Annotated in this window: 48 protein-coding genes and 1 pseudogene (2 of these 49 cut by a window edge); 20 read left to right on the top strand and 29 right to left on the bottom strand. The window is 49.0% G+C overall.

Going from position 1 to position 57,671, the window contains the following annotated elements; genetic code table 11:
- From HMPREF9431_RS06480 to HMPREF9431_RS13235, 5 genes are all read left to right on the top strand, one after another.
- On the top strand, positions 1-2,097 hold the 3' portion of the coding sequence (locus HMPREF9431_RS06480; RefSeq protein WP_040560958.1) for a SusC/RagA family TonB-linked outer membrane protein. Its footprint begins 1,233 nt before the window's first position; 2,097 of the gene's 3,330 nt are visible here — the last part of the coding sequence; its start codon lies off the left edge, out of view; the stop codon is at positions 2,095-2,097.
- A gap of 13 nt (positions 2,098-2,110) precedes the next feature.
- The gene (locus tag HMPREF9431_RS06475; RefSeq protein WP_155812962.1) at positions 2,111-3,544 is read left to right on the top strand and encodes a RagB/SusD family nutrient uptake outer membrane protein; all 1,434 of its coding nucleotides are present in this window, start codon (positions 2,111-2,113) and stop codon (positions 3,542-3,544) included.
- Positions 3,545-3,556: 12 nt separating this feature from the next.
- Positions 3,557-3,757: a hypothetical protein gene (locus HMPREF9431_RS06470; RefSeq protein WP_004380390.1), complete on the top strand. Its 201-nt coding sequence runs from the start codon at positions 3,557-3,559 to the stop codon at positions 3,755-3,757.
- 14 nt (positions 3,758-3,771) lie between these two features.
- Entirely contained in the window at positions 3,772-5,025 is a 1,254-nt protein-coding gene (locus tag HMPREF9431_RS06465) for a hypothetical protein (protein WP_004380389.1), read from the top strand.
- Between the two features lie 339 nt (positions 5,026-5,364).
- Positions 5,365-5,505 carry a hypothetical protein gene (locus HMPREF9431_RS13235; RefSeq protein ID WP_231287732.1) on the top strand — a complete coding sequence of 47 codons (141 nt, stop codon included), beginning with the start codon at positions 5,365-5,367 and terminating at the stop codon, positions 5,503-5,505.
- Between the two features lie 16 nt (positions 5,506-5,521).
- On the opposite strand, the gene HMPREF9431_RS12360 is transcribed toward HMPREF9431_RS13235, so the two are convergent.
- From HMPREF9431_RS12360 to HMPREF9431_RS06445, 4 genes are all read right to left on the bottom strand, one after another.
- Positions 5,522-6,052 (bottom strand): hypothetical protein, encoded by a 531-nt coding sequence (locus tag HMPREF9431_RS12360; RefSeq protein ID WP_004380388.1) that lies wholly within the window; start codon positions 6,050-6,052, stop codon positions 5,522-5,524.
- Between the two features lie 45 nt (positions 6,053-6,097).
- The gene (locus HMPREF9431_RS06455) at positions 6,098-7,165 is read right to left on the bottom strand and encodes a Gfo/Idh/MocA family protein (protein WP_004380387.1); all 1,068 of its coding nucleotides are present in this window, start codon (positions 7,163-7,165) and stop codon (positions 6,098-6,100) included.
- A gap of 5 nt (positions 7,166-7,170) precedes the next feature.
- On the bottom strand, positions 7,171-8,238 hold the full coding sequence (locus tag HMPREF9431_RS06450) for a radical SAM protein (protein ID WP_004380386.1): 1,068 nt from the start codon (positions 8,236-8,238) through the stop codon (positions 7,171-7,173).
- A 94-nt stretch (positions 8,239-8,332) separates the two neighbouring features.
- A complete protein-coding gene (locus tag HMPREF9431_RS06445) occupies positions 8,333-10,027 on the bottom strand; it encodes a sigma-70 family RNA polymerase sigma factor (RefSeq protein ID WP_004380385.1) in 1,695 nt (564 codons plus the stop codon).
- Between the two features lie 564 nt (positions 10,028-10,591).
- Here HMPREF9431_RS06445 and HMPREF9431_RS06440 point away from each other — a divergent pair.
- Both HMPREF9431_RS06440 and HMPREF9431_RS06435 read left to right on the top strand, forming a co-directional pair.
- Complete coding sequence (locus HMPREF9431_RS06440; RefSeq protein WP_004380384.1) at positions 10,592-11,185, top strand: TetR/AcrR family transcriptional regulator; 594 nt, start codon at positions 10,592-10,594, stop codon at positions 11,183-11,185.
- Entirely contained in the window at positions 11,182-12,210 is a 1,029-nt protein-coding gene (locus tag HMPREF9431_RS06435) for an Acg family FMN-binding oxidoreductase (RefSeq protein ID WP_004380383.1), read from the top strand. The genes HMPREF9431_RS06440 and HMPREF9431_RS06435 overlap by 4 nt, the downstream gene beginning before the upstream one ends.
- A 133-nt stretch (positions 12,211-12,343) precedes the next feature.
- Here the strand turns inward: HMPREF9431_RS06435 and HMPREF9431_RS06430 are convergent, their stop codons facing one another.
- The gene (locus tag HMPREF9431_RS06430) at positions 12,344-13,867 is read right to left on the bottom strand and encodes a hypothetical protein (protein WP_004380382.1); all 1,524 of its coding nucleotides are present in this window, start codon (positions 13,865-13,867) and stop codon (positions 12,344-12,346) included.
- A 533-nt stretch (positions 13,868-14,400) separates the two neighbouring features.
- On the opposite strand from HMPREF9431_RS06430, the gene HMPREF9431_RS06425 reads away from it, so the two are divergent.
- The 7 genes from HMPREF9431_RS06425 to HMPREF9431_RS06395 all read left to right on the top strand — a co-directional run bounded on the left by HMPREF9431_RS06425 (position 14,401) and on the right by HMPREF9431_RS06395 (position 21,401).
- Entirely contained in the window at positions 14,401-14,622 is a 222-nt protein-coding gene (locus tag HMPREF9431_RS06425; RefSeq protein WP_004380381.1) for a DUF2795 domain-containing protein, read from the top strand.
- A gap of 397 nt (positions 14,623-15,019) precedes the next feature.
- Positions 15,020-15,931, top strand: coding sequence for a PorP/SprF family type IX secretion system membrane protein (locus HMPREF9431_RS06420; protein ID WP_004380380.1), 912 nt, complete (start codon positions 15,020-15,022; stop codon positions 15,929-15,931).
- A gap of 5 nt (positions 15,932-15,936) precedes the next feature.
- Positions 15,937-17,385 (top strand): T9SS ring complex lipoprotein PorK/GldK, encoded by a 1,449-nt coding sequence (gene porK / locus HMPREF9431_RS06415; protein ID WP_004380379.1) that lies wholly within the window; start codon positions 15,937-15,939, stop codon positions 17,383-17,385.
- Positions 17,382-18,122, top strand: coding sequence for a type IX secretion system motor protein PorL/GldL (gene porL, locus HMPREF9431_RS06410; protein WP_004380378.1), 741 nt, complete (start codon positions 17,382-17,384; stop codon positions 18,120-18,122). The genes porK and porL overlap by 4 nt, the downstream gene beginning before the upstream one ends.
- On the top strand, positions 18,122-19,678 hold the full coding sequence (gene porM, locus HMPREF9431_RS06405) for a type IX secretion system motor protein PorM/GldM (RefSeq protein ID WP_004380377.1): 1,557 nt from the start codon (positions 18,122-18,124) through the stop codon (positions 19,676-19,678). The genes porL and porM overlap by 1 nt, the downstream gene beginning before the upstream one ends.
- 1 nt (position 19,679) lies before the next feature.
- Complete coding sequence (gene porN, locus HMPREF9431_RS06400) at positions 19,680-20,726, top strand: type IX secretion system ring subunit PorN/GldN (protein WP_004380376.1); 1,047 nt, start codon at positions 19,680-19,682, stop codon at positions 20,724-20,726.
- A gap of 45 nt (positions 20,727-20,771) precedes the next feature.
- Positions 20,772-21,401 (top strand): outer membrane beta-barrel protein, encoded by a 630-nt coding sequence (locus HMPREF9431_RS06395; RefSeq protein WP_004380375.1) that lies wholly within the window; start codon positions 20,772-20,774, stop codon positions 21,399-21,401.
- Positions 21,402-21,490: 89 nt separating this feature from the next.
- Here the strand turns inward: HMPREF9431_RS06395 and HMPREF9431_RS13500 are convergent, their stop codons facing one another.
- From HMPREF9431_RS13500 to HMPREF9431_RS06380, 3 genes are read right to left on the bottom strand one after another with little or no spacing between them, the layout of a single operon-like run.
- Positions 21,491-21,766, bottom strand: a complete 276-nt coding sequence (locus HMPREF9431_RS13500; protein WP_040560953.1) for a hypothetical protein — start codon at positions 21,764-21,766, stop codon at positions 21,491-21,493.
- A 44-nt stretch (positions 21,767-21,810) separates the two neighbouring features.
- Complete coding sequence (locus HMPREF9431_RS06385; RefSeq protein WP_004380374.1) at positions 21,811-21,996, bottom strand: hypothetical protein; 186 nt, start codon at positions 21,994-21,996, stop codon at positions 21,811-21,813.
- A 10-nt stretch (positions 21,997-22,006) separates the two neighbouring features.
- Positions 22,007-23,188 (bottom strand): phosphoribosylaminoimidazolecarboxamide formyltransferase, encoded by a 1,182-nt coding sequence (locus tag HMPREF9431_RS06380; RefSeq protein WP_004380373.1) that lies wholly within the window; start codon positions 23,186-23,188, stop codon positions 22,007-22,009.
- Between the two features lie 42 nt (positions 23,189-23,230).
- On the opposite strand from HMPREF9431_RS06380, the gene HMPREF9431_RS06375 reads away from it, so the two are divergent.
- Positions 23,231-23,545 (top strand): hypothetical protein, encoded by a 315-nt coding sequence (locus tag HMPREF9431_RS06375; RefSeq protein WP_004380372.1) that lies wholly within the window; start codon positions 23,231-23,233, stop codon positions 23,543-23,545.
- A gap of 146 nt (positions 23,546-23,691) precedes the next feature.
- Here HMPREF9431_RS06375 and rplS read toward each other — a convergent pair whose 3' ends face one another.
- Positions 23,692-24,057 (bottom strand): 50S ribosomal protein L19, encoded by a 366-nt coding sequence (gene rplS, locus HMPREF9431_RS06370; RefSeq protein ID WP_004380371.1) that lies wholly within the window; start codon positions 24,055-24,057, stop codon positions 23,692-23,694.
- 206 nt (positions 24,058-24,263) lie between these two features.
- On the opposite strand from rplS, the gene HMPREF9431_RS06365 reads away from it, so the two are divergent.
- Positions 24,264-25,031, top strand: coding sequence for a 5'-nucleotidase C-terminal domain-containing protein (locus HMPREF9431_RS06365; protein WP_040560951.1), 768 nt, complete (start codon positions 24,264-24,266; stop codon positions 25,029-25,031).
- 68 nt (positions 25,032-25,099) lie between these two features.
- Positions 25,100-25,924, top strand: a complete 825-nt coding sequence (locus HMPREF9431_RS06360; RefSeq protein ID WP_040561200.1) for a bifunctional metallophosphatase/5'-nucleotidase — start codon at positions 25,100-25,102, stop codon at positions 25,922-25,924.
- 389 nt (positions 25,925-26,313) lie between these two features.
- Here the strand turns inward: HMPREF9431_RS06360 and porT are convergent, their stop codons facing one another.
- From porT to gyrA, 12 genes are all read right to left on the bottom strand, one after another.
- Complete coding sequence (gene porT, locus HMPREF9431_RS06355) at positions 26,314-27,063, bottom strand: type IX secretion/gliding motility protein PorT/SprT (RefSeq protein WP_004380367.1); 750 nt, start codon at positions 27,061-27,063, stop codon at positions 26,314-26,316.
- Between the two features lie 199 nt (positions 27,064-27,262).
- The gene (locus HMPREF9431_RS06350; RefSeq protein WP_004380366.1) at positions 27,263-28,660 is read right to left on the bottom strand and encodes an aryl-sulfate sulfotransferase; all 1,398 of its coding nucleotides are present in this window, start codon (positions 28,658-28,660) and stop codon (positions 27,263-27,265) included.
- An 8-nt stretch (positions 28,661-28,668) separates the two neighbouring features.
- Positions 28,669-30,150 carry a hypothetical protein gene (locus HMPREF9431_RS06345; protein WP_004380365.1) on the bottom strand — a complete coding sequence of 494 codons (1,482 nt, stop codon included), beginning with the start codon at positions 30,148-30,150 and terminating at the stop codon, positions 28,669-28,671.
- A gap of 27 nt (positions 30,151-30,177) precedes the next feature.
- Positions 30,178-31,845, bottom strand: coding sequence for a RagB/SusD family nutrient uptake outer membrane protein (locus tag HMPREF9431_RS06340; protein WP_004380364.1), 1,668 nt, complete (start codon positions 31,843-31,845; stop codon positions 30,178-30,180).
- A gap of 10 nt (positions 31,846-31,855) precedes the next feature.
- Entirely contained in the window at positions 31,856-34,954 is a 3,099-nt protein-coding gene (locus HMPREF9431_RS06335) for a SusC/RagA family TonB-linked outer membrane protein (RefSeq protein WP_004380363.1), read from the bottom strand.
- 362 nt (positions 34,955-35,316) lie between these two features.
- Positions 35,317-35,817: a hypothetical protein gene (locus tag HMPREF9431_RS12930; protein WP_004380362.1), complete on the bottom strand. Its 501-nt coding sequence runs from the start codon at positions 35,815-35,817 to the stop codon at positions 35,317-35,319.
- Positions 35,818-35,826: 9 nt separating this feature from the next.
- Positions 35,827-39,780 (bottom strand): hybrid sensor histidine kinase/response regulator transcription factor, encoded by a 3,954-nt coding sequence (locus HMPREF9431_RS06320; protein ID WP_004380360.1) that lies wholly within the window; start codon positions 39,778-39,780, stop codon positions 35,827-35,829.
- Between the two features lie 178 nt (positions 39,781-39,958).
- The gene (locus tag HMPREF9431_RS06315; protein ID WP_004380358.1) at positions 39,959-41,287 is read right to left on the bottom strand and encodes a DEAD/DEAH box helicase; all 1,329 of its coding nucleotides are present in this window, start codon (positions 41,285-41,287) and stop codon (positions 39,959-39,961) included.
- Positions 41,284-42,471 (bottom strand): tetratricopeptide repeat protein, encoded by a 1,188-nt coding sequence (locus HMPREF9431_RS06310; RefSeq protein WP_004380356.1) that lies wholly within the window; start codon positions 42,469-42,471, stop codon positions 41,284-41,286. Before HMPREF9431_RS06310 ends, HMPREF9431_RS06315 begins: the two co-directional genes overlap by 4 nt.
- Complete coding sequence (locus HMPREF9431_RS06305; protein ID WP_155812977.1) at positions 42,471-43,511, bottom strand: tetratricopeptide repeat protein; 1,041 nt, start codon at positions 43,509-43,511, stop codon at positions 42,471-42,473. The genes HMPREF9431_RS06310 and HMPREF9431_RS06305 overlap by 1 nt, the downstream gene beginning before the upstream one ends.
- Positions 43,512-43,631: 120 nt before the next feature.
- Positions 43,632-44,855, bottom strand: a complete 1,224-nt coding sequence (locus HMPREF9431_RS06300; protein WP_040560947.1) for a tetratricopeptide repeat protein — start codon at positions 44,853-44,855, stop codon at positions 43,632-43,634.
- 21 nt (positions 44,856-44,876) lie between these two features.
- The gene (gene gyrA, locus HMPREF9431_RS06295) at positions 44,877-47,480 is read right to left on the bottom strand and encodes a DNA gyrase subunit A (protein WP_004380352.1); all 2,604 of its coding nucleotides are present in this window, start codon (positions 47,478-47,480) and stop codon (positions 44,877-44,879) included.
- Between the two features lie 368 nt (positions 47,481-47,848).
- Between gyrA and HMPREF9431_RS12350 the strand changes: the two genes are divergently transcribed.
- Positions 47,849-48,019 carry a 4Fe-4S binding protein gene (locus HMPREF9431_RS12350; protein WP_004380351.1) on the top strand — a complete coding sequence of 57 codons (171 nt, stop codon included), beginning with the start codon at positions 47,849-47,851 and terminating at the stop codon, positions 48,017-48,019.
- Positions 48,020-48,144: 125 nt separating this feature from the next.
- Here HMPREF9431_RS12350 and HMPREF9431_RS06290 read toward each other — a convergent pair whose 3' ends face one another.
- On the bottom strand, positions 48,145-48,762 hold the full coding sequence (locus HMPREF9431_RS06290; protein ID WP_004380350.1) for a hypothetical protein: 618 nt from the start codon (positions 48,760-48,762) through the stop codon (positions 48,145-48,147).
- Between the two features lie 243 nt (positions 48,763-49,005).
- On the opposite strand from HMPREF9431_RS06290, the gene rpsO reads away from it, so the two are divergent.
- Positions 49,006-49,275 carry a 30S ribosomal protein S15 gene (gene rpsO / locus HMPREF9431_RS06285; protein ID WP_004380348.1) on the top strand — a complete coding sequence of 90 codons (270 nt, stop codon included), beginning with the start codon at positions 49,006-49,008 and terminating at the stop codon, positions 49,273-49,275.
- A 96-nt stretch (positions 49,276-49,371) separates the two neighbouring features.
- Here the strand turns inward: rpsO and HMPREF9431_RS06280 are convergent, their stop codons facing one another.
- The 6 genes and pseudogenes from HMPREF9431_RS06280 to HMPREF9431_RS06250 form a co-directional block, all read right to left on the bottom strand.
- A complete protein-coding gene (locus tag HMPREF9431_RS06280; protein WP_004380347.1) occupies positions 49,372-50,124 on the bottom strand; it encodes an exodeoxyribonuclease III in 753 nt (250 codons plus the stop codon).
- A 45-nt stretch (positions 50,125-50,169) separates the two neighbouring features.
- Positions 50,170-50,763, bottom strand: a complete 594-nt coding sequence (gene folE, locus HMPREF9431_RS06275) for a GTP cyclohydrolase I FolE (RefSeq protein WP_004380346.1) — start codon at positions 50,761-50,763, stop codon at positions 50,170-50,172.
- 63 nt (positions 50,764-50,826) lie between these two features.
- Positions 50,827-51,540: an SPOR domain-containing protein gene (locus tag HMPREF9431_RS06270; protein WP_004380345.1), complete on the bottom strand. Its 714-nt coding sequence runs from the start codon at positions 51,538-51,540 to the stop codon at positions 50,827-50,829.
- A gap of 433 nt (positions 51,541-51,973) precedes the next feature.
- Positions 51,974-54,056: pseudogene (locus HMPREF9431_RS12925) on the bottom strand (BT_3928 family protein).
- Positions 54,057-54,068: 12 nt separating this feature from the next.
- Complete coding sequence (locus HMPREF9431_RS06255; RefSeq protein WP_004380342.1) at positions 54,069-54,617, bottom strand: DUF1599 domain-containing protein; 549 nt, start codon at positions 54,615-54,617, stop codon at positions 54,069-54,071.
- Positions 54,618-54,692: 75 nt separating this feature from the next.
- Complete coding sequence (locus HMPREF9431_RS06250) at positions 54,693-55,100, bottom strand: hypothetical protein (RefSeq protein WP_004380341.1); 408 nt, start codon at positions 55,098-55,100, stop codon at positions 54,693-54,695.
- A gap of 99 nt (positions 55,101-55,199) precedes the next feature.
- On the opposite strand from HMPREF9431_RS06250, the gene HMPREF9431_RS06245 reads away from it, so the two are divergent.
- On the top strand, positions 55,200-56,651 hold the full coding sequence (locus HMPREF9431_RS06245) for a CCA tRNA nucleotidyltransferase (RefSeq protein ID WP_004380340.1): 1,452 nt from the start codon (positions 55,200-55,202) through the stop codon (positions 56,649-56,651).
- A gap of 344 nt (positions 56,652-56,995) precedes the next feature.
- Here the strand turns inward: HMPREF9431_RS06245 and HMPREF9431_RS06240 are convergent, their stop codons facing one another.
- A protein-coding gene (locus HMPREF9431_RS06240; RefSeq protein ID WP_004380339.1) for a DUF6261 family protein crosses the window boundary here: on the bottom strand, positions 56,996-57,671 show its 3' portion. 482 nt of this gene lie beyond the right edge of the window; the window shows 676 of its 1,158 coding nt (coding positions 483-1,158); the start codon falls outside the window, past its right edge — the gene reads right to left on this strand; its stop codon occupies positions 56,996-56,998.

The raw sequence follows: 57,671 nt of genomic DNA, 5'->3' as shown, positions 1-57,671 counted from the left end.
TATGGTTTATCGATAGACTTTTCTTATTTAAAGAGCCATTCTCCAAGCGAAGCCTTTAACATTTATAAGTATGCCTATTTTGCCAACCCCTATGAAAGGCTCTACAATGCCGATGGGGGCTATCAGGCCGATGAAACCTATTTCTCTATGGTGAATGCGAATGGCGATTCATTCAATTATCTTCCCAAAAACGGCATCAACGTGATGCGTGAGATTGATGAAACAGCGCTCAAGTCAATCAGCTCAACAACCACCTTGCGGGGCGATTTCACTTGGCGTCCATTTGCCGGCTTCCGTCTTTACGGCTTGGCTTCTGCTACTTTTAGCAATGATAATTCGACCAACGAGATAGGGGCAGCCACCTATAGTGCATGGTTAGACCGCCCTTTCGAGGGTGCTAACAGCGCATCTTATCGCACATACGGTTCTTTCACACAGGCCGAGAGTCGCAATCTAAGTTGGTTGGCACGTTTACAGGCCAATTATGGAATTACGCTTGCCGAGAAACATCGTATCAATGCCATTGCCGGAACAGAGGTTCGCTATAACAGAGCCAGTTCTATGGGCAGCAAAATGTATGGTTACGACCCGTTGACCGGCCAGCATAACACACCGCTCTATCTCGGAACGGGCAGCAATGGCGCATTGACAGCAGCCGAAAGAGATTCCTACCGTTCGATCATCAATGGGTTGAACACTTACTCTAAGATAGAAAATGCCTTTGCCTCTTTCTACAGTGCTCTTGATTATGTCTATAATAATAAATATGTTTGGAATGCAACTGTTCGCTCAGATGGTTCCAATAACTTTGGTAGTAAAGAGCAGTTCAATCTCACATGGTCGACAGGATTGGCATGGAATATGGATGAAGAGGCTTTCTTTAATGCCATAAAACCGGTTATAAATCGAGCCACCATTCGCATATCCACTGGTCTAACGGGTGGTGTTAACAAAAGTGTGTATCCGCAGATTATGATGGATTATGGCAATTATTATCGCACGGTAGGGGATGACAATTATCGTGTTGGCACGATTAAGAATGCACCTAATCCGAAACTTCGTTGGGAGCACACCCACGATTTGAATGCCTCGCTCGATATGGGTTTCCTTCGTGACCGCATCGGACTTTATATCTCTGTTTATCGGCGTCGCGGTTATGACATGATAACATCCGTCAGAACGGTTTCAACAACGGGCTTCACGAGCCAGAGTTACAACACCACCGAGCAGATTAACCAAGGTTTTGAAGTGTCGTTGAACGCTACGCCCATTAAAACAAAGAAAATGGTGTGGGGCGTTTCGGGAAACATCTCCTACAACCAAAACTTTATTTCCAAGTATGATGCCCCCAATAATGGCTTCAGCACTTTCGGTTCTATTCTGCTTGATTATCCTCAGGGCGCAATCATCACTGGCAAAAACACGGGCATCGACCCCTTTACCGGTTATTATACTTTCAAACTCCGCCCCGATGCTGTCATCAATAATTCGAGCGATTGGCGCAACTACCGCAACTATCTTTATTATCGCGGCACAGCCAATGCACCTTGGAACGGCGGTTTCTCAACCCACGTTTCCTACAATCGGTTCACGCTGAGCATCAGTTCATCCTTTTCTTTAGGTGCAAAAATCAGTTCTGAAATCAAGTCTCCGATATCCTATAACAGCATTAATGCCAGTGCACAGAATCGTCCACAGACACAGCGTAGCGACCTTTATACTGCGCATTTGAATAAGCCGAAAGAGGCTGCTCATCGCTGGACAGAGGCCAATCCTGCGACCAATGGCTATCCAAGGTTGGTTGATTCTCGTGGGAAACGGCTCAATATTGATTTGGGGTTGCCCAACGAAAGTTCGTCCATCACCGAGGGTATTTTCTACGAGAATGGATCGTATTTCAAATTAGGTTCGGCCACTTTGAGTTATAGCGTGCCCGAAAAGATTACACGTGGCTTGGGATTGACTTCTCTCGGCGCAGCCATTACGGGTTCAAATCTCTTTATCATCACCAAGTATTCGGGTCTGAACCCCGAAACGCCGGGTGCCGTTTATCCCATCAGCCGTTCTTTCTCGTTTACAATTAACGTAGGTCTTTAACTATAAAATCAGAATGAATATGTTTGTTTTCAATCATAAAAAAGGCTTGTCTGTCCTCGTATCAGGTCTGCTCACGTTGTGCATGTTGTGTACGTCGTGTGGCGATTTCTTAGATATCAAGCCCTATGGGAGAACTGTTCCCAAAACAACCGAAGAATATCAAGCGCTCGTAACCGAGATGTTGACAGCAATCGATGGCACCAACACGGGCGAAACCGGGGCGGGCGCTCTTTTCTTCAACAACGAAATGGTTAGGAGTTTCGAAACCTATGGCGACAATATGGAGACCAGTCTCACGAGTCCCTCTTCCAATATGGCTTACTATGTGGGCAACTTGCTTGGCACAAATGAAGCTTCTGTCTATTATGAGCGTTTTTATCGTGTCATCAGTCGTTGCAACATCATCTTAGATAACTATGAGACAGGACGTGACACCGAGAACGGACAGCAGCTGATTGGCGCTTGTTATGCGCTGCGTGGATTAGCCTATTATCAGTTGCTCCGCATGTACTGTGAACCCGTTGGAGCTGCTGCCAAACCATTGGGGGTACCTATCGTGACGGGTTTCGATATGGAAGCAAAGCCCAATCGCAGTTCGTATGAAGAAACATTCAAACAGGTCGAAAGCGATTTCAAGACGGCTATGAGCAAGAACATCAAGAACGATGTCTATTTGTTCACGCCCGAAATAGTGAAGGGATTGCTGGCACGACTTTATTTTTGGACGGGCCATTTCGCCGAGGCCAAACAATATGCCGACCAACTCGTTGCCGCTCATCCGCTGCTCAGCGGCGAAGACTACAAGAAGATGGAAGAGGCTGTCGACGGCTTGGCGGGCAATATGTTGCTGCGTTGCGATCGCTCGCCCGTTTCAGACCATGCTTTCAGCCATCTCAATCCCTATTTTATGGCGCGCCCCTTGTGCGCACGTTTTGTGAAACTCTTTGCCGAAAAAGACAAAGACATTCGCTACACGCTCTATTTCAACAAACGACGTCTGAACAACAAGCGCTTTTTCTCGGGACTTCGCACCGCAGAGTTCTATCTCATTTCGATGGAGAGTGCCTATCATCTTGGCAATCGAACCGAAGCCTTGCGTATGTTGAACGAATTTCGTGCTCATCGAATCAGTCCCTACACCGCCTACACCATGGGCACACTGCCGCCTGTTGATGCCGACGAAAACATCAAAGTGGACTGCACGGGCACCGCTCTCACGACGCTGATGCAGGCTATTCTTAACGAGCGCCGCAAGGAACTCTACTTAGAAGGCGACCGATTTTTCGAACTGAAGCGCAACGGTCGACCGGAATTTTGGGCCACAAGCAACGGATTGAAATACACCACCGAGAAGTTTATGTACACTTTTCCGCTGCCACCGGCCGATTTACAAGTAAACCCCGGGCTCGTACAGAACCCTGGTTACACCGAAGTTTTATATAATTAAACAACAACAGCAATGAAAAAAATATTGATCCTCTTCCTCGTGGCACAAGCTCTTGTAGCCATCACTGCTTGCCAACACACCGACGATGTTCCGCCTATGCGCGACAAATATGGCACAACCTACAAGATGCCCGAGCCCAAAACGCTCTCGCAAGAAGAACGCAACGAGCTTGACAGCATTGCCAACGAATATAATAAAAGCATGAATCAATAGGGAGGAACTGCAATATGAAACGATTTCTTTATTTCCTGTTCGTCCTGTCGGCATTGTTCACGGCAGCCTGTTCTGACGAGCAAGTCGAAGTACCCAGCATGCGTTTCGAGCGGCGCATCTATTCGCTCACGTCATCACCCGTTGAAGTAAAACTCTTCGTGGCGCAGAAATCGGCTGAGGCCAAGGTGTTGCCGGTGGTCTTTGAAGGCACGGCCGTGCGCGGACAAGACTACAAAGTGTCGGCCGACAAGTTTGTCGTGGGTGGCAACAGTGAAGTGCTCACCATCACCATCACGCCGCTGCGTAGCGTGACCACAGCGAAAACCGTCGTCATACGCTTAGCCGATGATGCCTCAGTCACGACCATTCTCGACATGTCGCCGCGGCCCAAACTGCTCTATTCCTTCCTCACCGCGTCCGAACAGGTGGGCGCATCGGCCGAGGTGGCATTAGACTTGTTTTCCACGGAGACAGGAAAATACTATAATGTTGAAGAGAAAACGCCGGTCGAACTTGAGGTCGATCCCAGTTCAACAGCAGTTGAAGGGCGCGATTTCGAGCTCGTCAATTCTACCGATACCATTCGCGTTGGAAGTCACACGGCTAAATTTTCTATCAAGATTTTGCAGCGCGATGCCCACCGCAACCTCATCGTGCTCCGTCCAAAGCTCTCCGAAGCCGACCATTTCTATCAAGGTCGTTACCCCGTTCATCAGCTCAATATTATCACAAGCTATGCCTACGAAGTGGAAGGTGAGTGGGTGATGAACAAATTTGAGTATGGCAAGAAAGCGTTTATCGAAACTTGGGGAAGCTCAATGCAGGACAGTGAGTATGAAAACATCCCCGACGGTTCGCCCAACGATAGCTATACTTTCACGCGAATTGCCCCGGGGAAATATCAGCTCACCACCTCGTTGGAGTCCTATTGCAAACACTATTTCCAACCCACCGCCGTGGGAAGGTTTGATGGTGAATATACCCTTCGCGTCGGAATAGGTCGCAAAACGAAGGTGCAAATCATGAAGGTCGACAATGTCAACCGCTATTTCAGTGCCACCCAACAAAGCACCGACCGCGAGGGTTGGGTGGGGTTGCGCAACTATGTAGACCCCGATACGAAGGAGTTGCTGTTAGACGTTTATCTGTTTGACTATGAGCCGAAAGACTTCCTACCCTCGTTCACCGATTATATGTTTAATTCCAAGAAACCTGTGCTGACGGTTAGCGGCACTTATCTGCGCTTCACGCTGAAAAGGAAGCATTAAGCTCGGGCTTCTTTCAAAGAGCAGCCGTTCCACACATCGTGGAACGGCTGTTTTCATGTTGCCCTATGCACCCGTATAGCGCCAAAGGAGAGGCCGCAAAGTATGCCGCCGTCCAAACCTCTTTTGCTGACATGATTGCAGGAGCGTCAGCAAAGTCGACGCGTTTGGCACTATGCAAGCGATGTATAGTCGCAAACTTGACGCGTTTGGCACTATGCAAGCAAAGTATAGTCGCAAACTTGACGCGTTTGGCACTATGCAAGTGATGTATAGTCGCAAACTTGATGCGTTTGGCACTATGCAGCAAAGTATAGTCGCAAACTTGACGCGTTTGGGACTATGCAAGCAAAATATAGTCGCAAACTTGACACGTTTGGCACTATGCAAGCGATGTATAGTCGCAAACTTGACGCGTTTGGCACTATGCAAGCGATGTATAGTCGCAAACTTGACGCGTTTGATGGATGCCGCAATGTATAGTGGTCCACGAGCCACTTTAATTCTCTGGCAAGCTTACTTCTGGATTGAATTTTACAGAGATAGTCTTATTCTGAACAATGTTTATCAGTCCATTGTATGCGATATTAGAAGCATCATATTTCATATTCGGTTTGGCATAATATACTTTCAGCTGATAACTGTCTGCTGTCAATGTGCTCATCTTAAAACGAACATCGTATTTGCAAATGCAATCGGCAAGCGCGTCAAGGACATTGTGGTACACGACAAGGGTAATCTGATGATCCTGATGAGCGATGTTTACATAAATATTTCTTATGGCGCAGTTGCCTTTCACATCTTCTATCATACATTGGGCTATGCCGTCTTTGCCCAACGCTATGCTTAATGTTGTGGGCACAATATTGTTTTTTGCATAGAAGTCGGGACGTGTCTCTGTTGGAGAAAGAGTTAACTTGCAAGTGGAATTTGCCACATCGTAAACGCTTAATGTCTCAATAGCGATATGCTCTGATGAACATGCTGACAGTGCAATGATGCACAGCAGGCTATAAAATATATTTTTCATCATTAAATGAATTTAGAATGTTATGATTTATATAAACGTGATATTCTATGATTTCTTGCTGGTGTAGTTATGTATTTCTGTCATTAACGAATAAACGTGACTGACACTTTCCAAGCCCAAAGCGTGATTGCCCTCATGATAGTTTTCAACCCTATCGGCAAAAGTCTTGATTTCAGAGAAGAACCCTTGTGAAACTATTTGGTTGTTCGCCATTGTTGGGACAAAGTTGTTTCTTCCGTAGAGACAAATCGTCGCCACATTGTTTGGAAAGACTTTCTCCAACGGAATTCCTAATACTGCAGAGCGTCTCGGAGTAAAATCAAGTTGCTCCATTTTTTCCAATACATACAGTCCCTTGTCCGTACTGATGCTCAACTGTTCCTGTGCATCTTGCCAAGAGTAATCTGTTGAGAGTTCCAACATGCCTGTTATCTCTTGGTGTTCTAATATAAGGAATAAGGTCTGTCCACCATCTCTACTGCGAATAACATCCAAACTCTTTATCTTAGCCTCTCCAAAAAGGAATGTTACATAGTCAAGAGGATGAATGAACAGGTCAAACAAAATATCTCCTTCAGGGTATAATCCTGTCAGATAGCGATAATGGTAATGCCGTATGGTTTCGCCTTTCAATCGCTTTTTTAGGATTTGAGTAGCAGGGGCAAAGCGTCTTTGTAGTCCTACGATGATAAGTTTTGCGCCATATAGCTTAATCGTATCTGTCAAGGTTTTCAATTCCCTTTCATTCTCACAGGGAGGTTTCTCTATGAACAAGGACTTGCCTGCTTTGATAACTTCGCTTGCAATCTGGAAATGTGAATGCGGATGAGCTGTCACGAAGACTCCCGCGATTGTGTCATCAAGCAGGATATCCTGCAAAGAAGTTGTACCTTTGACTCCCCGGTACTTTTGCGAAATCAGCTCGGCTTTCTTCTCCGAGGTACAACAAATGTATTTCAGTGGCAACTGAAGATGCTGTATGACGGGCAACAAGTTGTTTGCACAATGATTGCCAAAACCAACAAGAGCATACTGCTGTGTGTAGGTGTGGCGCAGTTCTCTCATGCTGCGTATGCGCTTGTATCTGTCTATGATGTTATCTAAATATTCCATTTTAGCTATGCTGTTATTCGTTTGAAATGTTTCTTATAGGTGGTTTGCCTGTTGCTGGTCCATTGATATTTCCCATAAAACAGCTCTATCAGCCGTTTGGGCATTATTCTTTCTAAATTTCTCAACAGGATAATATCGTATTTACGATGATAGTTAATCCAACATTGATTACACGCTTTGGAGTGCTGACACTGCACTTCGCAGGTCTTTTTTGAGTTGAATATCTCGTCAAGCGTGTTCTCATGGATATTGCCTAATATCACATCTAAGTTTTGACACAAGGGGACATCGCCATTGGAATGGACGACCAATTCGCTAAAGATGCTATGACAGCGCAGCTTCAGTCGGTTGTTCTTCCACTCGTCATACAGGGCAACAAAGTCAAAGTTCGCTTCCGTTTGATGTATGGAAGAGGGTATCCGACGGATAAAATCAGTATCGTTGGCTTCCATCAAATCTTTGGTTGTGTCAAAGAATGACATCGTGCTGTAAATGCCAATACGCACATCGATGTTGTATTGTTGGGCACAATCTATGACGTGCCTCATATCTTCAAACGAGTTCCATGGCGAAAGGCAGAACATCAGTGAGGTAGGCACAAGGCCTTTGCATGCTTCTATAACTTCAATAACCTTGCCATATCCATCTCTTCCACGCATATAGCGATAGGTTTCTCTATTGCCATCGAGTGATAGGTATAGGTGTTTGGGGTGATGAGCCTTTACGAAAGAAATTACCTTGTCTGCAGCAAGGCAGTTGGACAGCAGCGTATAGTTGGGATGATTAGTGTCAAACCATCCTAATATCTTGTCTGCTTCGGGATGGAGAATAAACTCGCCTCCTTCCAAACCGACCACCGTGCGTTTCGTTACACATTTGCTGTTCATTATTTTGATGATGTCCTCTAAGCTGAGATTTTCTATCGGTTTCTTCCAAATGGCGCAGTGCTTGCAACGTGACTGACAGCTTGTTGTAGAATAGATCATCAGGGATGTCAGTTCCTTGTGCTGTCTGCGTATGACATTATTGACAAATACAATTCCATGGTGGATGTAGTCATAAATACTGTACATTCTTTCTTTTGAGTTTTGTCTTTTATTGTTAAGAGCAGAAAACTACTGAAAGACTGCACTGTATTCATGACTTTTTATTCCCCATCTTCTCCATTTACCAAGTAAGCCGCAATCCGAATGGCACCGTTATGATGAACGGATGCTCTGTGCGGTAAGTTTCAAGTCTGCCGCTATTTCTGAAGTAGTAGAACATGTTGGGTTCCAAATACAGACTGAAAGGCTTGAATAGCTTGTATTGTACACCGATACCTAAGTTCATAGACCACTGATAACATGGTTTGATGTCGCCCTTTAACGTGTACGACGAATCAGACGTTATGATATACTTCTTATCAAGTGAACTGTGAACTGGTATCTCGAATGTCACTCCACCAGTCGTATAGGCATTGAATCGTCCCTTGCTCCATATGCGATAGGTCAATCGCAATGGTATGCCCACATAATCGATCTTCTGGGTCTTCAACAAGGTTGCACCATGAAACTCACTCTCAAAATCAGACTTCATTCTTGTGTAAGTCAATCCTGTGCCAAAAGTCCAATGAGAACTTAGTTGCTTGTTGAGCGACAAACTAAAGGTTTTGGGGCGGTAGTGGTGCGCCTTCTCACCTAAGGAAGCGTTGCCGTCTGTTGCATTATTCAGTGCTATCCATGACATTTTTGCCCTCTCGACAGAATCCATCAGTGCACTGTTCCGAACTAAATAATTTACATAATCATTCCATGTATATAATTTGGCCGCAGCCCCACCGTTAGCGTAATCTACTACTGATAGGTAGTTCAAATTGGACAGGGCTCCATTTGCTCCGGCATTAGATGAATAACCCAAATTGAATGTCCACGGATACTTCTTCTTATTGCAGACATTGAAGTTCTTTCTTTCATTCAATGCTATCATCTTATCTTGTGGTGGCTGTGGAATGCAGTATAAAGAATCGTCAGTCCCGATGACTATAGCCAAATGTTTTTGCAGAGAGTCCACATTGAATGGCGGTTTTCGTTGTTCTGTTTCAGCACTGTCTGTTGATACTTGCGAAGTAATATTTCCTTCAGGAATAATCACACCGGCAGAGCCTCTTCCATCATTACCGGCAGTACTTGGCGCGGTAGAATATCTTGATTCCTCTTTCTTCAGCGTTCCTAATCCTTTTTGAATGCGTTTCAATTGATTCTTATGAGTGCTTATGGCAGTAGGTTTATTGTCGGAAGTCCCATCTGTTCTGTCTCTCATGATGAAATAGATATAAACCGGTATCAGGATTGGAAGCAGGAAGAGCACCCCATAGTTAATCAGGATTGCACGCAATGTCTTTTTTGCTCTGGACAACTGAGAGGAGGAACTGTGTGGATTGATGCCGAGCAATTCTCCTATCTCCTTATGTGAAAGACCATCCAAAACAGAGAGCTTGAACACTTCACGATTTCCCTCTGGCAAGGATTCTATTGTTGACAACAATCGTTCTAATGCAATATTGCTCTGCTCCTCTCTCATTTCTTCTTGGATTTCTATATCCAAACACGACAAGGGTATGGTTTCTTTTACTGTGCTTTGGAGATACTTTAAGGATAGATTTTTTACGATTGTTATCATCCAATTTTCCAATTTTGCTTCATCCTTCAAATCTCGGATAGACATGAAGATAATGATAAATGCATCGTGCAAAATATCTTGAGCTGAATGATCATCCTTTACATAATGCCGACATACGCCTAAAAGTCTGTTGGCGTATGTCGTATAGAGTTCTCCGAGGGCTTCCTTATCCCCGTTTTTACAAGCATCAATCTGTATCATATATTCTGATATAGGGAATATCCTTTTTGATTAAGGGAGTCTGTTTGCTCGAAAAGACTGCACATGTTTTTATTGATTTTCTTTATTTTAACTTCTCATAACGGTGAGAGTAGTTTACAGAATGCCCTACTTTGTTCCAGGAAATCACCTTACAAAGGTACGAATATAATGGCAGACCGTATGTTTTATCGGAGGATTATCAATAGAAGTAGTGTGCAGTTTTCAACCCAAATCAATCGTTAAAACCTGTATATATTCCCATATAGCAGAATATCCATCACATTCCTTCTTTATATTTCGGATGTATCGCCGAGTGGGTTATATGTCAATAGATCTCACGTTTGTTAAGCATCGCCATGGGGTGATAGCAAGAAAAGACATCAACGATAGCATTCCTACGCGCGCTTTAAAGGGTGATATAGCTTTTTGTCATACGGATATTCTACATCTCTGTTCTGTTAAATAACATAAAAAAGGAGTGTGCTTTAAGTGAATCTTTATGATGTTACCTATAAGTAACTTAACTTTGCAGTTACTATTTGGTAACATAAGTGCAAAAATAGGATGAAAAATAGGGAACAAACAGAAGAAAAGATACTCGAAGCTGTTGGGAGTATCATTGAGAACCAAGGATTTGAAAAAGTTGGTATCAATGCCATTACTACGGAAGCGGGTGTTTCAAAGATGCTTATTTATAGGTATTTCGGTGGGGTTGAAGAGTTAATCGCACAGTATTTAATCCAAAAAGACTATTGGGCTAACACTGATGCGGCTATCATCAATCCGGAAGCTGTGGGCGATAGTATTAAAAGTATGTTTCGTCGACAGGTCGAACAACTCCGAAATGACATAACGTTAAGGCGGTTGTATCGGTGGGAACTGTCCACGAATAATCAGAATATCCGGCAACTTAGGAATCGGCGGGAAGAGAATGGATGCCGACTAATCAAGATGGTAAGTGCATTGACAGGCTGTCCGGATGCACAAGTAGCCGCTTTGGCCAGCATACTCTCGGCCTCAATCAGTTATTTAGCATTGCTGGAAGACCAGTGTCAGAGCTATAATGGCATTTGCCTACAGACAGATGAGGGATGGAATCAGCTGATGCAAGGTATCGAAATGATCATTGATTTATGGATAAAGCATATTCGGAAATGAAAAAATGGATGTTTATATTATTGATTTTGATGAGTATGATGAATGATGTAACAGCACAGAACGCAGATGATCTGTTTATGATTGAGAATGCTACCAAGGCTCCGTCAGGGCATAACACGCAACCTTGGTTGTTTAAAATGAAAGACGCTGAGATTGATATCTATCCGAACTTCTCAGAAGAACTGCCTGTTGTAGACCCCATTCACCGTGAGTTATTCGTCAGTTTGGGGTGTGCTACGGAAAACCTTTGTATCGCTGCGCAGCAGAAAGGATATCAAACAGAAGTGCGAATTACGAATGATTCGGTTATTCGGGTTCTGCTTACAAAGGATGAAAAGGCGCCATGTAGTTCCTTTCTGTTTCCTCAGATTGCCCTCAGACAGACGAATAGAAGCGTTTATAATGGGGAGGATATTCCGGAGGACAGCATCTCTTTGCTTAAAAACGTGGCGAAGGAACCCTTTGTTGGAGTGTATTTTTATAAGAAGGGAACAGCCGATTACACAAAAATAGCCAATATGGTTTATGCAGGAAATCGCTTGCAAATGAAAAATGAGGCCTTCAAAACGGAGCTGAAAAAGTGGATGCGCTATAATAAGCCCCATCAGGATAAGACACGAGACGGCTTGAGTTATGCTGTATTCGGGGCACCAAATGTTCCGCTCTTTATAGCCAAATGGGCTATGTCGAACGCTATCAACGAGAAAACGCAGAATAAAAGTGATCGGAAAAAAATCGCTTCTTCCTCCCATTTCGTTCTGTTCACCACAAAAGATGACACCATTGAGCAGTGGATAGAACTAGGCAGAACCCTGGAACGAGTGCTTCTGCGCACTACGGAAATGGGCATTTCACATGCTTACCTCAATCAACCCAATGAGGAAAAACAGCTTGCAAAAGAAATGACACAGCAGCTTCAAATCCCCCATGAATATCCAACGATTCTTATAAGGTTGGGTTATGGAAAGCGAATGCCTTATTCGTTGAGGCGTGACTATAGGACATGTGTGCTGCCAAAAGAATAAAACTGTGCAACGCCATTCTCTCCCTATCAGTAATAAATAAGTCATAAAAGCCGTTTCCCCAGCCTACCAAATGTTCATGATGGCAAAATAAAGAACACCAGGAGCTTTTTAGACTGGCAGAGGTCTATGGTGCTTAATTTTGAAGTAAAAACGAAATCTCTGCTTTTGATTTCCTGTCTAAGCGGAAACCTTGCTCTTTTAAATAGGCGAAAAAGTCTTTGAGTGAAAGGGAACGATGAGGGGTTCCCGTTGTATAATGATAGATAGCCGTTGCAAAGGCATCTTCATTCACATGGCTATGGATAGCTAATTGGTGTAGTAGGTAGGGCAGAAGCTGGTAATAAACCCAAGCCGTATTGTCTGATTCTTTACCGTTCTTTGTTCCAACACAAACATCTTTGGTGCCTTGTATACTGCGTCTTGCCTTTTTAAGCATGGCTGAATTGATTGGCTTTCCATAAATCATCCTATGCGCAAACCAGTCTTTATGCACAATATGCCTGCCGTAAAGATATTTGGCTAAGTATTCAACAAATGACTCAAAAAAGAAGTTTCTCTCTTGAGCGGTTAGCCCTTTCGATAGCTCTTCTTGATTATCGAGGACAAAATGTAGCAGTTCGTGTAGGAGCGTTTCATGGTAAAACATGGCGTTATCCATAACGATTGCACTGTCTAAGGTTACAGAAAACTCGTAAGCTAAGGTGTCAAGATGTTGTTTTTCTCCCATTGTAGCCCTATAATTGAGTCCTGTTTTGGCAATCGTGAGATGCACATTCTTCTCGTCAGGAAAGGCTGCGATGCGGTCGATGGCTGCTAATGCGCGATAGATAACGCTATCAGCCGGCGGCGTATAGGGGGCAGAAGAGGCAACATCCTTCAACGGTTTGTCACCTTTATGAGGTGAAATCTGATGATGTAATTGTGCAGCTAACGTATTCTTTTCCTCGAGAAGCGAAATGCGAAAACGCTTATATTGAATCGTCTTATGGTCGTATAGGGGCTTATAGAAGAAGAATAGCGAGGGATACTGCCCATGAGGTGGAACCGTGATGCTATCTGTGGTGTATAAATCCACTTCTCCTTTGTCACTCAAAAGATAGAAGAGCGACGGATTTACATGAAAGATGTAGGTTGTACTGTCTGCTCGTTGTGCATTGGTTGGGAATAAAGATTCCCAAGCTTCATATTGGATATAGGAGAAAGAGGGCACGTCGTTCTCGTCGCAGTATGCACCAGCTCTGGCCGAAAAGGCGTTGTATGACAAAACAAAACGTTCATTTTTCTTATCCATCTTTTGGTGTTCTTGCAGGTTAAGGGGAGATTTATTCCAGTTGAAGAGGTTTAAATCTTTCCACCGCTGCGTCCCATATTGCAGCATGACCGGTTGAAATTGCCAAAGGATGTCACTAAAAGGAGTGGGTTTTTGAAACTGATACTGTTGGAGTTCTGCAGGTGTAGTCCCTTGTGGAAATATCACCTTAACGCCTAATTGGATATAAGGTGACATCGACCAACCTTTAGGTAGGGAGTCGGTCAAAACAGAATAATCAGAGAAAAACGGGGAGATAACCACACGTTGTTGTGCCAACGAGGCTAAGGGTATCATGCCTAACGTTACGAAGAGGGGGCGTAAAAAGGCCAAAAATCGTTGTTTCATTGTTGTGATGGTTTGAATAAGATGCGAATAGGGGTATAGAAAAGGCTTCGTCAAGGTTGTATACTATCCAAGGTTGTGGGCAGTCTTTCCTTTTGCTTCCCTATTGAAATATTTTAAAATGAATGGCACAAACTTATCTTTTTATTTTTCGATAGCAAAGAAATGGGTGAGGAAATCTCTTTCTTGCAACAATATTTAACGTCTTGGCTTGATGAGAAAGGGAACTATTGGCGAGTAAATCGGCATGTTGGAGTATATACTTTTTAGCACAATATCGTAGCGAATAGTTGGTAAGCGACTCGTAGCAGTCGACTTTCTTGGCTTAATCTTCCATGAGATATCGTAGGGAATAGTTGGTAAGCGACTTGTAGCATGATTCTTCGTGCCGCACCTTTATTTTAGGATTTACAAAAGAACTTTGCGCAACAAAATTGCTAAGGAAAAGAAAAAATAAGTACTTTTTCTTGCCAATACAAGATAAATGATTATTTTTGCACCCAAAAATTGTAACAACTAATAAAAATCGAAATCCTATGTATTGGACACTTGAATTAGCTTCAAAGTTAGAAGATGCACCATGGCCTGCAACAAAGGACGAATTAATAGATTATGCCATTCGCTCGGGTGCTCCGCTTGAAGTGTTGGAGAATTTGCAGGAGATAGAAGATGAGGGCGATATTTATGAGAGTATTGAAGATATTTGGCCGGATTATCCTTCGAAGGACGATTTCCTTTGGAACGATGACGAGTATTAGTCTTGCTTTCATCGGCCGGTGATGAGGAATAGAAGCAACAGAGGTCGCACACTGAGGGCGGCCTTTGTCTGTTCTTATCCTCATGGGTTATGCCAACTCTTGTACGGAGGAAAGGTTATGAATAACAGCACTTGTATGGTTGCTTGTTAGCTGTTGTAACGCAGGAGGTTAGCTGGTCGCTGCTCAAGGGGAAACAAAAGTGGGCGTGATTGCACCATAATCTGTGCGAGATGACGCCATAAAATGCGCTACATTGTCACACAAAACCATTGCTTTTAAAACGGAACTTGGTGCCAATGGTACGGCCCGTGACGAGGAATGGCTTTTTAAGAGGACAATAAAAGCACGGAAAAAACGTTATAAACAAGTGAGGCTTCAGCTTAAAATCATAGTGGTTATGGTGGCTTGGACATGTGAAATGCCCCTGAAGGCGCAACTCAACGAGGCGCCTATCCATTACTTCGACTTGCAGTCTGTGGTCAACCCTGCGGCTGTTGGCGCAGATAAGTGGATGCATCTGCGTGCCGAGGGGACTTTGAGTTTTGCCGGAGCGCAGCGCCATCCGCGCACCTTCTATGTGGCTGCTGATGCCCCTTTACCGCTGTCCCGCCAGCAACATGGTGTGGGGTTGCAATGGATGCGTCACCAGTTGGACCTTTCCACGCAGCAACAGGTGGTGTTGCAATATGCTTATCGCTTTCCGTTGGGAAAGGGGGCGCTGGCCGCAGGCGCACAGATAGGCTTGCTGACCGAAACGTTTGATGGCGAAAAGCTCGACCCCAGTCAACCCCATAACCCCGCCTGGCCCACATCAAAAGCGACAGAACATGCAATGACGATGGGTGTTGGTGTGTGTTATGTGCAGCCATTGTGGTTTGCAGGATTTGCGGTTCATGCGCTCAATGCGCCCACGTTGCAGCTTACCCCCGCCTATGCGGTGACCCATAAGCCCCTTTATTCGTTGGTGGGTGGCTATGATATGCGCTTTCGTAACCCCCATTTGACGCTTAAAATGTCGGCGCTCTTGCAGGCCACACAAAAGAAATTTCGCGCCGATGTCACCGCACGCATGGTTTATCAACGTGACAAAAAACAGGTTTATGGCGGCCTGACCTACAGTCCTACACATGCCGTTACCGCCCTCGTTGGGGGCACTTTCCATGGTGTGGTGTTGGGCTATCATTACGAATATTACACCTCGAGCAGCAATTTGCGCGAAGGGCGGCATGGCTGTTTTGTGGGCTATCAAATCGAATTTAACGTGGGCTCGCAGCGCAGAGGCCGCCATCAGAGCATCAGAATATTATAAAGGATATGAATTATAAAACGATACGAACAGGGTGTTTGCTTTTCATCGCAATGGCTTTCATGGGCTGTTTCGGCGGCAGGTCGATGTCGTTGGCAGGCCGCGGCGGCGAAGTCGTGGGCGTGGGCGGCGGCAAACCCTTTTCAGAACCTGCACCTTATGGCATGGTGAAGGTGGATAGAGGTTTCCTCCACATGGGACTTGCGCAACAAGACTCGTTGTGGGGCAGCAACACTCCGGTGAAGGATATTTCGGTAGATGGCTTTTGGATGGACGAAACCGAGGTGACTAACGCCAAATATAAGCAGTTTGTGATGTGGGTGCGCGACAGCATTTTGCGCACGCGTTTGGCCGATCCTGCCTACGGAGGTGACGAGAGTTATCTGATAACCGAGGACAAAGACGGCAACGCTATTGCGCCACAAATCAACTGGAAGAAGCCGCTTCCACGTCATCCTAACGAAGAGGAGCAGCGGGCATTTGAAAGTCTTTATGTCACTAATCCCGTGACGGGCGAGAAACTTTTGGACTGGCGGCAGATGAATTATCGTTATGAAATCTATGATTACACGGCGGCGGCGTTGCGCAAAAACCGCATGAATCCCGCCGAACGCCAGTTTAACACCGATGTGAAGCCAGCCGATGAGGTGGTGATGATTTCAAAAGATACGGCCTATATCGATGACAATGGGCAGATTGTGCAGCAGACCATCGACCGCCCTCGCACAGGGCCTTGGGACTTTTTGAACACCTACATCGTCAACATTTATCCCGACACCACATGCTGGGTGAACGATTTTAAGCATGCCGACAACGAGATGTATCTGCGCAATTACTTCAGCAATCCCGCCTATAACGACTATCCTGTGGTGGGCGTCACGTGGGAACAGGCCAACGCTTTCTGTGCCTGGCGCACGGCTTATCTGCTGAAAGGTTTGGGTTCGGAGGCGCGTTATGTGCAGCGTTACCGCCTGCCTACCGAGGCCGAGTGGGAATATGCGGCGCGAGGAAAGCAGGGAAATGAATTTCCTTGGGAGAATAAAGAGATGAAAAATGGGCGAGGTTGTTTCTATGCCAACTTTAAACCCGACCGCGGAAACTACACCGAAGATGGCAATCTCATCACAAGCAAGGTGGGCATCTATGGTGCCAACTCCAACGGATTGTTTGATATGGCAGGCAATGTGGCCGAGTGGACGAGCACCGTTTACACCGAGTCGGGGGTTGAAGGCATGGACGATTTGAACCCACAGTTGGCCTATCAGGCTGCAAAGGAAGACCCTTACGCGTTGAAGAGGAAGAGTGTGCGCGGCGGATCGTGGAAAGATCCCGAGAGTTTCATTCGTTCGGCGTGGCGCAGTTGGGAATATCAAAACCGGCCACGTTGCTACATTGGATTCCGCTGTGTGCGCAGTTTGGCCCATACCCCCAGTAGTAATCAAACGAAAAAGCGATGACAAAATATAGCAAAATCAATGTGGTCTATCGGCTGCAAAAGTGGATGGACAGTGTGGCAGGACAGACTTTTCTGAACTATGCCTACAGTTGGGGCGCGGCGATTGTGGTGCTTGGTGCGCTGTTTAAACTCATTCATCTGCCGGGAGCCGATGTGATGCTCATCTTAGGTATGGGTACCGAGGTGGTGGTGTTCTTCCTTTCGGCCTTCGATCGGCCTTTCGATAAGACCACCGATGGCATGGAACTCACCACGCATGCCAATCAAGCGAAACAGAAAGAAGTTGCTGCCGCGGCAAAGTCTGGTGTTGCAACAGCCTCGGCTGCTCAGTCGGCTATGGAGAAGACGCACGGCGTTGGAATGCAAACTCCTTTGTCTTCGGCTATCGTGCCACCCGCAGCGGCACCCGAAGGGATGGCCGAGGCACAACAACAATATGTGGAGGCGTTGCAGCAGCTCACGCTATTATATAAAAAGGTGGGCGAGCAAAGCCAGCGTTTGACACAGGACAGTGAAGAAATGACCAATCTCAACCGCACACTTACGGGCATCACTAAGGTGTATGAAATGCAGTTGAAGAGTGCCAGTCAGCAGATGGGCACCATCGACGACATTCAGATGCAAACGAAGTTGCTGGCACAACACATCGAACAGTTGAATGGCATCTATGCCCGCATGATAGAGGCGATGACCACTAACATGCGCGCTGCCGCATCACAACCCACACAAACCCCATAATGGCTATTCGCAAACGGCTCATCTCACCACGCCAAAAGATGATCAACCTCATGTATATCGTCTTGCTGGCAATGTTGGCACTCAACGTCTCTACCGAGGTGTTGGACGGCTTCTCGTTGGTGGATGCGGGATTAAGGCGCACCACAGCCAATGCTTCGCGTGAGAATGTGGCGCTCTATCACGACTTTGCCGCAGCCTTAAGTCAGCAGCCCGAAAAGGTGAAAGCATGGTTTGCACAAGCCAAACAAGTGAAAGAGGCCAGCGACTCGCTCTACAACTTGCTGCAAGATTTGAAGGTGGCTTTGGTGCAACAGGCCGATGGTCACGATGGCGATGTGACGGCTATTCGCCATAAAGACAATGTAGAAGCGGCCAACATCGTGATGCTTGCGCCGGGCACAGGTCGCGGAAACGAACTTTTCAACGCTATCAATCAATATCGAAACCAGTTGCTCACGATGGTCGATGATGCCCAACAACGCAGCATCATCAGCAGCAATTTGGCTACAACGGTGCCACAGCAGGCACGCCGGCAAGGCAAGAACTGGCAGGAATATTGTTTTGAAAACATGCCTGTAGCAGCTGCTGTCACGCAGCTTTCGAAGCTGCAAAGCGACGTGCGCTACGCGGAAGGCGAGGTGTTGCATACGTTGGTGGCAAATATCGATGTGCACGATGTGCGGGTGAATCAGCTGAAAGCCTGTGTCATTTCCGAGAAAACCACCCTCTATCCCGGCGAATCATTCAAGGCTTCTATCGTGATGGCGGCGGTTGACACGACGCAGCGACCGCAGATTGTCGTGGGTGGTCGACCGCTCACCACGCCCAATGGGCAATATGCTTTCACGGTATCGGGTCTTGGTGAGCACGCTTTCTCGGGTTATATTGTCGTGCGCAATCGCCAAGGTAAGTGGCTTCGCCGCCCGTTTACGCAAACCTATCGTGTGGTTCCTGCGCCTCATACAGCGACCGTAGCCGCCGACATGATGAATGTGTTGTATGCCGGTTATCCCAATCCCGTGAGTGTCAGTGTGCCCGGCGTGCCGACCAATGCGGTGCAAGTGATGGCAACGGGAGGCAGATTGCAGGCGAAGGGCAACGGCCATTATGTGCTGACGCCGTATGCTGTGGGGCAGCCGGTGACCATTTCCGTGCGGGCGATGGACCACGGACAGCAGCGATTGTTGCCCACAACGACCTTCCAAGTGCGCAAATTGCCCGACCCAACGGCCTATCTCGGCCTTGGAACCAATCGGTTTAAGGGTGGCAGTCTGCCCAAAGGTGCGCTCCTTTCGGCCACACGTGTGCAGGCAGCCATTGACGATGGCCTTTTGGACATTCCCTTCCGGGTGTTGGGTTTTGAAACCGTTTTCTTCGATGCCTTGGGCAATGCCGTGCCCATCGCGTCGGCAGGAGCCGATTTTTCCGACCGTCAGCGTGAGACCTTCCGAGGCCTTTCGCGCAACCGTCGTTTTTATATAACCCATGTTCGTGCGGTTGGGCCCGATGGAGTGGTGCGCACATTGCAGGGTGCTTTAGAAATTATAGTGAAGTAAGATGAATAGAAAGAAATACTTGTTGTTGGCCTTGTTGCTGACGATGGTCACCGCAGGGGGAGCACAACCGCCGGCAAGGCGGGCTGAGGCTGCTGCGAAAGTGCAGAAAACGAATGCCAACAACCTCACGTTGCGGGCAAAATTGACGTTCCCAACGGCCAATCCGGTGAGTGAAGATGTGGTGTGGCGGCGCGATGTTTATCGTGAGCTTCGATTGGATGATGCCGCCAATGTGGGGCTGGCTTATCCGGTGGTGCCTACGGATGGCAACATGAACCTCTTCACCTTGCTCTTTAAACTCATGATGGCGGGGCCGGCACGTGGCGGTGTGAACGTGTATCAATATCGGTTGGATGGGCAGGAACGCTTTGCCGATGATGCGCGCATCAAACCACTTACGTTCCTCGACGACCACCACATTTTTTACGAAAAGACCGACAAGGGCGTGCATATCGACAACAGCGACATCCCTTCGGCCGAGGTGAAACGCTATTATATCAAGGAGAGTGCCTATTATGACCAAACCACTGCTTCGTTTCATCGTAAGGTGGTGGCGCTGTGTCCCATCTTAGAACGCGACGATGATTTCGGCCATGGCACGACGAGCTATCCCTTGTTTTGGGTGCGCTATGATGATGTTGCGCCGGCCTTGGCGAAACAGCGGGTGAGGACGAGCGCGCTCAATCAGGCCGAGACGATGAGTTTAGCCGACTTTTTCACGCTTCATCTCTATCGTGGAAAGATTTACAAGACCGACAATTTGTTGGGACAAACGCGCCCATCGCTGGGCAACGACAGCACTTTGACGCAGGAGCAGCGCCGCATAGAGCAGGAGATTGCGACCTTTGAATCGCGGATTTGGGGTGACCCAGCGCGCAAGGATTCGGTGGATAGCACCGCGGCACAGCAGCAAGGAACGGCAAAAGCGAGTCGCAAACGTGAGGAGCGCAAGCCCGCTGCGACGCCCAAAAGATTGCGTCGTGGCGCGAGTCAAAAGGCAGCGGGTAGCACACCGGCACGCGTTTCGGTGCGCCGGGAACGGCATTAAATGAATACTCAACTTTTAATCACAACATATAAAAAGTATTAGCTTATGAAGAAAATGATTTTATGGGCATTGTTGGCGTTCGGAATGAGCACCGGCATGCAGGCACAAACCGATGTTTCTTTTGGATTTAAAGGCGGTTTGAACGTAACGAAATTCTGGCTTAAGAACCGCGTGTTGAAGAAAGAAAACCAAGAAGGTTTTTTCTTTGGTCCCACATTGCGCGTGGCATCGCCCGTCACCGGATGGGGATTTGATGTGTCGGCGCTTTATGACCGGCGGCAAGCCAAGCTCTATGACGATAGCGATGGCATCACCTTGCAGCAACAACAGGTGGCTATTCCGCTGAATTTGCGCTATGAGATAGGATTGGCTGATGCAGCCGCTTTCTTTCTTTTTGCGGGGCCACAGATTGGTCTTAACATCGGTGACAAGAGTAAAAGTTTTTACGATAACGCCGCCAACTGGCGTTTAAAAACGTCGGCTTTCAGCGTGAACATGGGCTTTGGCGTGATGTTGCTGAAGCATTTCCAGGTGCATGCCAACTACAATGTGGCGTGTGGCACAACGGGAGAGGTCACGTTTAATTCGGCTGCCAACCGTGTGTTTAACGATGTTTCGGGCAAGAAAAAGGGACGTGCCAATGCATGGCAGGTGGGCATGGTCTATTATTTCTAAGGCAAACCACCGTTGTTGCGCTTGTGCAACAGACGAGAAATGATGAAAACGGGTGTTCAGCAGGTGCGGAACACTCGTTTTTAAGAAAATTACTTGTTCGGCAGGTGCGGAACATTTGTTTTTGATAAAAACGCTTGTTCGGCAGGTGCCGAACGTTTGTTTTTGATGAAAATGTTTGTTCGGCAGGTGCCGAACGTCTGTTTTTGATAAAAATGATTGTTCGGCGGTGGACGAACGCTTGTTTTTAATAAAAATGCTTGTTCGGCGGTGGACGAACGCTTGTTCTTAATAAAAATGCTTGTTCGTCCGTGGACGAACAACGAAAAACGATAAAAATGGCCGTTCGCCCGTGGACGAACAGCCAAAATATGAAGAAAAAAGCACGTCGTCCGCGGACGACGTGTTGGGGTTATCGGTGGCGTTTGGCACGCTGCTCCCGGTATTTTGCCTTTTGTTTGGCGCTGCCAGAGCCGTGTGCGCCCGTGATATATTTTTTCTTTTTGGCTTTGGTTTTCACCTTATTGTTGCCCGATTGCGCTTTGGGTGCTGCGCGAAATACCAAGCCCGTCTCGATGATTTCGTCAATATCGCTCATGAAAGGTGGCTTAATGGTGGAACAATCTCGCGTGGGTGAAGGCCATGGCGATGCCATATTTGTCGCAGGTCTCAATGACATTGTCGTCGCGGATGGAGCCTCCTGCCTGCGCAATGTATTGCACACCGCTCTTGTGGGCACGCTCAATGTTGTCGCCAAAGGGGAAGAAGGCATCGCTGCCGAGCGCCACATTCGTGTTTTGTGCAATCCAGTTGCGCCTCTCTTCGTGGGTTAAAATGGCAGGCTTCTCGGTGAAGAACTGTTGCCAAACGCCGTCGCGCAACACGTCATCATGGTCGTCGCTGATGTAAACATCTATAGTGTTGTCGCGGTCGGCACGGCGAATTCCCTCCTTAAACGGTAGGTTCATCACCTTTGGACATTGTCTGAGCCACCAGGTGTCGGCCTTTGAACCCGCTAACCGGGTGCAGTGGATGCGACTCTGTTGGCCTGCTCCGATGCCGATAGCCTGCCCGTCTTTTGCATAGCAAACCGAGTTGCTCTGCGTATATTTTAAGGTAATGAGTGCAATGATGAGGTCGCGTTTCGCCTCGGGTGTGAAGGTTTTGTTGCGCGTAGGCACATCGGCAAAGAGTGCGTCGTCGGTCAGATGAACCTCGTTGCGGCCTTGTTCGAACGTGATGCCGAATACCTGTTTGTGCTCAATGGGCGCCGGAACATAGGTGGGGTCGATTTGAATGACGTTGTAAGTGCCTTTGCGTTTTTCCCGCAACACGGCCAAAGCCTCGGGCGTGTAGGACGGTGCAATCACGCCATCGCTCACTTCGCGCTTCAAGAGCAGTGCCGTTTGCAGGTCGCACGTGGTGCTCAAGGCCACGAAATCGCCATACGAACACATGCGATCGGCACCGCGTGCACGTGCATAAGCGCTGGCAATGGGGGAGAGGGGCTCGTCGAAGTCGTCGACAAAATAAATCTTCTTGAGCGTGTCGGTGAGCGGCAAACCGATGGCAGCACCGGCAGGTGAGACGTGTTTAAAGCTGGCTGCGGCAGGCCATCCCGTGGCATCTTGCAATTCTTTCACCAACTGCCACGCATTGAGCGCATCTAAAAAGTTGATGTAGCCGGGGTGGCCGTTGAGCACTTCAAGGGGGAGTTGGCCTTCTTCCATGAATATTTTCGAAGGCTTTTGGTTGGGGTTGCACCCATACTTTAACGTTAATTCTTTCATTGGGGGGCTTATTTTTTGTTTTTGCAAAGTTAATAAAAAAATATGATTACCTTTGCACCACTGAATTATATTTCGAGAAAGGTTATGAAACGCAGATGGAATGAGCTGCTGCATGTTGTGGGGAACAGGCTCGTGGAACATGCAAAACCTCAGAAGGATTTTGAACAAGCATCAACAGTCTTGGCCCATAACCACGTGCATTTATCGGCAGGTTCGCTGAAACGGCTGTGGGGCTATTTGACGGGGCATGAAAAACCTTCAACAGAATTTTTAAATCGTTTGGCGCTCTTTGCGGGCTTTCAGGATTGGGAAAGTTTGCGAAAAACGTTCTTAGACGAGGAGACACCGCAGGAATGAATGGCGCAAAGGCGGCGTGCGCATGGCGGAATGCCGGCCGATGCTTGTGGCAATGCTTTGCTGTTGGACACATAGCATACAAAAAAGAGGCGAGACACGCGAACGTGTTCCACCTCTTTTTATTTCTTTGTGAAAAGCAACAGGGCTTATTCGGCTGCGGTTTTGTTGTTTCTCTTTTCAACAATACGAGCTTTCTTGCCCGTGAGTGCGCGGAGATAATACAACTTCGCACGACGAACTTTACCACGCTTGTTCACTTCAATCGAGTCGATGTTGGGCGATTCAAGCGGGAAGATACGCTCTACCCCAATCGTTCCCGACATCTTGCGCACCGTGAAGCGCTTCTTTTCGCCATGTCCCGAAATCTTAATCACAACACCGCGATAAAGCTGAATACGCTCTTTCGTTCCCTCAACAATCTTGTAAGCCACAGTGATGGTGTCACCAGGACCGAAGGTTGGGAACTGTTTTCCGGTTGCAAATGCTTCTTCAGCAACTTTAATTAAATCCATTTTACTTATAAAATTAAATTTGTTTCTTGCCCAACGCAACATGTTGTACAACTCTTCTGTCAGCAGCGGTTACGTTGTAAAGCGGTGCAAAGGTACAAAAAACAATGTGGTGGACGGCTATTGCGCACTTGTTTTTTTTGTTTTTAACACTATTACTTCGCATTTTTCTGCAAATTCGCTACCTTTGTATGCCTAAAACAGAACGTATGAATTGCAAAACAACTTTTTTATGGATGGCGCCCTTGCTGCTGACTTTGGCTTCGTGTCGGCAACATTATGTGCTGACCGACGTGACGCGCAGCCGCATACTCATCGACAAGCGCTATGATGCCACGCCCGAACCTGAAGCCAACGCCTTTCTGCAACCTTATCGACATGTGGTGGATAGCATCATGAGTCCCGTGGTGGGTGAGGCAGCTAAGGACATGGCGGTGCATCGTCCCGAGAGCGATCTCTCCAATTTGCTGGCCGACATCATGTGCTGGGCGGCGGAGGATTACAACGAGCAGGTGGACTTTGCGGTCTACAACATGGGCGGCATTCGTGCGGCGTTGAAGAAAGGCAAGGTGACTTTTGGCGACATCGTGGACATTGCTCCCTTTGAAAACAAAATCTGTTTTCTGACGCTTTCGGGCGACAAGGTGAAAGAACTCTTTTCCGAAATGGCCTACACCGGTGGCGAAGGGGTGAGCAAGGGCGTGAAACTCGTGTTTACCAACGACCGCAAGCTGCGCAGCTGTGCGCTCAACGGCCGTCCCATCGACGACAAAGCCTCCTATCGCGTTGCCACAATCGACTATTTGGCACAGGGCAACGACAAGCTCACAGCTTTCAAATCGGGCACAAATCTCAATTCGCCGAAGACGCAAGAGAACGACACCCGCTTCATCATTACCAATTATTTTCGCCACAAAATGGCGCAGGGCGAGCCGGTGAACAGCCAGGTTGAAGGGCGCATCGTGGTTGAAAAATAAGTTTTTCCTTTTCTTAGCAAACAATGAACACATTATTCTATCTACGCATTCCGAGATTGCGCGCGGTGATGGCCGCCGTGCTTCTGTGCATGGTATGGCCGCTGATGGCGCAAAAACAGCTCACCATTCTTCACACCAGCGACACCCACAGCTGCATTATGCCGTTGAGTGAGCAACTGGCCGACACGCTTTGGGCCGGTCGTGGCGGCTTTGTGCGCCGTTTAAGCATGCTGCAACAAGAGCGCAAGGCCGATAAAGACCTGCTGCTTTTCGATAGTGGCGACTTCTCGCAAGGTTCACCTTATTATACACTCTTCAAGGGTGAGGTGGAGATTGGGTTGATGAATCGCATGCACTATGATGCAGCAACCATTGGCAACCACGAGTTTGACTTTGGCATTAACAACATGGTGCGCATTTTCAAGATGGCACATTTCCCCATACTCTGCTCCAATTATGATTTCACGGGCACACCGCTCGATGGCGTGGTCAAGCCCTATACCATCATCAAGCGCAAGGGATTGAAGATTGGTGTCTTTGCCCTCGACCCGCCTTTAGAAGGTTTGGTGGTGGCCAAAAACTATCTGCCCATAAAATATCTCAACCCCGTGCGTGTGGCCAACGACATGGTGAAGCTGCTCAAGGGGCGTGAAAAGTGCGACCTTGTCATTTGCATCTCGCATTTGGGTTGGCTGTGTGAGGGCGATGGCGACCCACAAGTGTTTGCCCAAACGCGTGGTGTCGATTTGGTGTTGGGTGGCCATTCGCACAGCTTTTTCACGACGCTGCGTTATGTAAAAGATTTGGATGGACACGAAGTGCCCGTTGACCACAATGGTAAAAACGCTATTTTTGTGGGCAAAATGCAGCTACATTTCAAGCCAATTCGGTAGCATTTGCCCACTAAACTGGTATCAAAAAGTAAATAGATAAATGCAGATGGCGAGCATCAATCATGCAAGCCTTCTATGTAAATGGGGTGTGTGCTGGCAGTAAGTCTTTCACTATTGCCCCCTTTCAGCGTCGCAGATGGACAAGAAATCGCCCATCTGTGGCGCTTTCTTCATGTTATACGTTCAAATCCATGCGTGGAATGAACTCTCCAGTTCGTGGGTTAATAAAACCAACGGGAGAAATTAATCCAACAGTTCGTGGGTTAACAAATCCTCGAGGAAATATTAACCGCCCAATTCGTGGATTAATAATCTTCCTTAGTTTGCTGTTCAAAGCGGCGTGTGCAAGAAGATTGTTGGGGAATTTTGGTACTCCATTCTTAGTCCGCTCATTCGAAATAAAACGTGAGGGCGAAGAGTTGTGTGCGAGCCGAGCGCACCGATTTCACATAAGGCAGCATCTGATGGTCTTCCAAGGTGCGGCCCCGTTGGCGGTCGAGCACGTCCAACAGGCTGAACATGAATTTGAGTTCGGGCTTCACTTTGAAGAAGGGCAGGTAGGCATCGCAGCCTAACCCCACGGCGAAGAATATATCGTAGGGTTTCAGGCGCACATAATCGTTGCCACGTCCACTCAGATTTAAAGCCGGAGCAAGGCCTGCCAGCACATAGGGACGATGGTTGTTGAGGCGCGATGCGGAAAAGATGAGGTCGACGAGTGCGGCCACATACACTGTTTTCAGCGTTTGTTGCTGCGCGGTGGGCTGCCCCGTTGGGGTTGGCATCATGCGGTTGTGGAACACCAAATGGCGTGAACCGAAATAGAGGGTAGGCGTTAAGCGCAGCTGAAAATGGGCGGATAGGCGTGCCTCGCCCAGCACACCCACCTGAAAACCTGCATCCCAGCGGTCTTGGTCGGCGGCAATGTTGGCGGCAATGTTGGTGCCATCGGGTGCCGTGAGCTGTTGTGGCCCCGCATTTTTCAACGTCACATCCTGCACATGCGTGCCCACCGCGATGCCAAGATGCCAAGGGCGCAAATCGGTATAGGGCCTGTTTTGCACCGTCCGGCGTTGCGCTTGTAGCCCCAGTACAAAGCCCAATGCGAGGCAGGTGGTCAGAAACTGTTTTCTCTTCATCTGCTATCTTTAACGCGAGATTGTTGTTTTTATTGTAGCAAGCTCTGCCTTTGTTAGGGCAACATTGCTACGCTATCGATTATCTCGGTGCGAGAATGCAATAGTTATTCAGCAATAGCACTGTTGTGAATTGCAAATAAAGACAGTCGTTCGGCAGATGCTGAACGACTGTCTTTATCAGAATAGCCTGCAATGCGGACTAATATTCAATTGAAGGGATATATTCTGCGCGGTAAGGCAGATGGGAGAGCGACAAAATGCGGTAAATGCGTGCTTGCCGACTGCAATCGGTGAAGAGAATTAAATTCTTTACGCTCATGCCAAACACGAGCATATTGTTGTCGATGAGCTGTGCACTGCCGCGGTTGGGCGTGCTGTATTGGCGTGGAACCTCGCAGTTGAGCAACAGCCGGGCGTGCTGTGTCACCGGGTCTATCGCATAGCGCAACGCCCGCGAACCGTGGGCATTGTTGCGTCCATTGTCTAACACCAGTACATCGTCGGGCGCAGAAGGATTGGCACAATGCATGCCGTCGGCATAGTCTTCGGCCGGCATCGTTACGTTGCCCGTGCTGCCCAAGCGATAAATCACGTGGCCGGTTGCGGGGTTTATCTTCCACAACTCGCTTCTACGATTGAAGGTCATGTAGTAGTTTCCCGCTTGATCGTAGTTGATGGAGTTGGCGTGTAGCCAGTCTTCCTTCGTGCGCATGACCTGCGGATCAGCCGTAGGGTTGAGCGTTCCGAAGCAGTCCCACTGGCTGACAACCTTTCCTTTCAGGTTGATGATGACGTAGCCGTCCCCCGTAACGGTTTCGTTGGCCGAACCACCCTGTGCGCGCAAATCGAACTTGCGGTCGACTGTGGTCACCAAAATGGCATCGCCGTTGGGCAACGGGCGGCATTCGTGATGCGCTTTGCGGCCGGCCATTTCGGGCAATGTGGCCAACTTTTTCTCGACAACGGTGTTTCCCCACAGATCGATTACTTTGAAAATGCGCCCGGTGTAGGCTTCGTTGAAATCGTTTTGCACGGGCTGTGTAATCATATAAAGCCGGTGGGTGCGCGGTTCGAAATTGGCCACTAACACGCCCTCGGGAATGGATTGATACCATACGGGGACTCCCTTGGCATTGAGCAGATAGACGAAGCCCGGCGATTTGCGCATGTAAACCAACAGATAGCCGGGCAACTCGCGAGGCATATCGTCGGTCAGTAACGTTACATGGGCAATTTCATCGGGTGCCGATTGCGTTGTGAAGGTGCGCACAGGTGACTCTTTGCCGTTGGCATAGACCACGCGGCAGGCATACTGCGTGCGGGGTTTCAGCAGGATGAGTGTGCGCTTCACATGGCCTTTTGCCTCTGCCGGCTGCGTCTTTTTCAGCGTCGTGGGGTCGGCGACCTCCCAATATTCAATGTGATAGGTCGTTGGCGCTTGCAGGTTGATGGTTACATCGGCGCGCAAAGTGTTGTCGGTATTTAATTGCACGCTAAATGTTTCCGTTGTCGAATCGCCGTCACGTCCGTGGTCTTCTCCCTGACAGGCAGAGAGAAGACACACGGCGCTGATGGCGAAGAATAGAATTTTCTTCATCTGTTGGCTTAATAAGCGGTGTATTCAATCTCATCAAACTTGGCTGCATATTTTGCTGTTAGCGGATTGCCGGGCATCCAACCGCGATTGGATTCGGCGGAGGCGATGAGCAGGAATTTCACCAAGTCGGCGCCATAATTGGTGGGTAGCGTCTGGATAACTTCGTCATCGATGGCATAGACAATGACATATTTTCCGTTTACTTTCTTCAATTCGATGCTCAATTTATAGTCGGTGTTAGGCTTCAATACCTTTACACATCGGTCTAAAGCTGGAATTTCCGAATAGATGCGCAACAGCAAATCGCCCGGTTGAGCACCCAAACGTGTGCGCTCGGCATCGGGACCATACCATCCGACGATGGTCAACGTGTGCAATCCATTGGCTTCATTGGCCGTGTAGAGTGTGCCGCCGGCCATGAATTTTTCAGCGCCTGCCAAATGGGGGAAGCGCAATCGCCAAACGTATTTGCCAAAGCCCACTGGCGAAGAGTATTCAATCTTCGACGTTGTGCAGTAGCTGTCGTTGGAAAGCACCAAGCGACCGTTGCTCACACCATAGTAACCTACTCCATCAGCCCCTACATTTGTCCAAACATTCCAGCCTTCGGGCATGGCATCGAACGTCCATTTCTTAATCTCACCCTCGTCGGGTTCAGGCGCTGGGTCAACCGGATCAACCTGTTTGTCGGGTGTAACTGGAGCCGCCGAATAGCTATAGGGTGTGTAGGAAACATAGTCCCATAGACCATAGTTGGTTTGATAGGGCCACGTGTCGCCAATAAACTTCAGATTTTCGGTGCTGCAAAAGATGTAAAAAGGTACCTCTTCGCCATACGATAGCTGCTGAATTGCATAAGGATTTCCATCAATTAACCAAGTAACAAAGTACTTTTTATCAACCAATTTCACATCCATTTGAAATTCATGCCAGGCATTCTTCTTGATACCCACCTTTTGCTGCATCCACGGATTATCCTGACTCGTGATGTAAGCCACCACTTCATCGGAAGCCAGTCCGAGTGCATTTCGCTCGGCAGCCGTGCCGGAACCCACTTCAAAGTCGAGCTCGTGCTTGTCGTCATGCCACAACCATGAGCCGATGCTCGTGCGTTCTACTTCGCCCAAATCAGCGATATATGTGCGCCAGGTATAGAGGCCTGAACCATATTGCTGCACGGTATGCACTTTCTTACGCTGCTGCGTGTTGGCATTGGTGTATATTTTCAGCGCTTTGCCGTCTTTGCACTGGGCATTGTTTTCAATTGAAGCGTGGTTATCGGGGTCGTTTCCCTGATTGGCAACCACCCAATCTTTCATCGTGTCGAAGTTCCAAAGCGTCTGCTTATCTTTCGCCAATGTTCCGATTTCGGGAGCCGTTATGTGGCTCATCTGACTGTCGGTGAAGCGGCTGTCCTTGCCTTCGCTGTCGCATGCGGCCAGTATCAGCATTGCAGCCATAAAAATAAGATTGATTTTATTATTTGTCATACGTTTCAGTCTTTACGGGGATTACAATTATTCTTCTTTAAAATTGCGGTTGTTCAACAGGTCGGGATATTTGCTGCTGTATACTTTCGGAATGGGATAATAGCGTCGCTTGTCAAAGCGTTTGAGTGGCGTTGTGGAAAACTTGGGGTAAATAGACCACTCCGCACGCAATGCACCCGATGCCAACCCCATGTTTCTTTCTTTCGTTTCGACCTTGGTTTTGATGGCATCCATATAGGCATCCATCCGATTTTTCCACAGTCCCATGCGAATTAAATCAATGCGTCGGCAGCCCTCGTTGTTGAGTTCGAGCAGACGTTCGTCACAAAGCGCCGAGCGAAAATCGTCAGGTGTGGCGAAGTCGGTGAGGGAATAGTTGTGGCTTGTGTTGCCGAAAGCACGCGCACGGATTTGGTTCAGCAAATCGACAGAAGTCTGATTGACACCATTCAGTTCGTTTAGAATCTCGGCCTTGCACAACAGTACGTCGGCATAGCGCAAAAGAATTAAATTGTTGGGCGTGTTGTAATTGTAGGTACCTGCCTTTTCATAAAAATATTTATTGGTGTAAGCCTGTGCCAATTCCACCACAACCGGGCTGCTCAACTCGTTGTTCAGCGTTCCCACCTGCGCGCGGGTCGGCACTTTATATTTCTTGTTGGCATCATACACATCGGTGTATTCGCCCACTAAGAGCTTTGAGAAACGCTCATCGGTCGGGTCGTATTTCCAATACAGTTCCAAGGGTATGCTGAAAATATCCCATCCGTAGTTATAGCTCCAGGGTGTGAAATACAAAGCGATGTCCGAGCTTCCCGAAGGCACTCGCTCGCTGGAACGTACTGCAAAAATGATCTCATTGTTATACAAACTCTTTTCAGACGTCGGGTCGAAGACATCCCAAATGGTGGGCTGAAGCGCGTAATGCCCCGTTGCAATGACACGATTGGCATAATTCAATGCCAATTTCCAATTTGCGGTAGCATCTTTTCCCTGCTCGCGGAGATAACCCGCTTTGCGCATATACAACCGCATCAGATAGCCGTAAGCCGCACCAGAAGTGGGGCGTCCACCTTCGCCGCCCACATTTTTCTTATCCCATGTGTCGGGTAAAGAGGAGGCTGCAATCAACAAATCCTGCTCCATCTGTGCGTCAAGTTCCTCCACGGAGGCCAATACCGGCGACGAAATGGCATCGTAAAAGCCATTTGTAATCAGCGGGACGCGATAAAAAGCGTTGGTGAGTTGATAGTAGGCAAATGCCCGCATAAAGTGGGCTTCGCCCAAAAGTTCCTTTTTATGGGCGGCAATCTTAAACTTGCTTTCTGCCATTGGCGTGATGTTGTCAATGGCCGAGTTGGCACAACCAATCATCTGAAAGTTGCCATTGTAGGCGCGTGCAACGTCTACGTTGCCCGAAAGGTTGTTGTCGTTCATGATTTCGTAGTCCAATCCGGCCTTGTAAGCTGCATCGGTCGACACATCATTGAGATAGAACGTTGCGGGATGTGTGCCTCCTTTGAGATAGCGATAAATCCCATTTACGCCCTCTTGTGCGTTTTGCTCGGTCACATAAGCATTGTCGGCATTGTACACCGAGGTTAATTCCTCATCTAAATTGCAGGCAAACAAACTGCTTGTCACGACAACCGACCAAGCAAACTTTGCCATTTTATGTTGAAAAGTCATGTTCATTATCTTATGATTAGAATGTTATTTTGCCACCGAAATTAAAGGTTCGGTAGGCTGGATAGGAGTTAAGGTCTAACCCTTGCGCAACAGCGCTGCTGCCATTGGTGCTGATATCGGGATCGAAACCTTTGTATTTAGTAATTGTGAAGAGGTTCTGCGCACCCACGAACAAGCGAATGGTTTGAATGAAATTGAGTTTCAGCGAACTGCCTTTCAAGGTGTAACCCAGCTCGACATTGCGCAACTTCAGATAGTTGGCATTTTCGACGAAGCGCGAATTGATATACGAGCCGTATTGCACTTCGGCCTTTCGTGTGTAGCCTTTACGTGGAACCGACGTCGAAGGATTTCCGGCAGTTGCATACGTGTGACCGTTTGCATCGGTCATGTTGCGCCCACCTTGCGTCCATCGGTCCATGGATTCTCGAATGCGGTTGTTATCTTCCAAATAGATGCGCGTCAGATTGAGCATCTTTGCGCCCAACGAGGCCTCCCAAAACATGGAAAAATCGATATTTTTATAAGTCAACGTGTTTTGCAAGCCCAAGATTGTTTTGGGAATACCGGTGCCGAGCACCTTGCGATCGCGCTCGTCAATGATGCCATCATGATTGAGATCTTTAAACTTGGGGTCGCCTGCCACGGAGTTTGGTTGTGGTTTATAGTGCTCTCCCTGCTGAATGATGCCCTCGAAAACATAGCCGTAGATGGCACTCAAGGGTTCGTTTTCCTTCAAAATGATGTATTCTTTTTCTTCATACGAGCCGTGTGGCCGAATGTATTGGAAGCGCGCCTGCCCATTATTGAGCTTCAACACCTTGCTGCGGTTGGTCGAAAGGTTGAACATCGAGGTCCAAACGAAGTTCTTGGTGCTGATGTTGGTCGATTTAACAGACAACTCGAAACCGCGGTTATCGATTTCGCCGTCGTTCAACATCATCGCTGTATATTCGAAGCGGCGTCCGTCGGGATTGGTATAGTTGGGGAAACCGCCCGACGGATGGATGGCATCGGGACTCAAAAGGTCTTTCGTGCGTTTGATGTAATAATCCAAACTGGCTTCAATTCTCCCGTCGAGCAGCAGCAAGTCTGCACCGATATTCCATTGCCGTGTGGTTTCCCACCGCAGCTTGTGGTTGTAGGGGTTCGACGGATACATGCCCTTTTGCGCTTCGTTGCCACTGATGTGCACATCACGAACGGCATACTGATACTGCGAAAGACCAAAACGAATGCCATCGTTGCCGCTGAGTCCATAGCTGGTGCGCAACTTAATTTTTGAGAACAGCGGCTTCGCGAAGGCCATGAAGGGTTCGTCGCCAATATGCCAGGCCAGCGAGCCAGCTGGGAAAACACCCCAACGATAATCGGCACCGAAGACCGATGAGCCGTCGGATCGCAGCGAAGCATTGACGATGTATTTGCCGGCAAAGATATATTCGGCACGTCCGAAGAACGACGCTTTCTTCAGCATCGACTCGCCTGAGCCAATCCAATCTAAATGTTCGGCCGCACCGATGTTGCGATAGCTAAACACATCCGAGGCAAAACCGTAGGCCTGCATTTCGTCGCCCCATCCTTTTTGATGAATGTAGGAGGTGCCGCCAATGAGTTTCAGTGCATGTTGGGTGCCTAATTTCGGTGTCCACGTGACAACTCCTTCGATTTGATGCTTGGCATTCTCTTCGTGCGCAATGAATGCCTGACCGCCATACGACTGGCCGATGGTGGTCGATCGGTCGTAATATTTCTGTGTCTTCAAATGGTCGTAAGCATAGGTGTAGCGTCCGCTGATGGTGAGTGTGGGCAGTATGTCGGCCTCGGCAAACACTGTAGCATAGACGGTGGTGAAGGTGCGGTTGAGCGAAGCACCGTTCATCTCGTCGAACACACCCGGCCGACGCGCTTTCACGCCAAACACATCGTAGCCCTCGGTGTTTTTCCAAGGCTCGAGATTGAAGATGCGATACATGATGTTCTTATCCGACGAGATGGTGCCCATGTCGAGGAATTTCTTTTTCGACTGTGCAAAGTTGATGTTTGCTCCCATCCGCATGCGGTTGTTGAGTTTGAAAGCGAGGTTGGTGCGTCCGCCAAATCGTTGATAATCGGTGTTGTGAAGAATGCCAGGCTCGGTGAGATAGTTGGCCGACGCATAGCCTGTGAGCCGATCGCTGCCACCCGAAACGGACAGTTGCTGCAAATTGGTCACGGTGTTGCGCGTTGTTTCTCTCACCCAGTCGGTGCCGCGGCCTCGAAACTTTGCCTGCTCAGCCGTCCACCGGCTGCTGGTCATCGTGGGATCTTGCTCATACAAGCGCCGTTCCAACGCAATTGTTTCGCCGGCATCGAGCAAATCCCATGGGTTATACATCAACTTGGCGGCCGAACTGTTGGAATATTCCACATGCACTTGGCCGGCCTTTCCCTTCTTGGTGGTGATCAGGATAACGCCGTTGGCACCTCGCGCGCCATAAATGGCGGTGGTGGAGGCATCTTTGAGGATTTCAATCGACTCAATATCGTCGACGTTGAGTTGCGTCATGTTGTCGGTTTGAAAACCGTCAATCACATAGAGTGGCTCGTTCTCGGCGCTCACCGACGAGGCTCCGCGCACCCTCACCGACACGCTGCCGCCGGGTTCCAAGGAGTTCTGTCTCACCTGTACGCCCGAGGCGCGCCCTTTAAGAAATTGCGACATGTCGCTTACCACGCCCGCCTGAATGTTGTCGGGTTTCAACGAGGTGATGGCGCCGGCCAAATCGCGCTTCTTCGTCACGCCATAGCCCACCACAACCACATCTTCCAACGCCAGCTGGTCGGGGCGCATCGCAATGTCGAGCCTGCTGCCCAATGATGCTTTCACCACCACCTGCTGCGTGGCCATGCCGAGGAACGAAAACTCCAGCGTTTGGCCTGCACCCACGGCAATGCGGTATTGTCCTTTAATATCGGTCACGGTGCCTTGGCTCGTGCCCTTGATTTTCACAGAAACGCCGGTGAGCGGCTCGCCACTGTCGGCATCGCTCACGGTTCCGCTGAGATTTTTCTGCTGCGCATAGACCGAGCAGCAAAAAATCATGGAGATCAATAACAGTATAATTTTTCTCATGTCATGATGATGTAAAGATAGATTGATAAAACAAATGGTTTTAGGAATTTAATACCCGCTGCAAAGTTAGGGAGAAATTCTGCAAACCGGGGTTCGAAATCGTCTAAACATAGTCCATTTTTGTCTAAAACTGCGTGGCGAAACGCCCATTCCGCCGTGTGCAAAGCCTGTTTTCCCCTCGGGGACGGATTAGATACGCGTTCACCAACGCGCTTTTTCTTCCTATATGCAGGAAAACATCGTTGTTTTTTGACGCGCGACCCTCGGGCGCAGAAAAAATCCATTGTTTTTTGACGCTTGACCCTCGGGCGCAGAAAAAACTCGTTGTTTTTTGACGCTTGACCCTCGGGCGCAGAAAAAACTCATTGTTTTTTGACGCTTGACCCTCGGGTGCAGAAAAAATCCATTGTTTTTTGACGCTTGACCCTCGGGCGCAGAAAAAATCCATTGTTTTTTGACGCTTGACCCTCGGGCGCAGAAAAAATCCATTTTTTTTTGACGCGTGACCCTCGGGCGCAGAAAAACTCGTTTTTTTTTGACGCGTGACCCTCGGGCGCAGAAAAAATCCATTGTTTTTTTGACGCTCGACCCTCGGGCGTCAAAAGTTCCATATGGAAATCTTGCCAATCGACCTCGAGCGTCAAAAATTCCACATAGAAATCTTGCCAATCGACCTCGGGCGTCAAGAATTCCACATGGAAATCTTGCCAATCGACCTCGGGCGTCAAAAATTCCACATGGAAATCTTGCCAATCGACCTCGGGCGTCAAGAATTCCACATAGAAATCTTGCCAATCGACCTCGAGCGTCAAAAATTCCACATGGAATTCTTGCCAATCGGCCTCGAGCGTCAAAAATTCCACATGGAATTCTTACCAATCGGCCTCGGGGAGAGGGGAGTCATGCCTTGTGTCGGCCTCGTTCTGAAGGCGTTGCTGGCGAAAGGCCGAGGGCGTTTGCCCCGTAGCAGTCTTAAAAGCGGTGCTGAAATAGCGCGCCGAGGCAAATCCCGTTTCAAAAGCGATGTCGGCCACGGGCTTGTCGGTTTCTTTGAGCAACGCCGAAGCCACATGGATGCGATAGCGGTTGATGAACTCGCTGACACCCAAGCCTGTCAGCTGCTTCATTTTGTTGTAGAGCGACGCGCGGCTCATGGCCAAGGCATCGGCCACCTGTGACGTGTCGAAGGCCGCGTCGGCATAGCCTGCCTTGACCGCCGACTGGAGTTTGCGCATAAACTGCTCGTCGGCATTGCTGATGGTGGTCTGGCGGGGCGACGGCGGCAATGGGTCGTGTTGATATTTCTGCCGGAATAGTTCGCGGCGGCGCAGTTGCGTTTCAATCACCGACACGAGCAACTCTACGTCAAACGGTTTGGCAATGTAGGCATCGGCGCCGAGCTTGTAGCCAATCTTCTGGCTCTCGGCATCGCTCTTCGCCGTGAGCAACACCACGGGAATGTGGCTGATTTCGATGTCCTCTTTGATGGTTTGGCAAAGCTGATAGCCGTCCATCACGGGCATCATCACGTCGCTCACCACGAGGTCGGGCTGTTGTTGCCGCAACACGTGCAGTGCAGCTTCTCCATCGCGGGCGCGGAACACGCGGCGGAACTGGGGCTGCAAGGCGGTTTGCAGAAAGTCTAAGAACTCGGTGTTATCGTCGACCACCAACACCGAGAACGCCGACAAATCGAGCATGTGGGTGGCACCGCTGCTTGCGGGTTCGGCAGCATTTGAGGCTTGCGCGTTGGGCACTTCGGCCGTCGTGGCCTGCCGATAGGGCAGCGTGAAAAACATGATTGTGCCGCCACCGGGATTATCTTCGGCGGCAATCTTGCCCCCGTGTTGCTCAACAATCTCGCGGCAATAGGCTAAGCCGATGCCACTGCCCAACTTGCGAATGCGCCCCTGATAGAACCGCGTGAAGAGCCGCTCGCGGTCGAGATGAGCCAAGCCCACGCCGTGGTCTTCAACCTGCACACGCAACCAACCCGCGTTGAGCGATGTGCACAGGCGCACGTCGGTGTCCTCGCGGCTGAATTTGAGCGCATTCATCAGTAAATTCGACACCACGACACGGATTTTCGCCCGATCCATTTCTAGCGGACGCAGCGTGCGATCCAAATCCATCACTAAGCGCACGCGCTTCTCGGCAAACTCCTGCACAAAGTCGTCTACCACCTCTTCCAACAAATGGTTGATGTCGGCAAAGGTGAGCGTGAGTGCATTGGGCAGCGAGGTGGTTTTGTCATACTCCAACACCCAGTTGATGATGTTTTTCATGTAGCCCGCCTGTCGAAACACGCGTTCGAGCTGTTGCCGTTGTGAGGGAGTAAAGGTCGCATCGCTGCCCATGAGCAAGCGTTTGAGTGGCGCATAAATGAGCGTCAGCGGCGTGCGCAACTCGTGGCTGATGTTGGTGAGAAACTCAATCTTATCCTCGTGAAGTGCCTGCTGATGGAGTGCCATCTTCCATTTCATGCGCTGCCGGTTGCGCCGAATAATCACGCCCATCGTCAACGCGCCTATGGCTGCCAGGAGTGCCAACACGAGGATGAAAAACCACGGCCGACGATACCATGGCGGCAGCACGCGAAAGGCAACGAGCGGCTTCTCGGCCGTCCAGCTGCCGCTCTTGGTCATGCAGGCCACACTCACGGTGTAGTCGCCCGGCGCTAACGACGGAATGCCGAATTCCGCGCGATAGGACTCGGTGACGGAGTTGAGCTGCTCGCCCTGCAACCGGTAGCGGAACAGCACGTGGCGGAAAACATCGTTCTCGTTAACAGTGACGTGAATGTGCAGCGAATTGAAATGTTGTGAAATCTCGTGCGGAAAGGTTTCGGCCGTGTAGCGCCGCCCGTTGTATTCAACGGCTTGCAGATAAAGGGTCATCGGGTCGTGGGTGTCGGCCGAAATGCGCTTGTCGATTTTTACCAAGCCGTTGATGCCGCCCATGTAGAGATAGGGCGAGGAGGGTAGCGCCACGGTGTGTGTGAGAATGTCATTGGGCAGAAAGCCGTCGGCATCGTCCCAAATCATGCAGCGGTGGTTGCGCGTGTCGTACGAAAACAGCATGTTTGAGGCATTAATCCACAGGCGGTCGCGGTCGTCAAACTGCATGGCCGAAATGCGACTGAAGAGATTTCCGGCCACTTTGTGAATTTTCTGCGGGTGCGATAGCGAACCCGTGTAGAGCCCGCCCGAGGTAGCTATCCATAGCTGGTCGGCGCCCGACTTGCGGCATACGGCTGTGATTTGCAAATCGTTTCGCAAAGCCACCAACAGGCGGATGTTGCCCTGCACGTCAAGGCGATAGAGGCAGTTGTCCTTGGCCAATAGCGTAATCCCGTCGGCAAGCATCATTTGTAGCGACATCCGAGGCGTCGTGCCGCGGGCGAAATGCAACTTTGTGAAGCGGTGATGGGCAGTTTCGTAGAAATAAACGTTGCGTGCCAAAATCAGCACGGTCTGTGGAGAAATGCGATAGGCTGTGGGCACAAAGCCCGATCGGCATTCTTCGTCGTTCACACGCGCATCAACAATAGGGAATGGGCTATAGGTGCGGCGCTGTGTGTGATAAACCGCCAGCCCGTGACCGTAGCGCGAAACGAGCAAATCGGTGGGCGAAAGGTTGGTGATGGAGACAATTTTATCGTTATAGGTGTTCAGATGGTGGGTGAAAACGCCTGTGGTAGGGTTAAATTCGTTGAGGCCTCCGCCATCGGTGCCCACCCAGAGCCGGCCGTCGGCATCGCCGAAGAGGCTAATCACCACGCGGTCGCTCAGGCCGTTGGTGCTGCCCAAGGTGGCATCGGTATAGGTGCGGATGTGGGTTTCCTTGAAGGCAAACAGCCCGTCGCGCACCGTACCTGCCCACAGGTTGCCGTAAGTATCTTCGTAGAGCGTTTTGATGGAGTTGACAGGCAACGAATGAGCATCGCCGGGAATATGGCGAATGGTTGTAAAGGTGTTCCTTCGCGGGTCAATCACCGAGATGCCACCGCCATCGGTACCCACCCACAGTCGGCCACGGTGTTGCTGGATGGTGAGCACAATGTTGTTGGCCAGTGCGCTGTTGCTGGTGTCGTAATGGGCGAGTAACCGTCCCCACCGGTTATAGCGAAACAAGCCCTGGTCGTAGAGCGAGCACCACAATTCGCGCCGATTGCGATCCCAAAACATGGCGCTGAGCACCATCTCGCCTTTGACGATGAGCGGATGCAATCGGCTGTCGCGTAGCGAATAGGTGTAGATGCCGTTGCTCTCGGTGCCCACGAGTAGGGTGTTATGATCAATCTGCTGCAAAAACGTGATGAGATAGTCGCCTTTAGGAAGCCCTTGCTTCAGAAATGGCAGGCGTGTGAGCGTATGTGTGGCGTAGTCCCAGCGATAGAGCGCTGAATAGCCGCCAAAGAGCAGGCCTCCGTTCACTTCTCCCACCGCGCAGATAGGACGGCTGATTTTTTCCGAGAAGACATCGTCCGCTGCGTTATAACAGTAGAGTCCGCGGTTAGTGAGCGCCCAAAGCAAGTGGTCGCGCCCTTCGTACAGTCCCATGACGGCACCAACTTGCGATGAAGGCTGTTCTACTGACGGATAGAAATATCTTTTGATATTGCCGCGATCCACCGCATTTAGACCGAGTGCTGTGCCCACCCACAACCGACCGCGATGGTCGCGCAGAATGGTGTTGACGGTGGCATGTGAGAGACCATGCTCAATCGAAAGGCGCTTGAAATAGTAGTCGTCCGTTGCAGCTTGCGTCGTCAACAGCCCGCAAAAGCAGCTGCACAGAACAACGAAAAGCGTTTGTAGTTTCATCAAAGTGTGTGAAAACATGATTCGAAATGGCTGCGAATTGACATAACTCCTGCAACTTCTGAAACAGTTAGCTGCAAAATCTCTATCGATTTTAGGCTCTGATTAAGTGTGGAAGCTCATTTCTCATCGGTTTCTATGTGGATGTATCTAAATATAGTAACTGCTTTTAAGCGTGAATTTACTGGGAAAATATGTTTTCCTCAATAACCGTGCGAAGACCTTTAATCTTTTCGCCTTGTGTGCGTTGCACCACTTGTTTTGCTTTCGTGCGAGCCACAGCAACATAAGTGTAGCGGTCGCGCACATCGATGCGGCCAATCTCATCGCCTTTCAGCCCACCTTTCTTGCAAAGGAACCCCACAATGTCGGTCTTGCTGAGTTTGTCGCGACGACCTTTGCCAATGTAAAGCGTCTGGAAGCGCGGCTGCGTGGGTTCAGGTAGCACTTGGGGCAGCGCAAAATCGGCCACATCAGCATCCACATAAGCAGGAATTTGCTCTTGCCCGTGAAGAATGAAAAAGGCTTTTCCGTGCTTATCCCAGCGTGCCGTGCGCCCCACGCGATGCACATAACCGTCTTCTGTCTCGGGCAAATGATAGTGCACGATGTTGGCAATATTGGGAATATCCAAGCCGCGTGCCGCTAAATCGGTGCTCACCAGGATAGAGGCACTGCCATTAGAGAAGCGATAGAGGGCGTCTTCGCGCTGGCGTTGCTCCATGCCGCCATGGAAATGGCTCACCACAAATCCCTGTTCGCGCAGATAAGTGGCCACGCGTTCGACGGCATCGCGATAGTTGAGAAACACGATGGTGCTTGCACCCTGAAACGATAACAGCAGTTGGCGCAACGTGGGCAGCTTGTCTTTTTCCTCACTTTGTACGCGATAGATGGTCACACGCTGTGACACTTGTTCATCTTCGGGCAGGAAATTCAGCACCTTGAAGAAGCGGGTCACGAGCGTTTGACTGCCTAACTCCTCGGCAGGTGTGGCCGATAGCAGCACAGAGCGAATGGCTTTGGGCAGCAATCCTATGAGCTGTTGCATCTCGTCGTGGAAACCCATCTCCAAACATTTGTCAAACTCGTCGATGAAGAGGTAGCGAATGGAGTGCGTGTCGATATTGCCTTTCTGCAAGTGGTCGTTCAAACGGCCTGGTGTGGCAAAAACAATTTGTGGTTGCACCTCGCGCAACTTGTGGTGTTCGTCCATCGTTGCGCGCCCTCCATAGCAGGCCATACCTCTCAATCCGCAGCCCATGTCTTTGAGCACTGTGGCCGATTGCAGTGCCAGTTCGCGTCCGGGCACCACCACCACCGCCTGCACTTGGTTGCTTTGTGCATCCAACAGTTGGGTGAGCGGCAAGAGATAGGCCAGCGTTTTGCCCGACCCTGTAGGCGAGAGCACCATCAGGTTGTCCGTGTGTTGCAACAGCTCGTCGCACACTGCCGTTTGCATGGCGTTGAGCGTGAGATGCAGTTTTTGGGTAAGCGCTTCAATCGTCATAACAGTTTCTCCATTTCAATGAATTCTTTCTCCATGTTGAGGTTCATGTAAATCGTGTAGAGCGGCAGTGCCCATTGTTTCTTTTGATCGGGTTTGAGCTGGCGATAGCGCTCCAAATAGGGCCGTGCCTCACGATAGATCTCAAGGATTTGGGCACGTTGCTTGGCGTTATATTTCTGCGATTTGTCCAAGATGATGGCTTGATTGAATATGGCTAAGCCTGCATAGAGCTGTGCATCGGCTAACGTGTCGTTTTCGGCGATGAGCTTTTTGCTGAGTTGCAGGCATTCCTGATAGCGTCCCATGTTGAGCAGCAACGAACTTTTCGTGAGGCGATAGCGCACGTTGTTAGGCATTGTTTGCAGGGCCCGATTACAATAATCCAGTGCCGTTGCATCATCACCCAGTGTATGATAGTACTCCACCAAGTGCGAAAAATAAAAAGGATTGTGGGGGTAGGCTTGAAAACCTTTGCACAGAATTTGCAGATAGCGTGTGGTATCGCGTTGTTGCCAATAAGTCTCAGTTAAATATTGTAGCAAGTTGTCCGCATGCATTTGGTCTTTTTCTGCCAAAGTTGCATAGCGAAGCGTGGCCGCTGCATTGTGCATTTTATATCCACAATAGGCCGACCAATAGGCAGCGACGGGCAGGTTGGCATCTTTTTCGGCATAATGATAGTCTTTAAAGAGTGGCTTCTCGGCACAACTGATGTAACTGTTGAGCAGGGTGTAGGCCTGTTGATAGTCTTGATTGCGTGCGAAAAAGAGTCCTCCATTGAATAGGTTGGGACGATATTGATTGAGGATGGCAGCACTCTGCTCGCGATATTTCATTTTAATTTTTCCTTTGGCCGTGGGTACTTGCTCCACAGAATCAAGCCCCTCAAGCGTGTTAAACATGCGATGCGCCACTTGAAAGAAGGCGGCAGTGTCGATGTTTTGCTGCAAATAGAGCTTCTCGTTGAACTGTTCGTATTGTTTTTGCTGTGCATCGAAGAGCATTTTCCAGATTTTGTCGTTACCCCGATAAACAGGATCTTGCAGAAGTTCGCACAACAGACCTTCGGCTTTCTCTAAGTTTTTTCCACTCCGTATGTAGTCGCGTGCCAACGAAATGGTTTTCTTGTTGGCCTGCATACACAAAGGAATGCAGAGCAAGAAGCAAACAAGTAATTTTTTCATCAATGTAATCCTAAAACTTTATTCACCTCAGCCAACACGCGTTCCCATTCCACTAAGGCTTGTTTTTCGTCGAGATGCGAGACTTTGAGCAGCCATTGGCGTGCGTGTTGGTAGTAGCCTTTGATGGTGGCTGCGTCTTTTTTACGTAGACGTTTGCGTTGGTTGTTTAAACTGTCGGTGAGTTCTTGTGCCCATGAGGCATAACAAATGCCAATATCATAAATGGCTTGTACATAGGCCTTATCTCGTTTTTCGGCCTCTTTAAAATAATTGATTGCCTTTTCCCATTGCTTGGCCTTCATGGCTAATTCGCCATTGAGCATCCACACTTGCTTGTTGCGTGCGTGCTTTCTTAACTCGTCTGCAGCAAATCTATGCAACGCCATGCTGTCAGGATGAGCCGAATAATGGTCGATGAGCATTTTGAAGTAGACGGCATTGCTTGGGTCTATATCGTGAAGGGCGGTTAAGGCAGAGACATAACGCAGTGTGTCAGCTTGTGAATGAAGACAATTCTTCATGCAATTAATCTTAATCTCGGCTGCGTTTTTGGCGTAGGCAGGATATTGAAGTGCGATGTCGGCATAATGTTCGGCCTCGCGGAAGTTGTCTTTTCCATAAAAAAGCAAACTTGAATAATAGGCAGCAATGCCTTCGTGGTTATCTTTTTCATGAAACATGGGGCGGCTGAGACAATGCAGATAGAATAGAAATGTGGTGAGAGCCTGTGCGGAGTTGCCTCGACGATATTCAAAAATGCCGGCATCAATGAGCGTAGGGAGCAGTGGAGATAATCGCGTGCTATTCTCTTGCGTATAGTCTAAATGCACACGACCTCTGCTGTCGGGCAACGCATCTAACGAGTCACAAGTGAGTGCCATTTGCAACAGTTCTTGCACTTGTTGGTAATATGCCGCCGAGTCGGTCCTATGTTCAGCAAGTGTTTGCAGACGCAGACCTATTTCTTTATGAAGCCTCTTGGCATCACGTTTTGGCGTTTGTGCATAGCCTTGTGATAGAAGTGCTGTGCTGCACGCCATTATAAAAAGGATGAGAAAACGTTTCATAAGAAGAAAAAATCGTGTGTTGATAAATTAAAAGTGTGGAGGATGTGTCAAAAAGTTGTTTCGACACATCCTCTACTCATCGTTGCCAAGTATTTACTTGTTCAACGCTTCCATTTCTTTCGTGCGGCTGTCTGCAGCACCATAGAGGCTATAGTAAACGGCATAGAGCGGATAGCTCCAGTTGGCTTTCTCACGATTGGGGTCTAATGCGCGTGCCTTCTCTAAGAATCCTTCACTCTCTTTATAGAGGTTGGTTTGCTCGGTCTTGTTACCATTGATAGAACCAGCTTGTGCATTGAGGCAGAAACCTAAATAAGTGAGCACAATAGGGTTCTTGTCATCTTTCGCAACAGACTTCTTAAAGCAATCAATAGCTTCTTTGGGCTTGTTCTCATTCATGAAGATTTGACCTTTCAGTGCCCATGCCAATGCGTTTGAAGGATCGACTGCCAGCTTGTCGTTCAACAGTTTATTTTGTTCGGTTGCCATTTTCAAGCTGCCACACATGGTTACCAAGGTCGAGAAGATTTGGTCGTTGTTGCTGTCCTTCTCATACAAAGTCTTGAGCTTATTCACATACTGAACGGAATCTTCGTGCGTCTTCAGACCCTGCTGCATGATATAAAGCTTCAAGTTTAAAGCATCTTTATAGGCGGCAGTGTCTTGCATAGCCACGTCAACATACTTGTCGGCCAGTTGATAATCCTTGTTTTGGAAAGCATAAACGCCGGCAACACGTGCCACTTCACCCAAATAGGTGTCAGGTGTTTTACTCTTGTCGACACCGTTAAACAGTGGATTGGTTGCGCTTTCTACATACATACCGAAATACTTCAGCGCGTCAGCCTGCTGATTGTTTTGCCCAGCTAATTGACCTGCATTGATGAGATTGGGACGCAAGCCATATAAGCGGTTGGCGTTGTTGCTCTCAAAGCGTGGCTTAATCTTTCCCTTTTCATTGGGCTTTTGGTCAAATTCGTTGCAACGAATAGCGTTGTCAAAAGCATCGTAGAGCGCTTGGTTGAAGCCTAAAGTGTCGTAGGCCGACTCCTTGCCCTGACCAAATTGCTTTGCCATTTGGTTTGATGTCATAATGGCTTGCTCTTTGTTCACCTTGTCCAAAGCCAATTCAACGAGCTTATTATAGGCTTTTGCCTTTTCTGCATCGTTGGCTAATTGTCCTAAACTTGTTTTTACTAACTCGGCTGCTTCGTTGTAGGTCTTTGCTTTTAAAATAGCTTTCAACGCTTCGCTGTCAGCAGCAAATGCAGCGGATGTACCTAAGAACATCAACGCTGCCATCATTAATTTTTTCATATTCAAATATTACTTTAAGTTTTACTGATCTTCATTTGTCTCATCTTCGTCGGTAAGTGACGCCTCATTCTCAAAGTCATCGGCATTGCGTTGCGTGTCTTTTCGAATTTCTTCAGCTTTATTGGCCCACTGTGTGCGGCTCTCTTCCTCAACCGTTGCTTCTAATTCAGAACTCATTACCTTGCAGACGCTGGCAATGACATCGTTCTTTTTAGTAAGGTTGATGAGGCGCACGCCTTGTGTAGCACGTCCCATGACGCGCACTTCGGCTAAAGCTAAACGAATGACGACACCACTCTTGTTGATGATCATGAGGTCGTTCTCGTCGGTCACGTTCTTGATGCTCACCAAACGCCCTGTCTTGTCGGTCACAGCAAGTGTCTTCACACCCTTTCCGCCGCGGTTGGTTACACGGTAGTCTTCAACCAAACTACGTTTACCGTAGCCCTGTTCGCTCACCACCATCACGGTCTCTGTGCTTGCATCGTTGACCGTTATCATGCCAATCACCTCGTCATCACCGCCATCTAAGCGCATGCCACGCACACCTGTTGCCGTGCGTCCCATGGTGCGGATGGTACTTTCGTTGAAGCGAACGGCACGACCATTGCGGTTGGCCATAATCAACTCGTTCTCACCATTGGTCAGACGTACATCCACCACCTCGTCGCCTTCGACGATGTTGATTGCAATCACGCCATTGGCGCGCGGACGACTGTACGCCTCTAACGATGTTTTCTTCACCGTTCCATTCTTGGTAGCGAAGATAACATAGTGCGAGTTGTTGAATTGTTCGTCGTTGAGCCCCTTCAAACGCAAAATCGCATTGATAGCATCATCACTCTCAATGTTGAGCATATTTTGAATGGCACGCCCCTTACTGTTGCGATCGCCCTCGGGAATCTCATAGCATTTGAGCCAATAACAACGTCCTTTTTTCGTGAAAAAGAGCATCGTTTGGTGCATAGTTGCAGGGTAAATAAATTCTGTGAAGTCTTGTTCACGATGCCGGGCAGCCTTTGCTCCCACACCACCCCGTGCTTGTTCGCGGAACTCACTCAGTGGTGTGCGCTTGATATAGCCCATGTGGCTCACAGTGATGACAACGGGATCGTTGGGGTAGAAATCCTCGGGATTAAACTCTTCACTCGAATATTTAATCTCCGTGCGACGCACATCGCCATATTTTTCTTTCACCTCGTTGAGTTCGTCCTTCATCACCTTCTTGCACAATTCGGGGTCATCCAAAATCTGTTGCAAGTAAGCAATCTGCCGTTCTAATTCTTCATATTCAGCATGCAACTGATCCATACGCAGACCGGTGAGCTGACTCAACCGCATGTCGACGATGGCTTTACTCTGCAGTTCGTCTAATTCGAAACGTTGTTCCAAATTGCGTTGTGCATCGGTTGGCGTTTTGCTGGCCCGGATAATGTGCACCACTTCGTCGATGTTGTCGCAGGCAATGATCAGACCTTCTAAGATGTGGGCACGCTCTTGTGCCTTCTTTAAATCATATTTCGTGCGGCGAATGGTCACATCGTGCCGATGCTCAACGAAATATTTCACACAGTCTTTCAGGCTCAACAGCCGCGGACGCCCTTTTACCAAGGCAATACAGTTCACCGAGAACGAGCTTTGCAGCGCCGTCATCTTAAACAATTTGTTCAGAATGACATTCGCGTTGGCATCGTGTTTCACATCAATCACGATGCGCATACCTTGTCGTCCCGACTCATCATTGGCGTTGCTGATACCGTCAATCTTTCCCTCTTTCACCAATTCGGCGATGTATTCAATCAGCGCTTGCTTGTTTACACCATACGGAATCTCGGTGATGACAATCTTATCATGGTTTTCACCACTCTCAATCTCGGCTTTTGCACGCATCACAATGCGCCCACGTCCAGTCTCATAGGCCTGACGTACCCCCTGAATACCATATATATAGGCCCCCGTTGGGAAGTCGGGTGCTTTGATATGTTGCATCAATCCGTCCAACGTTATGTCGGGATTATCGATATAAGCACAGCAACCATCAATCACTTCTCCAAGGTTGTGGGTCGGCATATTCGTGGCCATTCCCACGGCAATACCATTGCCGCCATTCACTAACAGATTGGGAATTTTGGTGGGCATCACGCTTGGTTCTACCAACGTGTCGTCGAAGTTGTTGGTCATGTCGACGGTGTCTTTCTCCAGGTCGTCCATGATGTGTTCGCCCATCTTGCTCAGTCGGCACTCGGTGTAACGCATGGCTGCCGGCGAGTCACCGTCAATCGAGCCGAAGTTTCCTTGTCCGTCGACCAAGGTGTAGCGCATGTTCCAGTCTTGCCCCATGCGCACCAGTGCGCCATATACCGACGAATCACCGTGGGGATGATATTTACCGAGCACTTCACCCACGACGCGTGCACATTTCTTATAAGGCTTATCGCTGGTGTTACCGATGCCCAACATACCATAAAGAATGCGGCGGTGAACGGGTTTAAAGCCGTCGCGCACATCAGGAAGTGCACGCGCCACGATGACCGACATTGAATAGTCAATGTAAGAGGATTTCATTTCCTCCTCGATATTGATTTTCAATATCCGGTCGTTGTCAATTGTCTGATTTTCGTCCATTACTATTTTTGAGAATAATTATTGCGTTGTTTGCTACTCGCTTGTTGAAAGAAAAAATCGCCTGAAAGGCGTTTTATTTTCGTTTTAAGCGATTTTGCATGCTTTTTGTGGCGGCTAAATTACGATTTTTTTTTCATATAGGGTTCGTTGTATTCTTAAAAAAACGCAAACTCCTCATGTCTATGCTGCGGTTGGCAATACTCATTAGTAATGAGTGGAGAAGGCAATGAAACCTTAAATAATTTAAAAACTATACCTAAAAGTAGGTATTTCTCGTGAGAAATCTATATTTTTGCATCGCATTACGGCACAGATTGCCTAATACATATTACAAAAACATTATTTGAACATATAAATTTTAGATGATTATGGCTTACGTAATTGGTAACGATTGTATCGCTTGTGGTACTTGTATTGACGAATGTCCAGTAGGAGCAATCTCTGAAGGTGACATCTATTCTATCAATCCTGACATGTGCACCGAGTGTGGCACTTGCGCTTCTGTTTGTCCCAACGAAGCAATCAGCCTTCCTGAATAAGGCATTCCACTAAGTAAAGAATAGAAAAGGCGTACTACTCTTGTGTAGTACGCCTTTTTTGTGTCGGTTGATGTCGCTGCAGAGTCTGTCCATCAGCATAGCGTTGACAGGGTGGGGCGGCGCGGTTAAAAATTAATCATATAATGGTGTTTGGGCTTTGAAGCATCAAACAGCACGATGCCACAATCGTATAAATCGTAGCTGCGCACCACTTGCGGTTGTTGGATGAGCATTTTCCATGCATCCAAAGCCTCGCGCCGGGCATGGATATCCAATAAAATCAGCATGGACTGGGCTTGCGAACGCTTGATGAGTGCTTGGCAAAGGGCGAGATTATGCTGCGTAAGTGGAAGGCTCGCTACCGAAAATGTTGTTGGCAGCTGGGCTTCATCTAACGGTAAAAACTGGGTTTTGCTGCAACCTTCGTTCACATAATCGGCATAAACATCGGCCTTGTCGCCCGCATGAAACCATTGCTTCGCCTGCAAGTAGTTGGCCAATCGAAAAAACAATCGGCCGCGTTTTTGCACGGCATGTCCTTCGTTGTGGTGGCGATGGCGTAGGGTAGCATAAGCGTAGTAAGGATAATGTTCGGTGAGGACATAGCGAATAAACTGATAGGCTGAGGGCGACTGCACACCAAAACCGCGTGAATATTTCGCCCGGCGCAGCCAAACGCTCCACCGTTTCAGATGATAGAGCGCCCTGTTCACCCATTGTTTTCTCGTCCTTTGCTGATTCATGTCTTTTTTGTGTGCTTGCAAAAGTACGAAAAAAAATAGGATGACAAAATGGCTTCAAGCTGTTAAAAAAGGTTATGTGCAGGGGCTGAAAGCTTGCAAATCGTGTTATTCTGAACTTTTATTACTACCTTTGCTGCGCATTTCGGAAAAGCCGAAGCATTTGAGCGTGTAGCTGTTGTGATTAAGACAGCATGGCATGCGAAAGATGTAAATGATGCAACAACCATTAATCAATTTTAAGCAATGTATTTAGACAAAGCAAAGAAAGAAGAGATTTTCAACGAGTATGGCAAATCAACTACCGATACCGGTTCTGCTGAAAGCCAAATCGCCCTCTTCACCTATCGCATTAAGCACTTAACAGAGCACGTGAAGGCAAACCACAAAGACAATGTAACGACCCGCTCGTTGACGATGTTGGTTGGTAAGCGTCGTGCGTTGCTCGACTATTTGTACAAGCGTGACATTGAGCGCTATCGTGCAATCGTTAAGAAGCTTGGTTTACGTAAGTAAGTTTAAGTTTTTAAATTATAATAAATCCCTGTAACACGTGATGTGTTGCAGGGATTTTTCTTTTTAGCTTCAGCAAAAAGGATGATGCTGTGGCGTTTACAAATCTAAGTCAACCTCCACAGGACAGTGGTCGCTTCCCATGATGTCGGTATGGATTTTGGCATCGGTGAGTTGCGGACGCAGGCGTTCTGAGATGAGGAAATAGTCGATGCGCCATCCCGTATTCTTTTCTCTCGCGCGGAAACGGTAGCTCCACCAGCTGTAGGTTTGTTGCTCGGGGTAGAGCGTTCTGAACGTATCAATGAAACCATGGCCGAGCAGTTGGGTCATTTTAGCCCGCTCTTCGTCGGTAAATCCTGCATTGCGGCGATTGGTTTTTGGATTTTTGAGGTCAATCTCCTCGTGGGCAACGTTCATGTCTCCACAAACAATAACAGGTTTTTGCTCGTCTAACCGGTGCAGATAGGCCTGGAAATCATCTTCCCATTGCATGCGATAGTCCAAGCGGCGCAACTCATCTTGCGAGTTAGGTGTGTAGACGGTGACAAGGAAAAATGACTCATATTCTAACGTGATGACTCGTCCTTCGTGGTCGTGTTCGTCGATACCGATGCCATAGCTAACGGCCAACGGCGCCTGCTTGGCATAGATAGCCGTTCCGCTATAGCCTTTTTTCTCGGCATAGTTCCAAAACGATTGGTAGCCGGGGAACTGCAAATCGAGCTGTCCCGCCTGCATCTTTGTTTCTTGCAGGCAGAAGAAATCGGCATCCAAAGCCTTGAATTGCTGTTCGAAATCTTTGCCCACACAGGCACGAAGCCCATTGACATTCCAGGATATAAATTTCATTTCTTTGTTGTTTAAAGGGTGAATAATCTGCGCTTCGAACGGCATTTAAATGCGTTTCGATTCGCCACGCAGCAGACTCATGAACTCTTGTCGGGTGTTGAGGTCGTTGAACACGCCGCTGAAGTCGCTCGTTGTGGTGATGGAATTCTGTTTTTCCACACCGCGCATCTGCATGCACATGTGTTTGGCTTCAATCACCACCATCACACCTTGCGGGCGCAACGTGGCCTGAATACATTCCTTAATTTGTTGTGTCAAGCGTTCCTGCACCTGCAAACGATGGCTGAAGATGTCGACCACACGCGCAATCTTGCTCAGTCCCGTGATGTAGCCGTTGGGAATGTAGGCCACGTGGCATTTGCCATAGAAGGGGAGCAAATGGTGTTCGCAGAGGGAAAACACGTCGATATCCTTCACAATGACCATCTGGTTATAGTCTTCTTGGAACAGCGCATCGGTCAACACCTGCTGCGGATCTTGCATGTAGCCGCGCGTCAGCACCTGCATTGCCTTAGCCACCCGCATGGGCGTCTTCTCCAATCCTTCGCGTTGCGGGTCTTCGCCCAACAGCGTGAGAATGCTTTTATAATGGGTCGCAAGGTCAGTCAAGCCCTCACGAAATTCGTTTTCCGGATTCATTTGTTCTGTTTTTTGATGTTGATGCCTGCCGGGCATGGCGCGAAGTGCGGCTGTGGGCTGCGCTTAGTCCTGCACGGTGATTTTTCCTTTCACGATGTTGGCTTGCCGATAGCCCAAGGCTTTCACCTTTTGCAGCATGCGTTCGGCCTCTTCAAACGTGCGATAGTTGCCCACACGGCATATCCAGTGGGGCGAATAGAAATGCACATAGACGGGCTCTTCGGGATATTTTGTTTTGATGACGATGCTGGCTTGCTCGGCCTTTTGCCGGTCGATGCGCGAGTTGCCGCCCGCGAAAGCCTGCACCCGATAGCCCACAATCTTGCGACTGCCGCGCATCACCTTTTTGCGCATGTCCACAATGGGTGCTTCTTCTTCGTCGGATTCGGGCGTTTTTGTGGTCGAATCTGTGCGCTTTTGCTCCGTAGTTTCGCGTTGTTCGGTAGGCTTTTTCTCTGTCGTTTCTTTCGGACGCACTTGTTTGGCCGAATCTTTGTCGGCCACATGGTGGGTTGTGGGCTTTGTTTCCTTTTTCTCTTTGTCGGGTTTCTGCGTTGTGCCTGCTGATTTGGGCATGGCCTCTTTCTTCTCCTGTGGCTGCGTTGTAGCCTTTGTTGCGGCGCGGCCATTCACAAGGTCATCGATTTCTTTACTTTGCGTAACCGTTACGACACCCATTCCCGCCTCACGTTTCTTGACGTGGTCGAGGAACGTTTGTGCCGAAACCGAAAGCGTAGCGCAAAGCATCAACCATAGAAAACAAGCTAACTTTTTCATCTTTATCCTAAATCAAAATTTATGAGCACCTGTGCAACACACAGCTTTTTTGTCTTTTTATCGTCTCCGCGCGGCGCGGTAACAATATTTTTCTCCTTTTATCGTCTCCGTGCAGCGCGGTAACAATATTTTTCTCCTTTTATCGTCACCGTGCGGCGCGGGAACAATATTTTCTCCTTTTATCGTCTCCGTGCGGCGCGGTAACAATATTTTTCTCCTTTTATCGTCTCCGTGCGGCGCGGTAACAATATTTTTCTCTTTTTATCGTCACCGTGCGGCGCGGGAACAATATTTTCATCCTTTTATCGTCTCCGCGTGGCGCGGGAACAATATTTTTTGCGTTTGGCAGCAATCTTTTATAGCAAAAACGCAAGTGGCGATATGTAATTGCAGGAACGCACGGACGGTGCATTCCTGCAATAGGGATTGATTTTTACTTCTTCCAAGCGTCGATAATGGCTTTGAAATCAACGGGCTTCAGCGAAGCACCGCCAATCAAACCGCCATCGATGTTGGGCTTAGCGAAGAGTTCGCCGGCATTCGATGCGTTGCAGCTGCCACCATAAAGGATGGTTGTGTCTTCGGCTGCAGCCTGACCATACTTCTCTGCTACGATAGAACGAATGTAGGCCAGCATCTCTTCGGCTTGGTCGGATGTGGCTGTTTTGCCGGTGCCGATGGCCCAAATGGGTTCGTAGGCCAAAACAATGTTCTTCCACTCTTCGGCAGAGAGATTGAACACGCTGCCTTCGAGCTCGGCCTTTACCACTGCGTTTTGGCGGTTGTCCTCGCGCTCTTCCAAAGTTTCACCGCAGCAGAAGATGACTTTCAAACCATGCTTCAAGGCCAGGAGCACTTTCTCTTTCAAGATTTCTGCAGTCTCGCCATAGTATTGGCGACGCTCAGAGTGGCCGAGAATGACATATTGTGCGCCGGTGCTCTTCACCATTTCGGCAGACACTTCGCCCGTGTAAGCGCCCTTCTCTTTGTCGGCACAGTTCTCAGCACCTAAGCCAACCACACTGCCTTTGAGCACTTCGGCCACGCTGGCCAAGTGGATGAAAGGCGTGCAAACCACCACGTCGCAGTGGGGCTTGTCGTTAGCCAAAGAGTCCTTTACGTTGGTTGCCAATGCAACTCCATCTTGCAGGTTGAGGTTCATTTTCCAGTTACCTGCTACCATTTTCTTTCTCATATTGATTTTTTTTATTAAAGAGTTGATATAAATTGTCTTTATTCTTTTTTTCTTTCAGGCGCACCCACTGGCTCCATGCCCAGAAGCGGTCGGCTAAAGTGAGCAAAGTGAGTGGGAGGACGAACCAAAGCACGATGACAATGATTTTGCTGGGCACCGAGTCTTGGGGCATCTTGGCCCATGTGGCCTGCGCGATGGGGCGCAAAAGGTCGTCGCCGGCGGGCAAAGCGTTGTGGCTCCATTTGTTGATGATGATGCCATTGTGGAGCAACAACAAGCCCGGGTTGCTGCGAATAATGGTCTTCAAGACCGTCTCGTCGGTCGAGAAGAATGGATATTCGGCGCCGGTGAGGTCAATCCATCGGCGAATGGCCTTGTCTGTGCTGGCCGTTAAACCATAGAAGGGGATGCGCTGTTGCTGTGCATATTCGTAGAGCTGGTCGATATCGCCAAAGTTACCGTCGTCGGCCGTTTCTAAATGGGGGGCAATGAGCAAAAAGGTGTAGCCCTTGTGTTGCAGGATTTTTGTCGTGAGATCGTCGCCCGTGCGCAAATCCTCTATTGCGAAATCGTGAATGGGCGGAACGTAACCGGCCTTCACGAGGGTTGTCTTGCTGTCGATGAACGTCCAGGTGGAGTCGGGGTAGTTGTCCAGCGTGAAGATTTTTTGCTGACCATTCTTGCTCAAGATAAACGTTGTTTCGTATTGGGGACGAGGTGCTCCTGCAGGGGTTTCCATCGCTTGGGGTATGTTCACGCCAATGCGATAGGGACGAAAGTCAAACTGCGGCAAATCATACAGGCTCCAAAGGCTGTTGATGAGCGTGAACACCAGCGTGTAGTTGATGATAATCCATTGGGTGTTTTTGCGCACAAAGCGTGTCATGTAGAGCGGTTTCCAGCCCACGACGGCACTGCAAGCCAGCAATACAATGTTTTTGAGCAGAGTTTGTGTGTTGGTGAGATGGATGGCATCGCCAAAGCAACCGCAATCTTTCACGGTGTTGCTGAGTGCCAATCCCAATGTCACCAGCGTCATGAACACCATGAAGATGAAGGTCAGCCGCGAGGTTTGGCGTCGGCGGATGGCAAACAAAAGCAAAATTCCCAAGGTGAATTCCAAGGCCGAGAGCGCCACCGATGTGCCCAATAACAGCAGCTGGGGCACCGCACCCGTTAGATGGAGTGCGCCCAAATAGTCCTGCAATTTATATTGCGTTCCCATCGGGTCGATGGCTTTCACATAGCCCGAGAAGATGAAAACGAGCGCCAATATAAATCGGCTGACCTGAATGAGCCATTTTAAGAACTGTTGCCTCACACTGATGGTTGCTTAAGTTGCTTCGTTGAGTTTGACCACACCGAAAACGGCATAGTTGATGATGTCCATATAGTTGGCATCAATACCTTCAGAGACTAAGGTCGCACCGCCAAGGTTTTCAATCTCCTTGATGCGTTGCAGCTTAGTTAAAATCAAATCTGTGTAGCTACTGATGCGCATCTCGCGCCACGCTTCATCGTAGTCGTGGTTCTTTCTTTTCATCAGTTGAAAAGCTGTTTCGGCTTGCGCATCATAGGCTTCTAAAGCCGCTTCGGGCGTGAGATCGATGGTGTCGGCAAATCCTTTTTGTAATTGAATGAGCCCGATGATGCCATAGTTAATCAACCCGATAAACTCGGGTCGGATGCCTTCGTCGACCAAAGCCTCGTGCTTAATTTCAATCGAGCGAATGCGTTTGGCTTTGATATAGAGTTGATCGGTAAGCGAGGATGGGCGTAGAATGCGCCAAGAAGCGCCATAATCATGCAGCTTTTTGGCAAAAAGTTCACGACATTCGTGAAGCACATCCCTGAATTGTTCCTCGGTTTTGCTTTTGTTCATTGATGCTATTTCTTAGGCTTGCAAAGTTACTGTTTTATGCTGAAATAGCCAAATTTTAGGCTTTTGGATGCCCGTTTAGGGGTGTTGCTGCCGGTAGTGTATCATGCGCACCACGCCACACATCGCTTCATAGCGTGCTTTGAGCGAGTCGCAACGCACGCGCAGCAAATTCTTCGTGCGCAGGTCTTGTGTGGTTTGCAATGTGGCCAACGTGGCTTGCAACGTTGAGTCGGTCGTTGCCACATCACTTTGTGCCATGTGCAACGAGGCATTCTGCCATATTTTGAGTGCCGCCTTTCGTGCTTTCACCGCCTCGGGATAGTCTTTGCGCAAGGCCATGATCGAGTCCAGCGTGGCACGATAATGCCCCTTGTCATAGAGCTGTTGAATTTCCGACATCAACGCAGCTGCTTTGTCCTCCTGCGTCTCGGCGCAACTGCAAAGCAGCGTGCAGAGCAATAGCAACGAAAAACAATTCTTCATGGCTGCAAAAGTATAAAAAATGGGGTGAAACGCCCACTTTGCCCTCGCTTTTTAGTAACTTTGCAGGCAATTTAAAGCACGTTAAGAGAAAAGATAGGAATGAGAAATCTCACGAAGAACGATTTAGCAGCACTACTCAATCAGGATATATTTCACCAAATTTCAGCCGCAGCCGACCGCTTGGGCATGCCTTGTTATGTGGTTGGCGGCTATGTGCGCGACCTGTTTTTAGAGCGCTCTTCCAACGACATCGATGTGGTGGTCGTGGGCAGTGGCATACAGGTGGCCAACGCGTTGAAGCAGGCGTTGGGCAAGAAAGCCTACCTCAGCGTGTTTAAAAACTTTGGCACAGCGCAGGTGAAATATCGTGACTTGGAGGTGGAATTTGTGGGTGCACGCAAGGAGAGCTACAGCCACGATTCGCGCAAACCGCATGTGGAAGATGGCACATTGGAAGACGATCAGAACCGCAGAGATTTCACCATTAACGCCTTGGCCGTGTGTTTGAATGCGTCCCATTTCGGCGAACTTGTCGACCCTTTCGATGGCTTGTATGATTTGGAGGATGGCCTCATCCGTACACCGCTCGACCCCGACATCACTTTTTCCGACGACCCGCTGCGCATGTTGCGCTGCGTGCGTTTTGCGGCACAGCTCAATTTCTTCATCGACGACGAAACCTTCGACGCCCTCACGCGCAATGCCGAGCGCATCAGCATCATCAGTGGCGAGCGCATCGTGGGCGAACTCCATAAAATCATGCTCACAGCCACGCCCAGCAAAGGCTTCATCGATCTCTATCGTTGCGGCCTGTTGCAGCGCATCATTCCCGAGCTCACGGCGTTAGACATTGTGGAAACGCGCAATGGTCGTGCCCACAAAAACAATTTCTATCACACCCTTGAAGTGGTAGACAATCTGGCAAAAGCGCAACAAACGGCCGGAATCACAGGTGAAACGCAGCTGTGGTTGCGCTGGGCAGCACTCTTCCACGATATCGGGAAACCCCGTTGCAAGCGCTGGGACAACGTTTCCGGCTGGACCTTTCACAACCACAACTTCGTGGGAGCGAAGATGATTCCCTCCATCTTTCGGCGCATGAAACTGCCCATGGACAGCAAAATGAAATATGTGCAAAAGATGGTCGACCTGCACATGCGCCCCATCACGATTGCCAATGAGGAGGTGACCGACAGTGCGGTGCGCCGCTTGCTGAACGATGCGGGCGACGATATCAACGACCTGATGATGTTGTGCGAGGCCGACATCACAAGCAAAAACCGTGTGAAGAAGCAGCGGTTCTTAGACAATTTCCGCCTCGTGCGCCAAAAGTTGGCCGACCTGCAGGAGCGCGATTTCAAACGTTTGTTGCAGCCTTGCATCGATGGCAACGAGATTATGGAGCTGTTTCATCTCGGCCCTTGCCGCGAAGTGGGCCAATTAAAACAAACCTTGAAGGATGCCGTGCTCGACAATAAGGTGCCCAACGAGCGTGAACCACTCATGGCCTTGCTCATGAAAAAGGCCAAAGCCATGGGTTTGGTGGAGTAGGCACACGCGCCCACTCTTCTTCCTCGGTGATTCATCCCTACCATCTCCGTTATACATCCGCGCACAATCATCCCCAAACGGGACCAACCATCCACGCGCAATCCACCCAAATGAAACCGTAGGGGCGAACATCCATGCACAATTCTCTCAAGCAAAATGCGTAGGGGCGGTGCCTGTGTGCCCGCCCGAACGTCCGCACAGCGGCGTTTCCATACGCAAATGGATGAATGCAACTACACACACATCGGGGGCGGAAATGCATCGCGCACTCCCGCCCCCATTCTTTAAAACAAGTTGTGTATGCAAACTGGCATCGAGATGATGCCCATTTGTTTTAAAGCAAGCTATTTCTTCGGTGTGATTGTGGCACCGCCTTGGCCACTGCCGCCGGGTTTATTACCACCGGGATTACCCGAACCGCTGCCACTACCTGAACCGCTGCCTTGGCTGCCGTTTCCAGACCCGCCGTTGCCAGACCCACCATTACCGGAACCACCACCGTTTCCGCCGTTACCGGAATTGCCATTGCCAGAACTGCCGTTATCAGAGCCGCCATTCTTCTTCCCGCCGTTCTTCGCCTTGGGCACTTCCGACTCGGCCACCTGCACTAACTTCTTCCTACTCACCTTCACCCAAACGCCGGACGAACGGCCGTCGATGGTCAGGCGATAGCATTTTGAAGCGCCCGAGCCGCGGCTCTCGCCCGAATAATGCAGGGCTTCGGCGGCCACGCCCAATATCTTTGCAAAGTCATCGAACAGCGGCGTGAGCATCTTGCGTTGCTCTTCGATTTTCGCCGCATTGGCCTTCGCATTCGACGTTTCGCGCTGTTTGAGCAGCGTGTGGCGGTTGTCCACCAACTGGTTGTAGCGGTTGATGAGCGCGGTGATGGCTGCCGACGGCTCGAGATCGTCCAACGAATCGATGCGGCGCACCACAGCGTCGATGGCCTTGTCGGTGACGCGGCGCAGGGCTTTCATGTCATACAGCTTTTTGTCGCCGGCAAACCGTCCGCGGAAG

This window comes from Segatella oulorum F0390 (assembly GCF_000224615.1).
Taxonomy (GTDB): Bacteria; Bacteroidota; Bacteroidia; order Bacteroidales; family Bacteroidaceae; genus Prevotella; species Prevotella oulorum.
This window is presented reverse-complemented; position numbering and strand designations above follow the sequence as displayed.

Bases quoted from the DNA above. Each gene is read 5' to 3' on its own strand.
- HMPREF9431_RS06475 (WP_155812962.1), top strand. From the start codon at position 2,111: ATGAATATGTTTGTTTTCAATCATAAAAAAGGCTTGTCTGTCCTCGTA.
- HMPREF9431_RS06470 (WP_004380390.1), top strand. From the start codon at position 3,557: ATGAAAAAAATATTGATCCTCTTCCTCGTGGCACAAGCTCTTGTAGCC.
- HMPREF9431_RS06465 (WP_004380389.1), top strand. From the start codon at position 3,772: ATGAAACGATTTCTTTATTTCCTGTTCGTCCTGTCGGCATTGTTCACG.
- HMPREF9431_RS13235 (WP_231287732.1), top strand. From the start codon at position 5,365: ATGCAAGCAAAATATAGTCGCAAACTTGACACGTTTGGCACTATGCAA.
- HMPREF9431_RS12360 (WP_004380388.1), bottom strand. From the start codon at position 6,052: ATGAAAAATATATTTTATAGCCTGCTGTGCATCATTGCACTGTCAGCA.
- HMPREF9431_RS06455 (WP_004380387.1), bottom strand. From the start codon at position 7,165: ATGGAATATTTAGATAACATCATAGACAGATACAAGCGCATACGCAGC.
- HMPREF9431_RS06450 (WP_004380386.1), bottom strand. From the start codon at position 8,238: ATGTACAGTATTTATGACTACATCCACCATGGAATTGTATTTGTCAAT.
- HMPREF9431_RS06445 (WP_004380385.1), bottom strand. From the start codon at position 10,027: ATGATACAGATTGATGCTTGTAAAAACGGGGATAAGGAAGCCCTCGGA.
- HMPREF9431_RS06440 (WP_004380384.1), top strand. From the start codon at position 10,592: ATGAAAAATAGGGAACAAACAGAAGAAAAGATACTCGAAGCTGTTGGG.
- HMPREF9431_RS06435 (WP_004380383.1), top strand. From the start codon at position 11,182: ATGAAAAAATGGATGTTTATATTATTGATTTTGATGAGTATGATGAAT.
- HMPREF9431_RS06430 (WP_004380382.1), bottom strand. From the start codon at position 13,867: ATGAAACAACGATTTTTGGCCTTTTTACGCCCCCTCTTCGTAACGTTA.
- HMPREF9431_RS06425 (WP_004380381.1), top strand. From the start codon at position 14,401: ATGTATTGGACACTTGAATTAGCTTCAAAGTTAGAAGATGCACCATGG.
- HMPREF9431_RS06420 (WP_004380380.1), top strand. From the start codon at position 15,020: ATGGTGGCTTGGACATGTGAAATGCCCCTGAAGGCGCAACTCAACGAG.
- porK (WP_004380379.1), top strand. From the start codon at position 15,937: ATGAATTATAAAACGATACGAACAGGGTGTTTGCTTTTCATCGCAATG.
- porL (WP_004380378.1), top strand. From the start codon at position 17,382: ATGACAAAATATAGCAAAATCAATGTGGTCTATCGGCTGCAAAAGTGG.
- porM (WP_004380377.1), top strand. From the start codon at position 18,122: ATGGCTATTCGCAAACGGCTCATCTCACCACGCCAAAAGATGATCAAC.
- porN (WP_004380376.1), top strand. From the start codon at position 19,680: ATGAATAGAAAGAAATACTTGTTGTTGGCCTTGTTGCTGACGATGGTC.
- HMPREF9431_RS06395 (WP_004380375.1), top strand. From the start codon at position 20,772: ATGAAGAAAATGATTTTATGGGCATTGTTGGCGTTCGGAATGAGCACC.
- HMPREF9431_RS06385 (WP_004380374.1), bottom strand. From the start codon at position 21,996: ATGAGCGATATTGACGAAATCATCGAGACGGGCTTGGTATTTCGCGCA.
- HMPREF9431_RS06380 (WP_004380373.1), bottom strand. From the start codon at position 23,188: ATGAAAGAATTAACGTTAAAGTATGGGTGCAACCCCAACCAAAAGCCT.
- HMPREF9431_RS06375 (WP_004380372.1), top strand. From the start codon at position 23,231: ATGATTACCTTTGCACCACTGAATTATATTTCGAGAAAGGTTATGAAA.
- rplS (WP_004380371.1), bottom strand. From the start codon at position 24,057: ATGGATTTAATTAAAGTTGCTGAAGAAGCATTTGCAACCGGAAAACAG.
- HMPREF9431_RS06365 (WP_040560951.1), top strand. From the start codon at position 24,264: ATGAATTGCAAAACAACTTTTTTATGGATGGCGCCCTTGCTGCTGACT.
- HMPREF9431_RS06360 (WP_040561200.1), top strand. From the start codon at position 25,100: ATGGCCGCCGTGCTTCTGTGCATGGTATGGCCGCTGATGGCGCAAAAA.
- porT (WP_004380367.1), bottom strand. From the start codon at position 27,063: ATGAAGAGAAAACAGTTTCTGACCACCTGCCTCGCATTGGGCTTTGTA.
- HMPREF9431_RS06350 (WP_004380366.1), bottom strand. From the start codon at position 28,660: ATGAAGAAAATTCTATTCTTCGCCATCAGCGCCGTGTGTCTTCTCTCT.
- HMPREF9431_RS06345 (WP_004380365.1), bottom strand. From the start codon at position 30,150: ATGACAAATAATAAAATCAATCTTATTTTTATGGCTGCAATGCTGATA.
- HMPREF9431_RS06340 (WP_004380364.1), bottom strand. From the start codon at position 31,845: ATGAACATGACTTTTCAACATAAAATGGCAAAGTTTGCTTGGTCGGTT.
- HMPREF9431_RS06335 (WP_004380363.1), bottom strand. From the start codon at position 34,954: ATGAGAAAAATTATACTGTTATTGATCTCCATGATTTTTTGCTGCTCG.
- HMPREF9431_RS06320 (WP_004380360.1), bottom strand. From the start codon at position 39,780: ATGAAACTACAAACGCTTTTCGTTGTTCTGTGCAGCTGCTTTTGCGGG.
- HMPREF9431_RS06315 (WP_004380358.1), bottom strand. From the start codon at position 41,287: ATGACGATTGAAGCGCTTACCCAAAAACTGCATCTCACGCTCAACGCC.
- HMPREF9431_RS06310 (WP_004380356.1), bottom strand. From the start codon at position 42,471: ATGAAAAAATTACTTGTTTGCTTCTTGCTCTGCATTCCTTTGTGTATG.
- HMPREF9431_RS06305 (WP_155812977.1), bottom strand. From the start codon at position 43,511: ATGGCGTGCAGCACAGCACTTCTATCACAAGGCTATGCACAAACGCCA.
- HMPREF9431_RS06300 (WP_040560947.1), bottom strand. From the start codon at position 44,855: ATGAAAAAATTAATGATGGCAGCGTTGATGTTCTTAGGTACATCCGCT.
- gyrA (WP_004380352.1), bottom strand. From the start codon at position 47,480: ATGGACGAAAATCAGACAATTGACAACGACCGGATATTGAAAATCAAT.
- HMPREF9431_RS12350 (WP_004380351.1), top strand. From the start codon at position 47,849: ATGGCTTACGTAATTGGTAACGATTGTATCGCTTGTGGTACTTGTATT.
- HMPREF9431_RS06290 (WP_004380350.1), bottom strand. From the start codon at position 48,762: ATGAATCAGCAAAGGACGAGAAAACAATGGGTGAACAGGGCGCTCTAT.
- rpsO (WP_004380348.1), top strand. From the start codon at position 49,006: ATGTATTTAGACAAAGCAAAGAAAGAAGAGATTTTCAACGAGTATGGC.
- HMPREF9431_RS06280 (WP_004380347.1), bottom strand. From the start codon at position 50,124: ATGAAATTTATATCCTGGAATGTCAATGGGCTTCGTGCCTGTGTGGGC.
- folE (WP_004380346.1), bottom strand. From the start codon at position 50,763: ATGAATCCGGAAAACGAATTTCGTGAGGGCTTGACTGACCTTGCGACC.
- HMPREF9431_RS06270 (WP_004380345.1), bottom strand. From the start codon at position 51,540: ATGAAAAAGTTAGCTTGTTTTCTATGGTTGATGCTTTGCGCTACGCTT.
- HMPREF9431_RS06255 (WP_004380342.1), bottom strand. From the start codon at position 54,617: ATGAACAAAAGCAAAACCGAGGAACAATTCAGGGATGTGCTTCACGAA.
- HMPREF9431_RS06250 (WP_004380341.1), bottom strand. From the start codon at position 55,100: ATGAAGAATTGTTTTTCGTTGCTATTGCTCTGCACGCTGCTTTGCAGT.
- HMPREF9431_RS06245 (WP_004380340.1), top strand. From the start codon at position 55,200: ATGAGAAATCTCACGAAGAACGATTTAGCAGCACTACTCAATCAGGAT.